The sequence below is a fragment of the Glaciecola petra genome, assembly GCF_031846345.1.
Classification (GTDB): Bacteria; Pseudomonadota; Gammaproteobacteria; order Enterobacterales; family Alteromonadaceae; genus Glaciecola; species Glaciecola petra.
In genome coordinates this window covers 115,344-173,014 of the sequence record NZ_JAVRHX010000006.1, presented here as the reverse complement: position 1 = coordinate 173,014, position 57,671 = coordinate 115,344, and the positions used below count along the sequence as shown (strand labels likewise).

Sequence of the window (57,671 nt, the reverse complement as noted above, 5' to 3'; positions counted from 1 at the left end):
CCATCCAACTTATGATGAATAAAATATGTGCTGTTTTAATGGCAAAATATATGATGCTCTCCTTTTATGCATAACAGCTTATTATGCAGACCGCATAGTTATTACAAGATAAATTCACTTTACACAGTCCTCATACTTATTTAATTTCAATAGCTTACTATTTTTTCGACGATAATTTCTACAATTTTTTATGTGTTTACGATGCATGCATTGTAAACGCGCCAGTCATTTCAAAAGAAGCATACTAAAAACAATAACCTTGAGTAATATTAAAGTTAAATAAGTGTAGTTACTATGCGCGCATAGTAACTACAGCATGCAAAACGGCGCTGAGCCTAGGCTCTATCTGAGCTACGTTGATTTTTGAGCTGTAAAAAATATAGATTACTATGACAGTGCTGCAGACTAACGACCGCTTAATTTCGTTAAAGTGGGGGGCTGGAATTCAATTTATATTACATTCGAATAGGTGAAGCAGTTTTTCAATTCTGTTCCGTCTCACCTAGCGAATGTCTGCTTTTGGAATGTGACTTGGCAGTCAAATAATTCTAACTATAACCTGTTTTCTGCTCAAAATTATCAAACTTTTTTGCATCAGACAAATTCATTTTTAGCGCTCTTTGATTAAAACTTTTAGTCACTTTGAGTGAACTCTATTTACACTTACCAAATTTTGGAAGCAATAAGCTCAGCCGTTACATTATTCATTTCAATTGTCTGTTGATTACTCACAACTAAATTAAGACCGTAAAACCGTAAATAAGGAGAGCTGAACGGTATATTGTTTGTCTACTCCACAACTCGTGGAGCTGTTTGGCCTCGCCACAATATAGTAGTCAATTGCTCGTCTTCAATCACAAATTCAAGCTCGATACCGTTGTTTTCTTCAAAAAACATCGTTGGACCTTGAGGTGTTAAAAACGTGGTATAGCCATAGTTAGGCACATGAATACTAAGTTTGCCGTCTATAAGAGTTACTTCATATAATCCGTCTTCGCCCGAATCGTATGTCCCAATAAATTTCTGTAATTGCTCAACCGGCTGTTCAACAATTGTTCTCATTCTGTATTCATAGCCCGGTAGTTCATACTCGGTCGCTATTGATCGAAGCACCTCACCGATAATAGCGTTGTTATCGGAGTTGACCATAACCACCGCAGTGTATGGCGAATCTGTCCATGCAATAAATTGCGCTCTAAAACCTTCGTCTGCTCCGCCATGGCTAAATGCATGTTCTCGAACCACTGGGCCTAAACCATGATTATTGTCACCGGGAGTGAGCATTTCTAGTGCCGTTTTATGTGTAATGATGCCATCTTGTTTAGTGTTTACAATACGCTGAACTTCTATTCCGTATTGAAGCAACTGAGTTGGTGTTGTCCATAACCCCGCTGCAGCCATTTCAGGATAAATAGGCCACTTACCCTCTACCTCATCTAAATTTCTGCGATATCCTGTTGCAGCCAATGAATGGTATTGCTCAGGCAGTGGGTTTTCGAATGTGCTTTTGTTCATATTTAAAGGGTCTAAAACATGACTTTGCAAAATCTCAGCAAATGGCGCCTTTTCAATATCTGCAATTGCGAGCTGCATAACTGTGTATCCGCCACCTGAATATTGCCAGCCTTCCCCGGGTGTTTTATAAACCCTTACTGCATCTGTATTGCCTTTTCCGTCAAGCACGTCAACAGTAGTCGGTATATCATCGCCTTTATCATAACCGGGGAAACCCCAAACTGTTAGGCCCGCGGAATGATTTAATAGGCGCCGTAAAGTGACTTTTTCAGTTTGAGTAAATTCGTTGTCAGGCACCTGCCACGAAGTCAAATAGTTATTGACGTTTTCATCTAGCAGAAACTTACCTTGATCGTGCAGCTGCAAAGCCCTAAGAGCGGCTACAGGCTTACTGATGGAGCCTGCTAACAACATTGTTTCAGCGCTCATTTTGCGTGACTCAGTTATATCGGCAAGGCCATATGCCCTACTCCACAACACTTCACCATTATGTGCTAAGGCTATACTCACACCGGGTATTTGATAGTGTTCAAGGCGTGATTCAATACTATGCTTTTCGACTTCTTTACCCACTATTTGCAATGCGGTACTAAGGCCATTTTCAATGCGTATAATACTGTCTTGAATGCCACTTTCAGCTTCAGTCTCAGATATATTTTGCGTAGAAGGCTTATCAGTGCAAGCAAAAAGTAGCGTTAATCCAATAAGTGTTGTCACTATCATTTTCATGCCGTAATCCTTTTTGTATTACTCAATCCATTGCCAATTAGCTATGGTTTCATCTACCTTAATTGTTTTCCTACAATTCTGCCAATGTTTAGTGTTATCTATTTGTTTGCATAATTTTGGGGAAAACATCATCTTGTGGAGATTTACAGTATGACAAATCACAAGGTTTTGATTCCCTCACTCTACTTATCAATACTCGAAGAGTGCAAAACCATAGGCTTGTTGAGACCTAATTTACTAATGAATATTTCTACCCTTAAATTTTCTTCGCTTTTTCAGCATCATTGTTAGCGTTTATTACTTTAGCAATATATGCTTTAAGTAAGTCATAACCTCAAAAGGATTGCATCATGAAGCTCGAAAAACTGTCTGCGTGGAGCGAAATCGTTAGCTCTGTTGCCATATTAATTACTTTGGTTTATTTGGCAATACAAACCGGTCAAAACTCCGAGCAAATGCAACAAAATCTGGAAGCAACTAAGGCCAGTACTCGACAACAAATGCTGGGTACCGACATGGCATTTTTGCGGGATATTATGGATAACCCTTATATTACCAATGTGCAATATAAAGCAAATTTGACCGATGCCGAAAAAACAATGTTAGCCTCGCAATACACAATGTTTTTACGGCAACGAGAAAATAACTGGATACAGTTTAAAAATGGTGCATTAGACGAACGCTCGTGGCTATCTATGCAATCAACAATAAACGTAATTGCTCATCAACCAAACTTTCAAATTTATTGGAAAAATTTACTGAAAACAAATAATGCGATGGGCTTTGCACCTGAACTAAATATGCTCATTACAAATATAGTAGAAAGCACTGAACCGGGTAAACGGGCTATTTTTTTAGAGTTAATGGAGCCATTGGCTGAAACTAAGCAGTTGCCTTAATTTTTTTACTTAACATTTACCGCTTCTTAGTATGAATTAGTTGCCAATAAAATTTTAGGAAAAGACTTTTTTGAAGTGCATTAACACATAGTTACACCATACATCTAAGATTATTACATCTGACTATTTTTCTTAATAATCGGATATGACAATACCCGTCTTTTGCTAAAAGGCGTTACATTTTTCAATAGCCAAGAATCTAACCTCACCTTGCAAAACCTATCAATAATGAGTTGTTTTACAGATATAAGATTACCGTTTTGAGAGCCAAAACAAAGGTGCTTGAACAAAATTTATGTTTTCAGTTGCTAAATTAATTTACAAAATGGTTTGTAAGCCGATACTCATTTAAGAAGAAAATTTTATTAATAGCTAGGATATAAAGTATATTGCAATGAAAGCAAAAATTGTTGTACCCATAATATTAATAAGCCTTTTTTGGGCAGATTACTTTTTGCTGTCTCAATATTCCCCTATTCTTCAGCTTGCACCTACCGCGGAAGCTAATACATCACAAAACACAGCGCTTGTTAGCGTTCATACTAAGCAATTATCTATTACTAATTCTCTAGTAGCGGCTGGTGAAAACTTGATTGAATACGCCGTAGCTAAAGCCAATTGTGAGTATGTGCAATCTAGCGAGGAAAGTGCCAAGATTTCTGCACAGCAGGAGGCTTTTATACTTTCATTAAAAGACTCGGCAGAGCCTGAAAAGAGAGCTGCTTATGTACTTTTCAAAAGTCGTGAACAAGAAGTTGAGTATGGTTACAAAACAAAAACACCAGAATATCTCGACGATTTAATTGCCTTAAATGAATTAGAAATACCCTTAGTCGCACTAGAAATCATGCGTGCATGCACTAATCAAGATACAAACCCAGTATGTACTAACCAGCTAATCGACAAACTAAGCAGTTTACATAAAAATGACAGCCAAGCTTGGTCATATGCTGCTAATTATTATGCGAAAACCGAACAAGACGAAAAAGTGATTGCAGCAGTGGAACTAGCGCTAGAAAGCAAGTACACAAGCTCGTCCTATTTTATGGCTATGAATACCTACTATAAAACTATTGAGGCGGCTAATATAGGTAATTATGTCTCTAGTTTTAGCACAGCATCGTGGCATGGCAATAAGGTACTACTTTATCACGATCCTATCAGTCGATGGTGTCGTGGTGACAATTTAAGCAATTTACAAATCGCTCAAGCTTGTTTGGATATAGGACAGCTCTGGGAAAATACTTCACTTACGGTGTTTGATAAAATAATGGGCCTTGCGATACAAGGTTTAGTGCATTCAGCTGAGGGAAACAATGAATTAACCTTATTCGCAGAAAAACGGCGAGAAGACTTGTATGCACCCTTATTAAATCCTTTGGTCAAAGATCGATGGGTTATGTTTAAAGATGAATACTTCATCCAAATGTATTTTGAACTGTTTGAATCACAAGGCGAAATTGGCACCTTGCAAACAATTAATAAAGAAATACTCAATAGAAAAGCCGCCGGTACTTTTCAAGGTTGTTCATTCCTGATAAATGACTAAATCCACCTTCTCACTTGCTTCAAATAAGAGGCATACGCCTGTCCGAATAAAGTACTCAACATGCGTTCCTCAGGGACTATTTGAAATCGGTTCATATAAGCAATGAACATCACTATAAATATGGGTGAAAACACATTTTGCATTCTTATTGATATGCCAATTAAAACGAACAACATAGCAAGATACATTGGGTTACGAGAGTATTTGAAAATACCATGCGTTACTAGTGACGAGGCTTTGTCAATTTCGACCGGATTGACCGTTGTTTTAGCTAATTTAAAGGTAAGTGCTCCCGTTATCCCAATGGCCATCGCTAGCGCAAAAACCCCGTAAAAAATGACTTTGCTATGCTCAACAGATAGCACATTTACAGGCACGATAGAACGAGTAAGGTATATACCAATAGCTGCAATAAATACGACAAACACCGGCGGAATTTTTAATTCTAATGCATTCATATTTGCCTTTCTAAAAAAGCATTATTAGTTATTTTTAGTGTGCATCAAAAAATGTGAAAATGGTAGGCCAAAGTGATTCTGCTTTAGGGCTAAAGTAACCAATATGCCCAATGTCCTTTAAACCATATTCATTAGGCGAAAGATCAACCGATGTCACATTAGCGTTTTGATAAGCGCTCATAAAAGCTTGTCTTGACGAGGGTTGAGCCCAAAGGTCATCCAGAGCGTTGGCAGCAACAATAGGCCCTTTGTATAGGCTAAATAGAGCTTCTAAATCACTGCATTGCGGATCATCAAAAAAATATCGCGGGTACTGACACCAACACTTCCACTGCTGATAAACACCCTTAGGTAAGTCAGCGCCCATACCTAACTTACTCCAAGCCATATATCCCACTGTGCCCACCAAAATAGGTGCGAGCACTTTCCATAAAATTTCCACTTTTAAGCGCTCAACAAACGGCATATAGCCGCTCCAGCCAGCACCTGTTCCTAAAAAATAAGCTGCTTTTATTTTTTCAGTATTAGGCAGCAAGCCCAATGCATGCCCGCCATAAGAATGGCCCACATAAAAAATATCATGTGTTTTTTGCCCCGAAACTTCATTGCTAACATATTCAACCAGCGCGGCTAAGTCTTGTTTCGCCCAATCCAAATAATCGACTTCAAAGCCTTTTAGAGTCTTTGGTGCAGATTCGCCAATGCCTCGGTAATCAAGGCAGTAGCAATTGAAACCTTGCTCATTAGCAGCTATAGAGAAGTGGCGGTAAAAGTGCATTGGCACCCCAGTCGCACCAGCTAAAATAATCGATGCTTTAGGCTCTTCGATTTTGTATTCACGAATACTGATAGGGGTTTTATCGTGTGTCAGAAGTGTTTTTTTAATCATGTTCAATATTTGTTGGATGATTCGTTGAATTCTCTGTTGCAGTTCTCGTTAAATTACTCACTCACCTACACACAAAAAAAGTGCAGATAGCATACACAATACTGCACTTTATCGAATCCTTAAGTCTTAAAGTGAATTTAACATTGTTTCTGCGTCAGACACCTCAAAACCGCCACCTTCCTCAGCATGCAACACCGTCACTACGCCATTTTCAACGCACATGCTGTATCTTCGACTGCGAACACCACCAAAACCTTCAGTGTTCATTTCTAAACCAGCGGCTTTGGTAAAGCTAGCGTCTCCATCAGCCAACATGGTGATATGTTCAGCATTTTGCGTATCGCCCCAAGATTTCATTACAAAGGCGTCGTTAACCGACAAACAAATAATGCTGTCGACACCTCTTTCTTTTAACTTGTCGGCCAGTGTAATGTAACCCGGCAAATGTGCAGCTGAACAAGTTGGTGTAAAGGCACCTGGTACCGCGAATAAGACAACTTTCTTATTATCAAATAAATCTGCGGTAGTAGGATTGCTCATACCATCGTTGGTTAGCAAGCTGAACGTGGCTTCGGGTAATTTTGAACCAACTTCCATTATTGTGTCTCCTAGTATTATTCAAGTTTGTGGGATTATTTTGTGATTAACGGTTTGTATACGTATGAGAAGGTTAATTTGGTGCAATAATTATATTTTATGCTAACAGCCTGTACTAACTACTATAAATTCAGTAACACCCACTTCACGCCTATACTCGGCATAACAATTACCTGCCGTTAAATTACCATCACCATAACCAATTCTTGACACTATATTGTCTTCATATACGTTCACTCGACCGTGAGTAGCGAACCGGTTAGTGTTTGTTTTTGTTTCTGTATCCATGGACGAAAGTTCGACAAAGGTCTCAACAAAATATAAGTTAGGATTGGTCGCTTCACTTTTTGGTTCTGGGGTTTTCTCATCTCCCGCGCTGTCGTATAAACCATAGGGAGTAGTGATAACACCGCCGCCTCGTATTATTGATTTCATTTGAAAAATTCTGGCACCCTCTTGCATCGCACTTTTAAACTTGTCTAAATTAGCAATTTTTGCGTCAGTGCTCACATCAATAAAGCGTGGAGCGGCAGTAACAGCCAAGATGCCAAGAATTACAATAACAATGATTAACTCAATCAAAGTAAAACCACGAGTCACTCTAGCACCTGTATTTTTTTATAAGACATGCAAAGTTATCGGCTATCTGTCATCATATATAAGCGAACGAATGAAAACTTTACTGTTGTTTTAACCAAGTAATATACAGCTACCTTCTATTACTTCTTTGAGAAAAGATACACATCATACCTATGTTTTTTTGAATGAATCGCCATGTTGGGTGCTATATTTTGTTCACTCCTCAAAGCCGGCGCTGTGCTCGGTCTTTTAATCACTATTCGACTAGGAGAAGCGCTTATTGCAGCCTCAAACAATGCGCTACTATCTTGGTCAGGCCCCAGCAAAAGTTGAAACGCACGCATTTCTTTTTTCACTAAAGCCGACTTTTTTTTGTGTGGGAACATCGGGTCTAAGTAAATCACATCAAAGTCTGTATTTGCGCTCTTTAAAAAGTCGATAGCATTGGCTTGAATAAATTGCATGTTTTGACAAACATTGAGCTTTTCGAGCGCTGCTCGATTCAGGGCATCTTCAATAAGTGCGGCGATAATTGGACTTCTTTCAAGCATCGTGACGTTTGCCCCTACACTCGCCATGACAAAACTATCTGTTCCCATGCCCGCAGTGCAATCAAGTACTTGTAGGCTATCTTTGCCTTTTATCCCAATGGCTTTTGCTAATGCTTCGTTACGACCACCACCCTTCGCTTTGCGATAAGCAAGTGCGTCGGATGCAAAATCGACTCGTATATCAGACCAAGTAGGCTCGCTCGCAACACGCAATGCCAAGCCCTGCTCGGTATAAACTAATTGCCATTGTGCCCCGACAAAAGGCTGCTTTTTCTTATTCGCAGGAATAGTATGCAAAGGTAGTGACAATTTAGCCGCAAGCTTTTTAGCATGCTCGTTAGCATAAATACTGCCGTTGTCTTCAATTAGCACTACTGTGTCTTTAATGTTGTTTGACAAGTCGCTCAAAACTAGGCCTAAAGCCAACGCTAGTCGCCTTTAATAATATCGCTAACTTCTAAAAAGGTGCCTGTTTCGTCTCGTACCACTTTATGCGCCTCTAACACAGCATCTGGATGTATTCCACCCAATATATGAGGAAACAGTTCGCTATCGGTACCAGCAAAATCTGCAGGTTTATCCCCTACCGGTGCGGTACCTTCGAATATTGTTTGCACATCTGTCGCCTTAAGCGAATCGACCGACATTCTTAAACACAACCATTCACCAGTCACTTCTTTGTAAAAATGGTTGCCAATCACCAATAAAAAATTAGGATTGGCTGTGGCATGAGTAAACTCATCTTGATCGTAGGTAGGCGGATAATAAGTAGTGTTATTCAAAACCGCTTTATCCCATGCTTCCTTCTGAACTAAATGAAATATATAAGGATACTTCGCGGTATAACTTTTGGTCATATCTTTTTCTTGCGCGACAAGATTTGTTGCTATCAAAACTGCTAACAAGAAAGACATTATTGGAAGCGCAACGATCTTAGCTGTGAGACTTTTATTCATAAAATAAGAAGAACTTTTGAGGGAGAGTTGCCTTCAAAGTATCTACAAATGCTTAGCTTGTCAAAAAGAAATAGCTGAAAGCACAGCTGTCGGTTGCTATTTCTGCTCGTTTTTAAATTTTTGTGTAATCCAAGGCCCAGTTAACATAAAGCTCAGTGCCTGTTTTTAGCGCTTTTTCATCGGCGTAAAAGAACGGCGAGTGGTTACTTGGTGCCGCCTTAGCATCTTCACCTTCTGGTGTAATGCCTAAAAATACAAACAGCCCAGGCACTTCCAATGCGAAAAATGAAAAGTCTTCAGCACCTGTCACCAAATCACTTATTACTACCTTGTCTTTGCCAGCCACTCGTTCAATAGTTGGAAGCATTTTACGTGTTAATTCAGGGTTGTTTATCGTGACCGGGTAGCCTTCGTCAATGTGTACATGAGCTTCTGCACCGGTAGCTTGTGCAGTCATTTCGGCAGTAGTTTTTAAATTTTCGAATATTTGAGCGCGATTATCCATATCAAAATTACGGATTGTACCTTCAAGATATACTTCATCAGGAATAATGTTATTTCTTACACCACCTTCTACAATACCAAAACTCACTACCGCCGGCGCTTTGGTTATATTCACTTGACGGCTCACAATGGTTTGCGTGCTTCCAATAATTTGTCCTGCCGCAACAATCGGATCTACACCACCCCAAGGTCTAGACCCATGTGTTTGGGTGCCTTTTACGGTTATTTCAAAGCGGTCGGAAGATGCCATCAATGGACCTTCTCTGTAGGAAATATGACCCGTACTGCCAGCCGACCAAACATGAATACCAAATACAACTTCTGGTTTATACTGTTCAAACATGCCTTCTTTGAGCATTAATTCTGCGCCACCTTCTTCATCGCCGGGAGCTCCTTCTTCAGCGGGTTGGAAAATGAAAACGATAGTGCCTGAAATATCATCTTTCATAGAAGCTAGCTTTTCAGCTGCCCCCATTAACATGGCCATGTGAAGATCGTGTCCACAGGCATGCATAACGCCAACTTCGTTTCCTCTATATTCTGAAATAGCCGTAGATTTGAAAGGAACATCAGTTTGTTCAACAACAGGTAATGCATCCATGTCGGCGCGCATGGCGATAACTGGGCCTGGCTTGCCACCGCGAAGAACACCCACCACGCCGGTATACGCGATGCCGGTTTGTACTTCTAAGCCTAAGTTAGTTAAATGCTCTGCAACAACCTTAGCAGTGCGAAATTCGCGGTTACTTAATTCAGGATTTTGGTGCAAGTCACGCCGCCACTCAATCACTTTCTGTTCAAGTTGATTTGAAATAGTCACCGGCCCTTCTTGTGCATTTACACCCAAAGAAGTGATACCTAAAGAAGTAAATGCAGACAAGCCAAGAAAAACACTGAGCGTAGTTAGGCGGAGTTTCATATATCACCGTTATTGTTATGATTGAATGTTAAGTATGCAACTATCGAAAGCTTGTTACAAATGCTTATTGTTGTAAATATTAGCCTAATTTATTTCGCCTGATTGTTTACAAACTCAATGGCTTTATCTGATAAGCATCCAGCCGACAAATACGTTCTACCAGCACTGTGATGAATGAGCCAGCCCCTTACTGTTTTTTCAATATGGCTTATATCTGACCAGGCAATCTTGCTGCTAATTTTATGCGATTTGCTTCCAATACCGGTGTTATCAATTGTTAGAGTAATTTCCAAATTCGCCTCTGAACTGATCATTTGCCTTACTAACCACCAAGGTTTACGAAAATAAATACTTAAGGCATCCACAACACCTAACACAACAATAAACCAAGCTGCGTACGGCAAAATATCGCTAAAGTAGAGAATTGCAAAGCCAAGTAAAAGCAAACCCATCGACTTACCATAAACAAAAACCGAATCGTTCTTTTTGCTCGATTCATCAAATGTTTCGCTGAAATGGTCTTTATCTAGAATGTAAGTAGTGCTGTAATGAAAAGGGGTAGTCATAAGTTTTCAAAAGAACAATAAAACCTTATTGTACAGATAAGAGCCCCAATCAAACAATGGAAACCCTTAGTTTGATAACCTGCGTTGTATTAAATTGTCATTCATTCTAATATCAACAACACTACCTACCTTCCTAACTGAGCAAGCATCATGCAATCCAATGAATTAGCTACATCACGTCGCCACTTTTTAAAGACCCTATCTACAGGATTAGCGGTGGCGGGAACGAGTTTATACCTGCCCCCAATCTTTGCAGCAGAGAACGCAGATCTCATACTTCGAAAAAACGCACCGCTAATGCAATTGCATTTTAATGAGAATTCGTTTGGTATGTCGCCAAAAGCAATTACGGCTGCAAAAGAAGCCATTGAGCGCTTTGGGAATCGTTATCCTGATGCAGCAGTAGATGAGCTGAAAGCCGAATTAGCGAATCACGTAAATTTACCCATAGATCAGCTAATAATGGGCAATGGCTCCACCGAAATGCTAGGTGCAGTTGTTAATTACGCCAATTCACAAGGTACCACAGTAGTTGAACCAAATCCGACCTTTGGGGATTTACGTAGCAGAGCAGAGGCCTTGGGTATGCAAGTCATTAGGGTCGATGTTGATGAAAGTTTTAATACTAATATTCAAGCCATGCAAAAGCAGATAAGCACAATCAAGGGCAATGTGCTGATTAACCTTTGTAATCCAAATAATCCAACAGGAACAATTGTAGACAAAGGTGAGTTAAATGATTGGATTATGAATTCTCCACCACAGCACATGTTTTTAATCGATGAGGCCTATCACGAATATGCGCTGGCCAACACTGCTTATGAATCGGCATTACCGTTGATAAAAGAAGGGCGCGAAAACGTAGTCGTCACCAGAACCTTTTCAAAAATTTATGGTTTAGCTGGCATGCGTGTAGGCTATGCAATGGCCGCCCCTGCAACGGCGAAAAAAATTGATGCATTAGCGACTAGTTTTAATTTGTCTATTGCGGGCACGACGGCGGCTATAGCGTCTTTAAAAGACAAAGCTTTCTTTCAAAAAAGTATTGCTTCAAACAAACAAGCTAAAACGATTCTAACAAACACCTTAAACGCATTAAATTTAGAGTATGTAAACAGCAATACCAATTTTGTATTACATCAAATAAACGCTGATTTGGCCTCTTATAGTCAACATATGAAAGAAAACAACATTTTAGTTGGCCGACGAATGACCGCGCAAGACGGATGGAATAGAGTATCGATAGGTACACCTGACGAAATGCAAGAGTTTGCCAAAACCTTATTATTATTTAGAGAAAAAGGCTGGGTATAAGTCTCGACATCATGAGTAAAATATACGTATTACACGAAAACAATGAATGGACCATCCATTTACAAAAGCGCTTGGACGAACTTCAATTACCTTATGAGCTGTGGCATTTAGATGAAGGCATTATCGATTTATCGAGCGAGCCACCTGAGGGCGTGTTTTATAATAGAATTAGCGCGTCCTCACATACTCGCGATCACCGCTTTGCGCCCGAATTTACTGAGGCAGTCCTTGCTTGGTTAGCATTACATAATCGTAAAGTGATAAATGGCATGCGGGCGCTAAGATTAGAACTTAGCAAGGTTAATCAATATACAGCCCTTAATGCTTGCGGTATCGCCACACCAAAAACATTGGCCGCAGTGGGCAAAAAACAAATTATTGAAGCGGCACAAACGCTCAATCAAAGCTCTTTCATTACTAAACATAATCGTGCAGGTAAAGGTCAAGGCGTGCAGCTTTTTCACTCTATTGAAGCGCTAAAAGATTATGTCTATGGCCCTAACTTTGATGAGCCTGTTGATGGTATCACCCTCGTGCAACAATACATCGAAGCCCCCGAGCCTTATATTATTCGCCATGAATTTATTAATGGTGAGTTTTTATATGCGGTGAAAGTGGATACGTCTGAAGGTTTTGAATTATGCCCAGCCGATGCTTGTGCAATAGACGATAAATTTTGTCCGATGGGGGAAGACTCTGCCCCAGTTGCGGGAGTTGACCATCCTAAATTTGAAATACTAAGCAACTACCGACCTGCGTTTATCGAGCTCTTTGAGTCTTTTATGAAAGCTAACAAAATTGAAGTAGCAGGCATAGAATCGATTACAGACAAAGACGGAAAGGTATATACATACGACGTTAATACCAACACCAATTACAATTCAGATGCTGAGGAAAAAGCCCAAAAATTTGCGATGCTAGCCTTAGCTAAGTATCTCGAAAAAGAGCGTGAGAAACTGTAATTATGCACTGACACTGTTATGCATTGATATTGTTGTTGATAAAGATGTGATTGTCTTAGTCACAATATCAAGTGGCATGTGAACCGCCCTATTTCAGGATTTAGATCGCTTATTGACATACATTTTTTTATCAGCATCATCAATTAGGTCAATGATACTTTGGGGGTTATTATCATCAATAGAAATATGCCCATAGCTGAATCCCAATTTAGAATATTTTTCGTCATTTTTTAACAACGACTGAAAAACCGACTCAAGACGACTAATAGCATCATGGATATTTTTTTGCGACTCTGCAATCATTAATATTGCAAATTCGTCACCGCCAATTCTACCTACCGCATCAGACTCTCTGAATGAGTCACTAAGAATATTTGCGAATTTGACGAGTACTTCGTCACCAAATTTGTGACCAAACGTGTCGTTTAATTCCTTAAAATTGTCTAAATCAAAATAAAGTAAAAAAGCATTATGTTGATGCCTTGAGCAATACGAGAGCGATTTTGTCGACAAGTGGTAAAAACCACGTCGATTCGAGAGCCCAGTAAGATCATCGATTTCTGATAGATACATGGATACCAACGTTTCTTCGATGATCTTACCAAAGTCTTTTAATGCTTGTTTATCTGAATCGGTGAAAAGTTTTGGCTTGGTATCTATTATACAAAGCGTACCCATTTTTGTTTGGTTAGGCATATTCAACGGATAGCCTGCATAAAATCGAATATGAGGTTCGCCTGTCACGAGTGGGTTATCTTCGAATCTTTTATCTAATGCTGCATCGAACACGACAAAAACATCTTCACCCAATATACTATGACCACAAAACGAGATATCACGGCCTGTTTCACTTGCATTTAGACCAACACAAGATTTAAACCATTGTCTATTTTCATCAATTAATGACACTAAACAGATAGGCACATCAAACAAGCGTTGTGCTAAACGAGTCACTCTGTCGAATCGTTCGTCACATTCAGTATCGAGAATATTCAAGTCATTTAGTGTCGCGAGCCTAAGTATTTCATTCCTAGGCAAAGAAGGTATCTTCATTTCTCTTCTCTTATTCAATGCTCATCATTTTGAATTAGGCAACAAATCATAGTCAAAAAAAATTTTATTGATAACGTTTTTTCGTGAAAATTGACTACATCCGCTCAGTTAGAATATCGACCAGCAGAAATATATCTGGACAATTTATTAACGTTTCTTTTTGTATCAAATTGTTTTAATTGCCGCAGTGAGTGGTGCTTTTTCCTATCTTTGAAACCTGCATTCGCGCTAATATGGCTTGCCCAATAAATAAACAATAATCAACACGCTAACAATGATGGGTAATAAATAAAGAGGCATACTGAGGGCTTTAATGATTAGATATCGATAAAGTATGCATCAAGCGTTTGATTTTCAAGCATAGAGAGCGGCGTTTTTGAATGTAACGCGAGATTTCGTGTTTTGTCAAAACAAACAGCTCATTGATATTCAATACTTTTTACATGAATAGTCTGTACATCTTTTAATACTAAAAACCCTACTACCATATGCAAGCGACTTAAATCAGCTGTTGTAAAAGCTTCTAAAGGTAAATTAAATGTTTGCCACTCATTGGTTAGTTGGATAGGTACTCTCGCTTCTGTACCATCATCAGGATCGTCTATGTCTTTTATCACAACATACGCTAAACCACTCTTTGCAGATGACTTAGCAACTATTTGTAGAGTGTTATAACTTGAATAGTCTTTTGAAACTCTGTCTGAAAAGGCTTGAGAACGATTCATAAAATAAGTAACTGTCCATTCTGTTTCAGAGAACTGCATTTCAAACTCGCCAATTTGGGGCCTGTTATTATTTTGCCAATTTTCATTGTTGCCAGATTCTGCATACCCCGACACAAAAAATAAATTATTTAGTCCACCATTAGTAAAAACCTTGGGATAACCAAGCTCACTATTAATGTCATACACTTTACTTAATTCTGTTTTTGCAACTTTATCAAAAGCGGTAGATTTGCTTTTAATCAAACGTACTAATTGCTCACCTACTATTTCAAGATTGTCATACAGCATGGTTAAATAGGGTGATTTTGTAAGTGCATGATTATAAAGATGCATATTAGATTGGTGCTTCAATATTTTCGTAAACGATTCTTGGTAATTGTTAAACCCATCTCCAGCAATATAAGATGGCCGCTGAAAAAATATCAGATTTTCAAAATCTGCACTGTCGAAGTTACGTTTAACTTCTATAATGGTATCGTTGTATACCTCCTCTCTAAATTGAATATCATCAACTAAATTATAATATTGGTAAAGCAGTTGCTCTATGTCAGTGCCCTGTAATTTATTCAGAAAGCCTGAGTTCTTTAAAGAATCAAATCCGCTTCTATTAACTAATAAAAATTCGAGATCCATTAAATCGTTTGTCGTTTCTGAGAAAATTAATAAATCTGGCCAAGTGTACGACTCTGAAGTGAATATGATGTCGAATAGATAATCAATTCTAGTGTAAAGGTTTACACGTTGATTATTTAGCACCTTTAATTCTTTAATATCAGATTGAATATTTGTTGAAATACTGGTTAGGTAAGCGTCTAGCGATTCTTGGTCTTTGTTATTTTGATTAATATTACTAATTTGTAGCGCAATTAAAATACCCAACACAACAAGTATAATTTCGCCGCTTGCATACGCTAAGTATTTACTCAGTTGTTTTTCATCGATCAGCTTTTTTCTTATTCTTTTTAATATTAGGACCAAACGATTATCCTTTTCATTATCAAAATATGCTCTTGCACGACCCACGGATATAATCAAAATACTAAGCAAAAACCATTTATTGTTTTACAAAATGAACGCCCATAACCCGACTGGTATTAAAGGTAAACCCAGTGATATTCCCATCGGAATCCCGTTGAAAATTAAACTGGCTACCCCATTGTCCCTCGAAAGTGTCATTTCCAACAAACCTTAATACCAAATCATCGTCAATGGACAATGTGATTCCATCTTTAACAGCCGCCACTTTTATGGTGTTATCCACTTCATTATTATAGAAATCACCTTCAAAGTCTTCTAGAGATTGGGTGTCAGGTAGTGGCACATGAGCTTTTTCTTCAGGTGTTGATTGTGACAATACTGCTGGTTCTGAATATATGTTAGCTAGATAAACATCACTTACCGCAGTGGCTAACTCAGCGCTATTGACCTCACTTGAATTGCATAACAATGCTACGGAAAACCTTTGCTCTGGGAATCTCTGCAAGAATGCCCTGTAGCCCGTTAGGCTCCCACCATGTGAACGTCGAGTTAGTCCCCGATACGGTTTAAGGCTCAATGCCAATCCATATTCAGTTGCCTCGCCATTATTCAAAACGCCCGATGTTTCCATCTCTTCAATCATATCCTGACCAGTGCCAAGTTGATTGTCATAAAAGTTTCTATCCCATTTAATTAAATCTTCGACAGTGGTATACATCCCCCCAGAACCGACAACATCCAAGGTACTATTTGCGATAAACCATTCACCATTATCTTGCAGTGAATGGCCATGTGCTTTATTTGATATTGGGCGCCGGTGATTGTGTTGGAACTTCGAAGAAGTCATCTTAAGCGGCCCGAAAATTTTCTCTTGGGAATATTCGTCAAGTGTTTTACCCGCGACTCTTTCAGATATTTGTGAAATTAAGAAATACGCAGAATTGCTGTAAGCCCATTTTTCCCCAGGAGAAAAATTCAAACTTTTTTGTCTGGAAAGTATATCCATGATCTTGTCGGCAGATATCACCATGCCATCTAAGGTGCCGGCGAGCCAGAAAAGCCCAAAATAGTCTCGAATACCACTAGTGTGATGTAGCACCTGCCGAATTGTTAATTTATTTCCGTAATCCTGAAATTCAGGAATGTAAGTATGAATATCCTCATCTAGGTCAATCAGCCCTTCTCGCTCCATTAGCAATGCCGCCATCGCCACGACTTGTTTTGATACCGAGGCTGCATAAAAAACGGATTGTGGTTTTAGCTCAATATTCTGCTCAAAATCTCCCATACCATAAGCAGCTAGATGGTCTATTTGTCCATCTTTGTCCACAGCAACTGCACATCCAGGCGTTTCAGATGTGAAAGCTTTAAACAGTTTATCTACTTCTGGGTTGATATTTGATAACGATTCACTACTGTTTTCGGCAAAAGAAGAAAATGAACAGGCCGTAAATAGCAGTGTTGCAAAGGTTTTATATTTCAACGATTTCATGGGACCTCTCCGTGGTTAGCTATCGACTCTAGCCTAGATTTTGGATAAAGTCTATTGACGACAGAAAAACAAAGATCCTACATACAATACCTATCTCTCTGGCTCATAAATAGGTAATGTTATTTGTAGTGTTAACTAAGAAATGAATGTGACAAACTCTATTGAATTACAACTACGGAATTTACCCTGTGAACATTAAATCCAGTCCGCGCCTTAGCTATCGCTTAATGGATATGTCTGACGCAAATCTGTTATACGATGTTGATCAGGATCCAAAAGTCATGACCTTCATCAGTGGTGGTGTTCCATCTAGTATGGCGCTGATAAACAGCAAGATCATGCCACGTTTAGGTGCCTACCTTAATCCTGAAAAAGCTTGGGGTATTTGGCAGGTCAATATTACTGAAAGTGATGAATACATTGGTTGGATTTTAGTGCGGCCTATGGACTTTTTTTCTGATTCTCCACAGTTTGATAACTTAGAATTAGGCTGGCGTTTTAAATCGCACTCATGGGGCAAAGGCTATGCGGCAGAATCAGCAAAACATATAATGGACGAGATAGCGTTATCGATGGGCATTCAAAAATTTTGTGCAATAGCCGATCCTAAAAACACGGCATCGATAAGAGTAATGGAGAAAATTGGCATGCAATATGGCAAAACTTACTTCCATCAAGACCCTTTATTTTCGGCTGAAATGGTTTATTATTATTTGCAATTAATATCCAAATCAACTAGCCACAATTAAGCCTAGCTGTGACAAAGAGTGGTATGTAGATTTCAAGTTTTTTAACTCGGTAATGATTATTAAATTATAAGCGGCCAAATTTTATGATTTACTCAACAACCATGTTGTTATCATTTAAAGAGTGTATGTAGCCCGATTGGTACTGACGATGATTAAATTAAAAAACGCTGTTTCTATTCTCATAATTATCCAAATTTTTATATTTCAAAACGCTTTAGCTTATAACTCAGATGAAGCTAATAAGTTAGCTGCTACCATCGATAAGAAATATGGCGGTGATGCAAACCGTTATAACCATGAAAAAACTGGGATTTTTTCTAATCCTCCAATCTTTAAATTTGTTAAAAAAGAGCGAACTGATTTAATAGAGGTAATGCTTGATAAGGGTTTCGACCTTAATAATCAAGATGAATATTACTACTATGCACTCCACTTTGCGTTTAGCGAAAACAAACCTAACATCGCTAAGTTTTTGCTCGAAAAAGGCGCGACTATTGAAGCGGTTGAAATGGCGGCAGCCGGGGGCGATATTAAACATACGGATTGGATAAAGTTGGGCGACTCACCGCTATTTTCAGCGGTTTATAATGACAGCTCGGAGCTAGTAACATTAGCTTTAGAGAATGGCGGTTCGTTCTTTGCCGGTTCAAGGTATGGTGTAGTATGTTGTGAATATGGTGATGCAGGCATTGCGCACGCGCGTCAGTCAGCTAAAAAATGGGATAAGCCCTCAGCATTGCGTGCATTCAACCTTTACGATGAGAAAAAACGCGCTGAGCAGGAACTAATAGCTGCCGAGAAAAAACGCATTGCGGCTGAGGAAAAAGCCAAAAGGGAAAGCTCTCCGGAATACATCCTGCATCAGCAGCGTTTAGCTGCTTCGCAACTAGCAAACCAGCGCTACAACGATTTTAAATACAGTGAGTTTTTTCCGCTTACATTACAACGTAAAGTTGATGAGCGTAAATGTCCAGACGAATCGCCGGTTGCATCAATGTATGCTGAGCCAAGAATTTATTGGGATGTGGTTGATCAGTATATTGAACAAGCTAACTGTCTAACAAATGTATTAAATAATTACGATCCCAATCCATTGTATAGACAGCTTAAGGTATTACGAGCAATAGAAGCGCGCTTATGGGAAGATACATATGAGGTATCGAGATTAAATATTGATCGTTGGCTAGACACTTCCAATAGCATCATCGAAGACATTCGTTTGTACCGAGAAAGAGCTGAACTATGGGCAAAAAGAGCTGAAGAACAAGAAGTAAAGTTCGCTGAAAGCCGCGCAAGATCGGAAGCAGAACGAGCTCGCCGAAGGGCGTTGATAATGGATTTAGCTCGCATGAACAATGAAATGGCTGACTATGCAAAGAATGCCCAGCAGAACCTCAACCAATATATTAAAGACAGTAACGTAAGTAATTCTAGAAGTAATACTGCCAATGATGCTAACAGTGTTTTTATCCCTGTAAGACCTAAGAAATTAAACTCTGAATTAACAAAGATTGAAGATAAAATTACTTCTAAACAAAGCGAAGCTACTAGCCAGAAACAACAAAGTGATATGGAAATAGAGAGCGCTGAAGCCGAGAATAAAATGCTTCTTGCCCAAGAAGAGCAAGCACGCAAAGAAAAAGAAGAAGAATTAAGAAAGAAGAGGCTTGAAAATAGTACCTACGTGAGCCTTGGTACTTCTGAGTTTTGCTTTAAAAAGTCAAGCGCCCTTGATTTAGCTGAAACGGAAGCGAAAAACGAGGCTCATATGATGTGTCGTGAAAAAGAGAATAATGCCAATCTTGACGAGGATCGCTTATTTTATTTTGATCAACAATGTCGGCCTGATAAATGCCCTTCAGAACAAGTTCGTTGTGACACAAAACTTCAGTTTTATTGCAAATAATCGATTGGATAACAACGAATATAAAATATCATGGTTTAATAACCATAACTCACTTCTTATGTTGCCTTATTAATGCTCTGAAAAACTTTGATATGCAGCAAATCACGTAAGTGAAGACTAGTGGAAGATCTTCACAAAAAAAATCAAAATTAATTAATTTTGACTTTAGAAACAGTGAAAGACTAATTTCAATATAACAAAAAACTAATGGCAAAATAGTGTAAGCTTATAGGGTTTTTGTCTTTTCAATAAAGTAAAAATATTTATATATCATGTGCTTAAGGTAATTTTCATTTTTTTGTAAAATATTTGTTTACAATTTGGAATGTTTTATTTAACATTTACTTAATCGATTAAGTAAATTTCTTTTTAATGATACCTTACTTCATCTAACTAGCTCTTTTCGACACAACACATTAACATGAGGCAAAAAAATGAGCGTTAACCACAAAAGAACAACACTGGCACTAGCCGTACTCGCTTCTTTAAGTAGCAGCGTATTTGCACAACAAAATACTGAAGAAACTGAAGAAAAACAGGATTACGAGACGATTTTAGTAACTGCCGCACCAGCGGGGGTTGAAGCCCAAGAAGCGTCCGTTTCAGTAAGTACGCTTGTACCCGACAATATCTTTAAGTTGGCACCGCGTTCAACTGCCGAAGTATTTAGAGCACTTCCTGGTGTTCGTGCTGAGTCATCTGGTGGTGGCGGTAACGCGAATATCACTATTCGTGGGATTCCCTTAGCAACGGGTGGGTCGAAATTCATGCAATTACATGAAGATGGGCTACCTGTGCTCGAGTTCGGCGATATTAACTTTGGTAATGCCGATAATTTCCTTCGCTACGACTGGTCAGTGGGTTCAATTCAGTCAGTTCGTGGTGGTTCAGCCTCAACATTTGCAAGTAACTCGCCAGGTGGTGTAATCAATATGATTAGCAAAACCGGCGAATTCGGCGGAGGCGCAATTGGTACCTCTTTTGGTCTTGACTATGAAGAATTTCGTTTAGACTTCTCCTATGGAGGTGAAATCAACGATGACCTGTATTTCCATCTTGGTGGCTTTGCCCGCGGAGGTGAGGGTACGCGTGATACTGGTTACAATGGTGACCAAGGTGGTCAAGTTAAATTTAATATTACCCAAGTACTTGATAACGGTCATGTCCGGTTCTACTTCAAAAACCTAGATGACAGAGTAACCACTTATTTACCTGCTCCGGTAAGGGTTAACTCTAATGGCGATTATGGTCCGGTTGAGAACTTTGATGCTAGTAGCCAAACACTACATTCTGCCTACACAACAAATGTATCTACCTTTGATTCATTTGGAAACCCAAAAAACCGTGATCTTACCGATGGCATCGAATCAAATGTGACCTCGTTTGGTTTTGAAGTCGATTTAGAAGTCGCGCCGGAGCTAATATTAGTCAACCGATTTAGAACATCTAAGGTATCAGGAAGCTTTATCTCTCCATTTACGGATACTTTTGGTGCATATGGTCCCCAATCGGCAAGCAATATGGCGTCTGCAATCTGTGATTCTGCATTGGATGGAGATGGTAATGGGTTTAATTGTGCGTCAACATCAGTCACATTGGCGAATGGTCCTAATTCTGGTAGCGAATACAATGGGTTAGCATTTTTAAACCTGTTATTCGATACTTCTTTAAACGATTTAGGTAATCTAATCAACGACTTAAATCTGACCAAACAATTTGACAATGGTGTGACTGTTACAGCGGGTTATTACTACTCAAAACAAGACATTGCAGCAAGCTGGAATAGCTGGAACACCTTTATTCAAACAGTAGACGGTACAAATTCGCAATACTTACATATTGAGGATGCCGACGGTCGCGCGCTTGTTAATAATGGTCTCTGGGCTCCAAGCTTTTTGTCTTGGGAGTGGGATCTTAACTACACAACAACAGCACCCTACATCAACCTAGGTTTTGAATTGGGTGATGACTGGTTATTTGATGTCAGCGCCCGTCGGGACTCGGTTAAAGCAAATGGTGAGTTGATAAACTCATGCTGCGGCGGAAATACCGATTTCGATTTGAATGGTGATGGAATCATTGACGGTAATAGTGAAGATGCGTCTGCCTCAAATGGCTTTGGATTTGGCGGCGGGGTGATCAACTTAAACCGAGCAGGAGCTGCGAGTCAAATTATCGATTACGAAGCTAGTAACACGTCATTTTCATTGGGTGGTTCATATCTATACAGTGATGATATAACAATGTTCGCTAGATACAGCGAAGGTGGCAGAGCACTTGCTGATCGTTTGTTGCAAATAGCGGGAACTTTAAATAGCGACGGCAGCTTAACTAGCACTACATCGGGGTTTGATGAAACCAAACAACTAGAACTTGGTGTTAAATATGGGACGCGTGACTTTATGCTGAACGGTACATTCTTCAGCACGGTCACTCAAGATACGCAAGCAGAAGTTACAAGTGGATTAACTTTCATCCGTGAATATGAAGCGATTGGAATCGAACTTGAAGGGCGTTACAATTTCGGTAACGGCTTCTCAATCATCGGTAATGGTACGTGGACTGATGCGGAAATAAGTAAAGACCAGTTTAACCAAGCCCTAGTGGGTAAAACGCCGCGTAGACAAGCCGATTTTATTTATACCATAACACCACAATATGAATCGGATAATTTTGTAGTGGGCGCAAGCTTACAAGGGTCAACAGAGTATTTTGTGCAAGACTCCAATGAATTGAAGCAAGATGCATATAACATCATCAATCTATTTGCTACTTATTATATCTCTGATGCTTTTTCAGTATCACTAAACGTGAATAATGCAAGCGACGAGTTTGTAATCACTGAATCAGAGGAAAGCAATGCTGCAATTGGAGATATAATTAGAGCCCGTCCACTTAATGGTCGTACAAGTTCAATTCAATTGAAGTATGAGTTTTAACTAATGGATAAAGTTGCAAGGGTATTCGCCCTTGCAATTCTACTAATTACATAGAGGTTAATATGTCAAATATTGTTGCATCACAAAAAAACCTGACTTTAATCAGATGGTTGACTTATTTGATGTTTATGATGTTTGCAATGACATCTGATTCGGTAGGCGAAATAATTAAAGAAGTAAAGCTAGAGTTTGACGTTTCTAATACCCAAGCTAGCTTACTGCACTCTCTATTTATGGTTGGTATTGCGTTTTCGGGATTATTCTTGGGTTTTCTTGCTGACCGTTTTGGTCGAAAGCCAACATTAATTTTAGGTCTGGCCTTATTCGCTGTTTCTTGTTACTTATTTTTACTAGGTGGGGGCTTTAACTTCATTCTTGGTTTAATTACCTTGTCTGGGTTAGCCGTCGGTATTTTTAAGACTGCAGCACTTGCGCTTATTGGGGATATATCAAGCTCAACTAAAGAGCATACAGGCACAATGAATGGCGCAGAGGCATTCTTTGGAGTTGGTGCTATTATTGGACCATTATTGGTAGCTTATCTTATCCGCAACGGTGTTGATTGGATTTGGCTGTATGTTATTGCCGGTGGCTTATGCACGTTTTTAATAGTGGTTGCGTTACTAGTTAAATATCCCAAAACAGTCCATCCTATCGACACAAAACCCAGCAATCTTAGTAGCAGTTTAAAACTATTAAAGGACCCTTACGCAATGGCATTTTCAATCGGCGCTTTTCTTTATGTTGCGGCTGAAAGTGCGATTTACGTTTGGATGCCGAGTTATCTGTTGTGCGATGCTGGCTCAGTCAACGATATGTTTGCATGCTATACCAATGATGCGAATAAGGTTCTCGCCTTATATTCTGTATCTGTGTTCTTTTCACTGAGAGCAATAGGGCGATTTGTCGGTATTTGGATGATGCAACGCTTTGAATGGAGTCGAGTATTAGTATGGTTCAGTTTTGCTATATTACTTTGCTTTATCGGTGGTTTGGTTGGTGGTAAAACTGTTGCCGTTTATTTATTTCCACTGACAGGGATTTTTATGTCCGTGATTTACCCAACCTTCAACTCCAAAGGCATTAGCTGCTTTGCAAAAGCACAACATGGAACTGTAGCAGGTGTAATCTTGTTTTTTACAGCAGCAGGAGCCGCCGCCGGACCATTAATCATGGGGATCGTTACCGACGCCAATGGTGGTGATGCAAAATATGGGTTTATTGTTGCGACTGTATTTTCAGGACTACTTTTTCTCGGTCTTGTATACAACACAATAAAAAAACCGGTTGAAGACCGTTTAGCTCAAATAGAGCAAGCAGAATATTCGTCAAAGCTTTCCACAGAATCAAATTGAAAAGACTCATCATTTGTATAATTGAAGGTTAAGAAGTTGAGATGACAAAATACTATGCCGTTATAGAGGCCGGTGGCACTAAATTCAGATGTGCTGTTATAAATGACAAAAAACAGATAGTTGAGGAATGCAGGGTTCCAACCAGAATGCCGAAGGATACTCTGGCAGACGTACTAATGTTTTTTAAACGGGAAAAAGTGAATGTTGGGAAATATTCTGCGCTCGGTATTGCGAGTTTCGGCCCGCTAGATTTAGATATAACATCACCTACTTTTGGGTTTATAACAAAAACTCCAAAGTCTGGCTGGACAGGGACTTCACTTGCGGTTCCGTTAGCACAAAGCCTCGATTGTCCCGTCGCTTTAGATACCGACGTAAATGGGGCTGCTATAGCAGAACATATGTGGGGTGCTGGACAAAGGAAGAGCGTTGTAATTTACATAACAGTCGGCACTGGTATCGGTGGGGGTGTTGTTATTGACGGTAAACCTCTACATGGACTGATTCATCCAGAAATTGGCCATACACTCATTCCTGGACATCCTTCTATTTCGGGTGTTTGTCCTTTCCATTCGAATTGTGCAGAAGGCCTTGGTTCTGGAGCTGCTTTGAATGAAATTTGGGGGCAACCAGCCGAAACGTTAGCACCGGAACACCAGGCTTGGGACATTGAAGCCCATATATTATCTCAGCTTAGCCATAATTTACTCGTATGTTACTCGCCTCAAAAAATTATTTTTGGAGGCGGATTATTTGCCAATGAGCAGTTAATTGACTCCATCATTACTAAAACTGAGCGCAGTCTAGCTAACTATCTTAGCTTGCCAGAATCTATTTCTCTAAATGACGTTATTGTGCCGACAGGGCTAGGGCAAGAAAGCGGTATACTCGGCGCTTTCGCGCTTGCTCAATCATGCGCTTGAATAAATAAACACAATTAAAATTTATATGGAACAAACTTATGTTAGCAAAAAATAACGTTCAACTTATCACCTATGTTGACCGTTTTGGTGGGTCCACGCTTGACGAGTTAAACACTCTTTTGACAAAAGATTTAAAGGGGCTTTTCGGAGGTGTTCATTTGTTACCATTTTATTATCCAATTGACGGTGCAGATGCGGGATTTGACCCAATTGATCACACGTCTGTTGATAATCGGCTTGGCCGCTGGGCAGACATATCACAGATGGGAGAAAAGCTTGAGATCATGGCTGACATGATTGTTAATCACATGTCTGCCCAGAGTAAACCATTTACGGATGTGCTAGCACACGGTAAGGCGTCACAATATTGGCCATTGTTTTTAACGCGTGATTCGGTATTCGATGACGAAAACTCCCCGGACATTGACAAAGTTTTTCGTCCGCGACCTACCAAATTTTTTTCTGATTTCACACTTAAAGATGGTACTGAAGTACCATTTTGGACCACTTTTACCTCAAATCAAATCGATATCGATGTAGAGTCAAAACAAGGAAAAGACTATCTTGAATCGATTTTAACCGTATTTTCCCAAAATAATATAAAACTTATTAGGCTCGATGCAGCCGGATATGCCATAAAAAAAGCGGGCACAAACTGCTTTATGTTAGAACAAACTTTCGAATTTATTCAAGCGTTGAGTGAGCGAGCATCTGAACTTGGGTTAGAGTGTTTGGTTGAGATTCATAGTCATTATCAAACACAAATCGAAATTGCAAAACGCTGCGATGCTGTTTACGACTTTGCGTTACCGCCATTGATTTTACACACCCTATTTACTCGTGATGCCAGCGCACTAAAAAAATGGTTGGCAATCTCTCCACGTAACTGCTACACCGTGCTTGATACACATGATGGCATAGGTATAGTCGACGTTGGTGCCTCTGACGGTAAACCGGGTTTACTTAATAATGACGAGATTGACAATTTGGTTGAAACGATACATCAAAACTCTTTAGGAGAGTCGCGCAAAGCCACGGGGAATGCAGCTAGTAACGTTGATTTGTACCAAGTCAATTGTACTTTTTATGACTCTCTCGGACGAGATGATATGTCTTACTTAGTGGCGCGGGCTATTCAATTTTTCTGCCCTGGGATCCCTCAGGTTTATTATGCCGGGTTTTTGGCCTGTGAAAATGATATTGAGCTATTGAAAAAAACTAAAGTGGGACGTGATATCAATCGACCATACATTAACAAAGAAGAATTCGATAGAAGGCTCAAATTTCCAATAGTTAAAGCATTAACTTCGTTAATTAGATTTAGAAATAATGACGTATTTACTGGCGATTTTATTTGCTCTGCAAATAATAATTCTCTAATCATGCGTTGGACAAAAGAGACTGACCACGCGCAACTTACGGTTGACCTTGAAAACTTAGACGCTAAAATTGAATTGAATCAGAACAATAAAATCCAATACATGCAATTATCAAGTCTTATGCGTTCATTCGAAAATAAGGTATGATGCACAGCTAATTTTTGGCACTAATAAAGGCTTTGGCGGTAAATGAGTGGTAACAGATTGGCGATAAAAGAGGTTGCACGCCGGATAGGCGTGTCCACCGCAAGTATTTCTTATGCATTTAATCGTCCCGAACAATTATCTGAGAAAAGGCGCAAAGAGATTTTACGTGCGTGCGAAGAGATGGGGTACTTCGGCCCAAACAAAGCCGCTCGTTCGCTTCGCCAAGGAAAATCAAATATTATCGCTTTGATACTTCCAGATGAGTTGGACTACATGGTAAGTGATCCTGTCGCTAGTGAGTTTATTGAAGGCGTTGCGAAGGCTCTTAAAACCACTGATAAACATCTATTGTTATTCTCAGGGAACAACAAAAGCGTAAATGAGATCATTGATTTTGTGGACGGTTTTATTTGCTACGGCTCTCCAAGAAACCTTGCTCTGTTGAAACAATTATCAAGTATTAAAAAAAATATAGTCACAGTTGATTTTGATATTGTGGGTATTCCTTCTATAAATATTGATAACGAAGAGGCGGCTTATCAATCAGCATGTTTAGCCATTGGTGAAGTGGCAGTCGTCCCTGTTATTATTGGATTACGTTTAGTCGCAAGTGAATTTACTTGCACGATCGAACAAAAACCGCTTATCGGAAGTGGATTTTCCATTTCACATCGAAGGCTAGACGGGTATTACCGAGCATTAACTCAATACAAAATTTCAATCGACGATAGTCATATTTGGCATATACCTGAGAATACTCATGTGCACGCTATTATCGCAGCGAAAGAAGCACTTTCGTTAAAACCCAGACCTACTGTTGTAATGTGTATGAGCGACATCATTGCGCTGGCGGTCTTGAAAGTAGCCCTTCAAATGGGTCTTCGTATTCCAGAAGATCTTCGGGTAGTGGGTTTTGACGGCATTGAACAAGGACAACAATATCATCCTACTTTAACAACAGTTCAGCAATTTAGCGTTGAAAAAGGCATCAAAGCAGCGGAACTATTTATGAGTGACGGACAAAAGAGCGAACAACTAAGCTTTAAAATTTTAAGTGGTGAAACTGCGCCCTTTAAAGGACAGATTTGAACTAAAGCTTAAAAGATTATGCAGAGACCTTGTAAGGTATTGATATAATTATGAGAGTTCCTCATAAAATTTATTGTCGACGTCTCAAAGGCTTATCTAATAAATAAGCAATATTCAACATACTACCGGTTGTTTTTAAAAGCGTATTTTTCATTATTTGACAAAACAAGCTTAACGCATGCTGCAAATTAATGCTCATGCTTGATAGTTCGTTGCTCGCCAGACTTTGAAAAATAGTCTTTGCCGGTTTCCTTTAAGCGCTTTGGCACTTGCATAGGCACATGCACGCCCACATGCTGCTTAGCGTTTATGAGTTCATCTAAAATATAATTGCCTTCAAGTTGATAAAAAAACCAATATGGCGGAAAAGCTAGATCGGTTTCCCGACTTTGCCAGTGTGCTTTAAAGGGTAAATAATGGTCGTCGTTTGCGTCTGCATCGCCCATGTGCATTACGGTGATATTCTCATTCTTTTTGTCTGCTTCTGTGTTGGATAGCGTCACTCGAAATACAATGTTTTCGATATCAGCTCTGCCAGGCCAGCCTGCATGCGGAATTCTCACACCTTCGAATACCATTTCACCAAGCTCAATTTGCTGGGGTGCCTGGTTGAAAGCAAGTTTTACTTCATATAACTGTGAACTAACTTTATCGGCTCCAGTTAAAGCCCTTAATTCATCAATGGCTTGCTGAGGAGCAACCAATTTTGTTTTTGGATACAAACTCAAATAACGCAGTACTTCGTCGGCTGCAAAATGATCGCCATGAGCATGACTAATCACGATGGCATCAATATCATCAAAGGGGGCTTGCCCAGCAAATACTTTTTTCAAGGTTTCTGCGGGCACAAGTTGGTATTGACCATAATTGTTATGAAAAAATGGGTCAAATAATACTTTGCTATTACCATTTGTGACTAACACCGACTCGTTCGCAAGATAAGTCGCCGAAGGCTCGTGAGCTTTTACAAAGCCACCCCATAGTGTAATCATAGTGACTAAAAAGGAATTCAGAAGTAAGTGTTGCCTGAAGGTTTTATCTAAGCGCATATTTTTTCTACCATATAGACGGAATTAGCAATATTTTATGCATTGGAATACTCATCTTTGTAGGCCAGCCATCGTTCTATCAACGCATATGATTGACTCTGGTAATCATGCCACATTTTTTCAGCAAGCTGATTAACCTGAGGGATAAGCGCGGCATCTCTGACTAAATCGGCAATTTTAAGATCGGCGACTCCCGTTTGCTTGGTGCCAAGTAACTCGCCTGGCCCGCGTATTTCGAGATCTTTTTCGGCAATATAAAAGCCATCATTAGACTCTCGCAATACGCTCAGCCTCTTACTCGCTGTTTTCGACAAAGGGCTTTGATACATTAAAACACAATGACTTTCGACTGAACCACGCCCCACTCTGCCGCGCAATTGATGCAATTGCGCCAAACCCAAGCGCTCTGGGTTTTCAATGATCATTAGGCTGGCATTTGGCACATCTACACCCACCTCTATTACTGTTGTGGCAACTAATAAATCTAACTCGCCCGCTTTAAAACTATCCATAATCGACTGTTTTTCAGCTGCTTTTAAACGCCCATGTACCAAACCGACTTTTAAATCGGGCAAGGCAGTTGCCAGCGCAATGCATGTATCTTCCGCAGCTTGGCATTGCAACATTTCTGACTCTTCTATAAGTGTGCATACCCAATAGATTTGGCGTTTATCGTGCAAAGCCGATTGTCGGACTCTGTCTATAATTTCGCTGCGACGAGTATCGGGTAAAACCACCGTTTTAACTGGGGTTCGACCCGGCGGTAATTCATCAATAATGGAGGTGTCGAGATCCGCATAAGCCGTCATAGCTAAAGTCCGAGGAATAGGCGTAGCAGTCATAATTAACTGGTGTGGAAATTGCCCTGAATCTTCTCCTTTTTTACGCAAAGCCAATCGTTGATGCACCCCAAAACGGTGTTGTTCGTCAACAATCACTAGGGCTAACTTTTTGTAAGCGACCGCGTCTTGAAAAATAGCATGTGTGCCTACTAAAAATTGAATCTCGCCTACAGCCAAAGCCGCTAGGGTTTCTGTCCGTGCCTTACCTTTTAACTTGCCGGCTAACCAGTCTACTTTTATACCCAAAGGCGTAAGCCAGTGAGTAAAGTTTTGTAAATGTTGTTCTGCAAGTAATTCTGTAGGCGCCATTAGCGCAACTTGATAACCGGCATCAATCACGCTTAAAGCAGCAAGTGCAGCAACAAGCGTTTTACCTGAACCAACATCTCCTTGTACCAAGCGCATCATAGGCTTTGCTAACGCTAAATCAGCTTCGATTTCTTGCACAACGCGTGTTTGTGCACCTGTTGGCGAAAAAGGCAAGGCTCGTAAAAAAGCATCTTTTAATTGGGTGCTTAAGCCAATAGCTAAGCCTGGGTCTTGATGAGCTTCTGCTTTCACTTTTAACATACTAAGGTGATGCGCCAATAACTCCTCGAGTACAAGCCTAATTTGCGCGGGGTGTTGGCCTTCGTCAAGCATGTTTAAGTCGATATCGGGCGACGGTCTATGCACTAAGTGCAATGCTTCTTCTAGAGAAACCTGTTCGGCATATAAACCAGCAGGTAATAAATCGACCAAGGCGCCTTTTTTTAGTTGCAACAAAGCTTGATCAGTCAGTTTACGCAAGGTTATTTGATTAACGCCCTCAGTGGTTGGATAAACCGGTGTTAAGAACTCTTCCATGTCGAGATTACTATCACCTGTCACAACTTTGTATTCGGGGTGCATTATTTCCCACCCAACATTACCTGAACGAACCTCACCAAAAGCTCTTATAGTAGTGCCTTCGGTAAAACCTTTCAGTTGAGCAGCAGAAAAATGGAAAAACCTCAAGTTAAGCACATCGGTGCCATCGCTCACTTTTACTATGAGCATGCGTTTGCGCCCATACTTGATGTCTGCACTTAATACTTGCGCCACTATGGTTGCGTGAATGCCAGCATACACATCGCCAATAGGATAAACCCGTGTACGGTCTTGATATCGTAAGGGCAAATGGAAAATAACGTCTTGTAAGTTTTTTAACCCTAGCTTCGCGAGTTTTTCTGCGACTTTTGCTCCCACACCTTTAAGTGTAGTAACCGAAGTGTCAGCTAGAGACTTCAACGACTTCATCCTTGCCGTTTGGGGCGATCTCACTATTATTAGTGACTACTTTTTCATCCCACAATCTCATAAAATCTCGAAATGCTAAAACGACAACAACAATAATGCCGACTGACACGAAGACAGGGTGTATAAGAATTTGCAGAATCATATCCATGGTTCAAACGATAAACAGTCGAATACTCAATAAGATAGCATAAATCTTTTAATAGGCTTAATAAAACTAATCTTCGCTATGATTTAAATCGGCACTTGAATCTGCTTTTAAGTATGTTCTTCGCTTTTTTCTTGTTCTGGCTTAAAGACCTTCACACCGCATAAAGCGACTATAGTGATTAAACCTATGCCTAAACCTAACCAAGGCTCAAAGACGCTGAATGCCATAGCAGTTATTACCATCGCACCTCTTTCTGTTGCATCACTTACTAAGCTCAAGGCTAGTGTTGCACAAGCAAAGGCCGTCAGTATTAAGGTCACCGCTAAAGCAACTGGTAATAATGGCTCAAGCAAAGTCACCAGTGGCAGAAGTACGTATAGCAAAGGAATACCAAATAAATAGAAGCTACCAATACTGTCATAAAGGGAATCTAGCTTTTCGCGTCCTTCACTCCATTTTTTAAGAAGGACAACTTGAATGCCTGTCCATAAAACGCCTTGTGTACAGAAAAATGGGGCAGTGATACCCATTAAAACATTACGAATCCCTGTGGCCATGTGCGAACGACTACTATTGAGATCAAGCTTTTCATCTTTTCTTGATTTTTGAGCTTGTTCAATCATTTCGTTTCCAGTAACAACATCGCCAAAAAACAAAATATAGGTAATAAGTGCAAGAGGGAAGCTAGCAGCAAACGTGCCCCAAGACGGCCATCCGATAATAAATGGCGATGATTTTTCCCATAAGGATACGCTAGCTCCTGCAACATCAAGGAGTTGCCAACGAATATTATAATCAAATTCAGTGGTAAAATATCCAACTACACCAGCCACAACAAATCCGGGTAATAATCCCATACTAAGCAGTTTTGCGAGCCATTGTTTGTTCATAGCTAAGGCTTGCATTGGTTTTGAGAAAGCAAATACTAAGCAAATAACCACTCCTAAGGTGCCTGCAATTGGCGCAGACTGAAAAACATTGGCCGCATCACCGTCTTTGGTGACCCTTAAAAAAGCGGCTAGCGCTGCTCCCAGAATTATTCCGCCTTTGAGCACATTCGGGACTGATTTTATCAATTTTGCCCCAAGACCTGTCACCCCCAAGACAATCAAAATAAATGCAAAATTAAGCGACAGAGCTGTCATGGCTTGAAACTGTAAGGTGTGATCCCCTAAATATGCAGGCGTTGTAATAAATGCCACTACAAATGGAATTGCCGGAGTCAGCCATCCGGGGGCGTATGGGTCACCAAATAACATCCAAGAAAACGAGATTAACAAGCTGTGGATCATTGCCATAACAACGGCTTCTTCAAAACTAAGACCCAGTAGCGCCATAAAATAGGGAACCAAGGCTAAACCTGTCGCACCTGCAACGGCAAACCCTTGCAAGGCGTCAGAAAGTGAAAAACGTAAATGCACAAGTGGAATTCGTAAGGTAAACGGGCCCCATTTAATTCCCGGTTGAACTTCGCCATCTGGTCTTTTTACTAACATCACTTTCCTCCTTCAATCTTTTGGCAATAGCTTTTTGCTGAGCCTCATGCATAAAGTAACATTTTTATTACGATATATTTACATTAATATCTCAAATTTCCTCAATAAAATATCATTTGCTGTTTACTCAGCCGATTTGTGAGCCTATATCGTAGCTTTGTTAGGTACTTTTCAGGTAAAATGCGCGCCCTGTTTATCGGTGCACAAAACAAAAACACCGACGCTTATTTTAAGGAAGCTTGTTTTGATCACTGCTGCAAACATCACAATGCAATTTGGCGCCAAACCATTGTTTGAAAATATCTCGGCCAAATTTGGCAATGGCAACCGCTATGGCCTAATTGGTGCTAATGGTTGTGGAAAGTCGACCTTGATGAAAATTATGAGTGGTGAGCTTGCTCCAAGCGCTGGTAATATTTCAATTGCGCCCGGCGAACGAATTGGTACGTTGAACCAAAACCAATTTGCCTTTGAAGAATATTCTGTGGTCGATGCTGTTATTGTAGGCGATGCTAGATTGTGGGAAGTCAAACAAGAGCGCGACCGTATATACAGCTTGCCAGAGATGTCTGAAGAAGACGGCATGAAAGTCGCTGACTTAGAAACTGAATTCGCCGAATTAGATGGTTACACTTCTGAAACACGCGCCATCGAATTACTCATTGAGGCGGGCATTGATGAAAAGCTACATTTTGGCTTAATGTCGGAAGTTGCACCGGGATTAAAATTACGCGTGCTAATTGCTCAAGCCTTATTTTCTGAACCCGATATTTTATTGCTCGATGAGCCAACCAACAACCTCGATATTTATACCATTAAGTGGTTAGAAGACGTGCTCAACCAACGAAAATGCACAATGGTAATTATCTCACACGACCGCCATTTTCTTAATGCAGTTTGTACGCATATGGCAGATATAGATTTTGGCGAGTTACGTATTTATCCAGGCAACTATGAATCTTACATGGCCGCATCTGAACTTGCCAAAGATCAAATCGTAAACGAGAATGCCAAAAAGAGCGCAGAAATTGAAGAGCTACAAAGTTTCGTTGCCCGCTTCTCTGCTAATGCTTCTAAAGCTAAACAAGCCACTTCACGGGCACGTCGTCTAGAAAAAATTGAGCTTGAAGAAGTCATACCTTCAAGTAGGCAATCGCCCTACATCACTTACAAGCAACATAAAAAACTGCACCGCAACGCACTTGAAATACACCAAATTGAACACGGATTTGATGGTCAAACCTTGTTTAAAAGTCCGGATATTTTGCTGGAAGCTGGCGCCAAACTTGCGGTGATAGGTGAAAATGGTGCAGGAAAAACCACTTTCTTGCGTTGCCTTATGAATCAAATTAAGCCGAATGCCGGCACACTTAAATGGTCAGAAAACGCTGCGATTGGCTATATTGCACAAGATGTGAGCGACGAATTTGGCGTATCGATGAACTTATTTGATTGGATGTCGCAATGGCGTACACCAAAACATGACGATTTAGCCGTTAGAGCAATGCTAGGTCGGATGTTATTCAGCGCCGATGATGTAAAAAAAGACGTGCAGGTCTGTTCGGGCGGAGAAAAAAACAGGTTGTTATTTGGTAAACTCATGATGCAAGAAATAAACGTGATCATTATGGACGAACCGACTAATCACATGGACATGGAAGCCATTGAAGCACTCAATAAAGCCCTCAAGAACTTTGACGGTACATTGGTGTTTGTTAGCCACGACCGAGAATTTGTTTCTACCTTAGCTTCATCGATTATTGAAATAAAAGATCAAAGACTAAATTACTTTCATGGCACATATGAAGAGTACGTTAGTAAGCACTAGACTTAAAGCGGATATATGTCCGATTATGAAAGTGGTGTTTAGAACATCACAACATCAGTTTCAGCGCTAGACTTTTTAGTCGTTTCCGGCTTTTCAACTGTAAAACGACTGGCCACATCTTGGATGTCTTTTATCACATTTTGAACCATAGTCGTTGTTTCTGTAATTTGCGCATTTGTATCTTGAGTTTGTTCTGACAGATGCACGGTTTCTTCAACCTCTTGATTCACTTTTTTAGATGAGGCCGACTGTTCGTGAATCTTATCGGTAATTTTGTTTTGTTCTTGTACTAATTGACTTAATACCCCATTAGTTGACTGCATAAAGGCAATCATATCTGTGTATTTCTCAGTGGTTTCTTGCGTTAACTCGATACTCGAACTAATGCTTTGGGCTGTATCTTCTGTATTTTTATTCAAGCGAGAAATAATATTGGTAATATCACCTGCGCTACTTTGTGTTTTTTGTGCCAGTTGACGAACTTCATCTGCCACTACAGCAAAGCCTCTACCAGATTCTCCTGCCCTTGCTGCCTCAATAGCTGCATTAAGCGCCAGAAGATTGGTTTGCTCAGCAATATTTAAAATGGTGTTTAACATTGTGGATATTGCGTCTGACTCTAGCTTAAGCTCACTCATACGCTCTTTGCTTACCTTCATGGCATCGTTTACGTCTGTCACAAGTTGCTTGCTCTGCATGTACCGCTCTATTTCTTGCTGCATTGACTTTGCATTTTCGTCAATAAACTTCCCATTTTGGGTGCCTACTTTAAGTAGTTCAGAAGAGCTATGATTAACTTGCTCCACAAAGGACTTTAAAGTCACTGAACGTTTATGCGTTGCATCGATACCACTACCTAAGTTGTTTAGTTGGGAGAATGTGGTCCCGATAAAAATACCCAACTGCTCCATGTTGACTAAGATTTCATTAATCAGCTTGCCAAGATCGGTTCTAATGAGCTCAACATTGCCCATAAGTTGCCCAATCTGATCATGTCTATCGGTATTGATTACGTGTGTAAAGTCGCCACTAGCTAGATTTTTTGATGCCGCATTTAATCGATTAATAGGCTTAATAATGCGTTTTTCTATCATTAAGGTAATAAATGTAAATGTTATTAGGATCGTGAACGTAATAAATACAATCGCAATAATAGAGTTCGTATTGCTTTGGTCGAGTAGTGTTTCGCTTGATAGTTTTGTTTGTCCGTCAACAATCTTCGTGGCTTCAATTAATAGCCTTGTTGCCTCGCGATCGATGCCCCTAACAGCAATATCAGCTCCCTTATGGTCAAAATTGTTCGTTATGAAAAAGTTGTAACCCGTCTGGTAAGAGGCAATCATGTCAGGATAAATCTGTTGGAAATTTAAGAGCACATCTCGTAATGGTGATGCTGGTATGTCTTTCAGCAACGCGTCAACTTCACGGGGAATATTTTGTGAATAATTATTAAATCGTCCCCAATATTTGTTTCTGAGCTCCTCGTCATGTCCTCGCAGCAAGGTATTTTTCCATTCCTGCACTTGCGTTTTAAAATCTACATTTATTTTACCAATCGCCTCCAGAGTAGCTAAGTCTTCAAAGATGAGGCCTTGGTAACTAGAGATTATTTGGTTCTTATTCGCGATTGCGATGCTAAACACCAAGATAAGTGCGCTTACACCAGCTGCCAGTATCGCCAAGACTTGCATGCGAATACTCGTAGATATGATTTTAAACATGTTCTTTCCGTTGTCGTGAGAATATTACGAACAATTAATCGATTTGTACTATTTGTATCGACAAAAGGCAGTCTTTCCAGAGCTAATTTTGATGACATTTTTATGACATTTTTATGACAACAATTTCTGTATTAACTGAACTGTATCTTAAAATTTGCCGTCAGTACTTTTTACACCTTATTGCTGTTACATTTAATTTTATTTAATTATCAATAACTTATAACATGGCCTTTTAATTGCATTAGCGGATACCTTGTAACTATAAACGTTATATACCGAATTCGCGGTAGAACTATTTAAGGAGTTTTGGATGAACGTTTTTAAGCGTGTTGTTTTATTATGTACGATGGGTCTTTTAATAAATACTTTCTCAGTATCAGCGAGTGTTATTCTCACAGATTACTCAGGTGGAAGTACCTTTGGCATTTATTGGGGTGGTAGCACAGGTGATGTCGTGGGATATAAGTTTACTGCTAACGAAAACTTAACCGTTACATCTCTTGGAGTTACTGACGCAAGTGATCAGGTTCTGACCTCAGCACATTGGGTAGGTTTGTGGGAAGTTAGCTCGCAAAACTTATTAGCATCAATCCTTGTAGATAGTGGTGATACATTACTAAATGGCTTTCATTTTGCTGATTTATCTTCAAGCGTTTTTCTAAACTCAGGTTCAGACTACTTATTAGGAGCACTTTACGCAAATGACGACGGCGATTCCTATGTATCCAGCCCTTCATCAGTAACCGCAAACCACATAACTATTTTGAATGGTGTTTATGCTACTTCCGGTAGTTTAGGTTTAGTTTATCCGCAGGGTGATAGCAGCAACTTGGCAAGAATCGGTCCTAATATGATTGCGACGATTACCCAAGTTCCTGGACCGGAAACCCTTGGCTTGATAGGTCTGAGCATGCTGGCGATGCGTCGATTTAGAAAGTAGTCAATTTAATAAAACTATTACAGGGGAGCATACGCTCCCCTTTTTTCATTCTATTGGAGCTAGACTAACATATAGCCACGACCTCTTACTGTGCGAATACAATCAGCGTTTATACAGTCAGGAATTTTTCGCCGCAAATTACTAATATGTACATCAATACTTCGGTCATATTCTGCTAATGGACGTTTGAACACCCTTTGACTAATGTCTTCTTTAGAGACGGTACATCCCTTATTAATTATTAAAAATGCGAGTATGTCAAATTCAGTATCAGTTAAAGATAAGCGCCTGTCTTTGATGTGAATACATCGTTTATTTACATCTAAACTAAATTGCTTAACTGTAACAAGTGGATGTACGCCATAACCTTCTGTTTGCTGGTGACGTTTAATCCGTAGTTTTATGCGAGCAAGCAGTTCTCTTATTGAAAAAGGTGAATACACTACGTCATCTGCGCCCAATTCTAAGGCATAAATACAATCAAATTCATCGTTGTTCGTAAGTGTAAAAAGTATTGGAATATTGTACACATGACGAATTGCTTTCAATATTTCAAAACCATCTTCTTGAGGCAAAGTCGCACTTAGCAATATCATATCGAAGTGTTTTAAGCCCAAACAGCGCATACCCTCGGTTGATGAATTAACAACCTTAGTTTTGTAAGAAGTTTGGGCTAAACAAGATATAGCTTGTGCATTACCCGTATATTCATTTCCAATAATCAATATTTTATAGCCAGCCGCCTTGTTGAGACGGCTATGTGCATGACTATTATTTACTTTTAATGGATTTAAATTATTCATCATTACTAGTTGTTTTTTGAGACTCAACCCTAACGGCGTAGCCGCTGGCACTTGACTCAGACTCTTCCAACAAAAGGAAGAGATCATCACTTTCTTGGTCTAGCACAAGGGTCGATTCGTGCAATATAATATCGTTATTGTCGATTTCAGTGACCACAAATAATTGGTAAGTATTATTTAACAAGACCATATTGCTTGACGTGCCCTGAAGTAGACTTCTGGTGTTTTCAGCAGTATCAATTATTTCGTCAGATTTCACAAAATAGAAAGTAACTCTTGAAAACGTGTCGGTATTTAACAAATTGAGCATGGTAACTTGTTTATCGTAAAACCTTGATAAATTGCTGTTTTCTACAGTAAGGGTGCTAACGATTGGCCTGATTTCATCAATGATACCATCGTCGTTTTCATCAACGTCACCGTCACCATCATCATCAACGGCTTCGTCTGTCCAATATAAGAAAACAGTGCGGTCAGCATTTTGTGGTGCGCTAATTAGCCGGTTTTGCAGCATGACCTCGTCGGTATTGTTATTAAACACGCTTAAGCGATAATCACTGCTTTCTAGCTCAAAGGCATCTGAAAATTCGCTATAAGATAAGTCTGCGGTACTTGGAACCGTTGTTTTTCCATCTATGCTTAGGTTCACACTAGCCATGTAGGAAGGTAATAAGTCGTTTGAATTTAAACCATTATAAATAGTCAAATTGGCTAACGATTCCAGTGCCTCATAAGACGTAATTTGACCACTGGTAATATTATCTACCACAAACTCTGAGCCTCCTACACCTTGGTTCTCTCGCAAGGCCAACAAATACTGAACACCTGTGACAAAGCTAATGTCTTCTGATGAAAATAACACCTCTGATTGACCCGACTGCGTAATGTAAACCTTATACTGATCTTGCTCTCGCTTGAGTTTTTCGGTCATAAGGTCTGCTTGTGCACTCACAAGCAATTCTGCTTCATTAAAGGTTTCGTCTTCAAGCGAAAGGTAAATATCTACATCTACGATGCTCTGATGCAAGTTGATAACTCTTAATGTAAATAAATCATCATCTTGGTCATCTGAAAGCTCATCTTCATCTAATTCTGGAATGCTATATATATTAACGGTAGGGCTTTGCACCGACCCTGTCATGATCACCCACTGGGTTTCGTCTTCGCTTATGTCAATTTGGGATTCATATACAATCTCAAGATCGGTTCTAGCAGAACTGTCTTCATCTTGCCACGCCAGCTCTAAATAATAGCTTTGTGTTTCTAGTTCAGTTCGAGTGCCGGCACTAGCATAGCTTACACCCGAAAGCGTGCGTTCAATTTCGTCGTCGGCATCACTATCAATATCTTCATCTATAGTCATGAAAATTGCCGGTGAATCGGCAGAAGCATTATAAAATTTGATATAACCAGTTGCATCTTCGTCATCGCTACTACCTGAACATGCGATCAAACTGAGCAGCAGCACTGAAACAAATATAGGCTTCCATAAATGGGCCTGTTTTTGAGCTAAAAACATTTTTTCTCCAAGAATAATATAGTGTTTTGCCCAAAATGCTCAGCGCTAAACTTTTTGGACAGGCAAGTTAATTTAAAAACCACATATTGAATAAATTTCTTATGATTTATGCAGAGTAAGTTCATAAAAATAGAATTTAGTTCGGAATCTTTACATAGCTTTACAATTGAGGAAGAAATCTAAATTATCTCGAAGAGACATATTAGAGGGCTTTTCATAGATAGAATTTAGTGCCGATTGTGTAAATTATGATTTTGCAGAAAACATTACCGCACGTACGAATTATAGATAAATCCATAGAAGCGATGAGTTTTTTGGGAAGTGACGACGCAACATTTTATGCATAAGCTGATGACATAAAAACCCGTAGTACATTGCAGCTTAGCTATCATGCAACAATGGCTACGGGTTTTCTGGTGATTTAACTCACTTAGCTAATTTATTTTTCTAACTGGTAGTAGTCGTAAGTGCCATCGTTAGGTTTTTCAATCCCGCTTTTGGTGCTCAAATAACACGTTTGCGTTTTATTTCCATAATCGAACGATTTACATGAAAACGACTTCTCTTGTTTGCACTTCGACATACACTGATATCGAGTTAGATTAGAGAGGACTCTATCATTATAGCCAGTAATAGAATGGTTTTTAAAATGCCTGAATTCATTGGTGAAATAAACTTTAGGGTCAACCTTATTCACCTTATCTGCAGCCTCTTTAGCAAATGGAAGTTTTGCAAAAATGCCTTGGTCCGCAACATCCTTCTTCCTAGAAGCTAGCATCATATCATCACCACATGTGTTTACTTTTGTAATGGTAAATGGAGTGCCTCTACTAAGATACCGCTCGCCGTTTTCGTCAATTAGATATGGCCCTCCTGTAATATGATATTCAGGCATGCTCTTGCATCGAAAAGGCCATTCATATCCGGCATATTGTCCGTAAAGTTCAACATTTGTACCTAATGCAAATAATTTCCCAAGCTCTTTTTTTGTAAAGTCTTTGACCAACGTCTTCAGCAATTTCTTTGCCTGTTTTTTGGCAAATTTCTTAGCCGCCTCTTTAGCGATGATTTTTGCACTGGTTTTAGCTGCTGTTTTTGCTGTTGCGCTAGAGCCTCCAGTGAAAACAGCAAGCGCAATATCACCAACTAATTCAACAACTGGCAAAGCACAATCTTCAAAATCATCTTTTGGGTCAACTCCGTCTGGTTGAACTTGCATCTCTAAGGTAAACCATACAGCTCCTGTGTCTACTTTTAACAAGCCATCTTTTTCATCGCTTCGCGCTGGCACAATACCATGATGTAAACAGCTATATTGGTCAAGAGAGTACGCTACCGGCCAAGGCGTTTTGTTTACAAAATAAAAGCCGGGGCTTTTTTCTCTTTTAGTATCAGTCACATCTGCAAATTCCTCTTTAGAAAAAACTCTGTAAGATCCGCCATAGCTAGAAATTTGAAATTCAGAATAACTTGTTGTGGAATCATAAGGCACCACCTTAGTATTTTCGCCATACTTAGAACTACCGTGAAGCTTGCTAGAGATAGATGTCACTAAACATGCGCCGCGCGATTTAGCATGCCAAGTTTCTCCGGGAGCAACAGAGTAACTGTCGTCAGAGCATCCAAAAGGCCCATACTCTATGGTGCCACTAGCACGATACTCACTTTCATTTTTTATTTTGACATAGGGGTAAGCTAACAAACTACCCGTGCTGATTATTTTATGACTGGCGCTATAGACTGTGCATTTATTGCTGTATATTTGCATGTAATTTCCACCTTGGATTTGGGCGTGCACACCAAAATCGAGACTGCATATTATCTGGTTAGCTTTATTTTTAACTAAAATTCCGTTTGTACGATTCCACTGCAGGCTTTTGCTGCGTTCACCATGAGCAATAGTCTCGCACTGCCCACCAGCAGCAACTTTGCCGAGTACACCAACACCTTTACAGGCTTTTACTGTCTCGCCAGTGTGGTTATAGATGCGTGCAGCTTCACTCTTGCCTGAAACACTCAGCAAAAGTACTGCACACAATAATCCGAGGGCAATCAGTTTATGCTTACCATATTGATTATTATTAATAAATTTTTCTGTCATGATCTTTCCTTTTGCTTAAATGATTTGAATTGTTTTTGTAACTTTCAACTTAAAAAATACTCAAAGAGAGCTCTAAAAAATTTTGCGTATATTGGTTTGGGATAAAATATAAGTATTTAGCTTCCATCAGAATCGTCTTCGTAGTCGTCAGCCGAGTCATCTTCAGAATCATCTTCAGAATCATCTTCATAGCCGTCTTCAGAGTTATCTGAATCATCTTCTGAGCTGTTATTACTTGCTGGGTTGAGTTCATTGTTTTGAACGGGCGATTGGCCTACAGAGCCATTACCAAAATTGGTATTGTTGAGGTTTATGATGGATTGTAAGCTTGCCTTAAATACTTCGAGTTTGGTGTCGTCCGACAAATTAGCATTCGAAATAAACTCGCAAGTTCGATAAAAAATCTCGCGCGTAATAAGCACATTCACTGAGCGACCGCCTAAACTACTTTCACCAACACTTTCAGTGGCGCCTTCGTCTTCGCTTCCTGCCGCACCTTGCGAAACAGATGCATTTTCAGATAAAGATTCGCTCACTGTCGCATCTGGCTGAGGCTCAGCACAATACACGGATTCTGATGATTTTTTTCTTAGCAAAATAGCGCGCATTCCAGCTGTTGTGCCATAAATTTCAATATCACTATTTGCGGATTGTTGATGATGCAAGCCCTCGGGGTTTATTGAGCACCCTGAGAGAATCAATACGGATAAAAAAGCTAGTAAATACCCCTGTCGTGATAATGTAATCATATTCAATTTCCTAACCAACTATTCTTTACTGAGAATACAGAGACTAAAAGTAAGTGAAATCGAAAAAAGTAGATATACCACAAGGGTCTGGGTTGAATACAGACATAGGTCTGGGTTTGTTATAAACCTAGTGATAATAAAATGACGATATGAGAGTATCTCGCACGATAATTCGTATTGTATGTGTTCAACACACCCACCTTTATCAAAAGTTCCTCATTTGTTTAGTGAAAATAGCTATGAAATAGCGAGCTGGGCATGCAGTTCAAATATTACTAACAAAAGAAGGGTATATTTTGGAAGAAGCAATAGACGACAATATGCGTGAACAAATTCACGCAGAACAAATTAAGTTAATGCATAGTTCAATCCCAGTGCTTTTATTTATTAATTTGATCATTGGCATGGCAATATCCTACGGCTTTTCAGATATTGTGCCCTTTTATACCATTGTTTTATGTTTAGGCCTTTTGGTAACAATGGTCTTGGTTAGAGCATTGTTTTTTTTGCATTACAAAAACAAATTTAGGTCGCAAAACTTAAGACCATTTAAGCTATCGATTATTGTAGGGAGTGCATTTGCAGGAGCAATTTGGGGCACCATTGGCATTTTGTACTTTCCTCTCGAAAACCAAACTTATCAGTTTTTTCTCTTGATGAGTCTGTTTGCAATGACAGGTGGCTCGGCATTTACTTATAGTCTTTATTTACCCGGCTATTTTGCTTATGTGCCCTCTATATTGCTACCTATTACCATCCAGTTTTTCTTGTTTGGGGATAAGCTACACAATACTTTAGGCATTGTTTCTGCGGTATTTTTAATTGTACTGACCGCTTTCAATATCAAAATAAACAAAAATTTCAAAACAAGCTTAGGCTTGCGATTTGAAAACAATTTGCTCGTTGAACAGCTTAAAGAACAAAAAGAAGAAGCGGAACGTGCTGACAAAGCAAAGTCTAAATTTCTTGCGGCTGCGAGTCATGATTTACGTCAACCACTTTATTCTCTAAGTTTATTTACATCGGTATTGGATGAGTCAGCAAAAGATCCTAAAACACGAAAAATAGTCGACCAAATCAACTTGTCGGTAGATGCTTTAAAAAGTTTATTTGATGCATTGTTAGACATTTCTAAATTAGATGCTGGCGCTGTGGAAGCAAAACCAATCATCTTTCCAGTACAAGCAATGTTTGACAAATTAGCCAACGCTTTTGATTTACAAGCTGCAGAAAAAAACCTTTTCATCAAATGGCCAATAAGTACTTACAGCGTCAAAAGTGAACCTGACCTATTAGAACAAATACTACGAAATTATTTGGAAAATGCCATTCGATACACAGATTCGGGAGAAATTACGGTTAAATGCGTTGTGAAAGATGATAATTTGACAATAAGTATCAGTGATACTGGCATCGGAATTCCACCAGAAGAATTACAAGATATATACATTGAGTTTCATCAATTAAACAACACACATAGAGATAGGAAAAAGGGATTAGGTCTTGGCCTGGCGATTGTTGACCGAACGGCTAAATTACTCGGACATACAATAGATGTAGAATCCGAAGTGGGCATTGGTTCGACCTTCTCTATTAATATTCAACACATTAAGAGTAATTCTGACAGTCAGAAACCCGCGCTAAACATGTCGGTAAATAGTGAAGCAGAATCCTCTTTGTTAATTGCAATAGTCGATGACGAAGAAAGTATTCGAGAAGGCATGTCGCAACTACTGAAAATTTGGAACTGTGGAGTGATTGTCGCCGCTTCAGGTGAAGAGTTATTTGCGCAGCTTGAGTTAGTTAAACGAAAACCTGATATGCTAATAACTGATTTTCGTTTAGCCAATGAAATGACTGGAGCAGATGTCATCACCATGCTAAACACAAAATTCGATGAGTCCATTCCTGTGTTAATTATCACCGGTGATACAGACCAAAAACGTTTGGAAAAAATGAACACCGGAAAATGGCAGGTGCTACATAAACCTGTGCCTGCCGCCAAACTTCGAGCATTTATACGCAGTATTCAAAGCAATGTATAGCGACGTACAGCAACGTATAGCCACAAATAGCGTATATCTTGAATTAGGAGAAGATTCCCTGCTCTTTTGCTAACAATGCCGCTTGAGTTCTATTGCTTACTCCTAACTTTTTAAAGATAGCAGTAACATGCATTTTGATAGTAGCCTCAGCAATTTCCATATTAGCTGCAATTACTTTGTTCGACTGGCCCTCAACAATTAGCGTCAGTACCTGGAGTTGTCGAGAAGTGAAAAATGGTTTGGATTCATCTGACACAATTTGCGGAAAATAAAGTCCACCAGACATAACTATCCCTAAAATATTTATCATTAGCTTGCTAGTGGTATCTTTGGGTACATAAGCCATAGCGCCCAAATCCATCGCTTGTTGAATATCTTGCTTACGATTAGATGCTGACACAACAACTATAGGAATTGTTGAATGATATGTGCGGCAGTATTCCAAAACCACAAACCCCAATTGCCCAGGCATATTAAGGTCAACTAGTACCAAATCTATATCGGGATTTTCTTTCAGAACAGGAATTGAAGCTTCGCTAGTGTTCGCTTCATAAATAAGAAGCTCGTCATTTGGGGCATCAACTAAGGCGACAAGCACATGCTTAAGGCCATCTCTAAATAATGCGTGGTCATCTACTACCAATATTTTCATCAACTAATACAACTCTATTCGCTTTAATGAAGGTACAACACATACATAAACATCCATATGCCTTACTGTCAAACATTTAGCACTAAAGTAAGAAAAGCTTATCGGTTTTGTTTGCAGTAGATTTAGCTTGTTTGTTCACTCATTTGATAATGTTTAGGTGCTTTCTGAGTCCAATATCCACCACCTAAAAACAGCCCCTTCTCCGTCTTCTCGATTACGTAATTCGTGCTTAATATTATGTAAACGTAATATCTCTCTAACCAACATTAAACCTACCCCTTGACCAAATTCTTTAGAGCTAAAAAAGGGCGTAAAAAGCTTTCGCTCTATCTCAGGGTTAATACCACTGCCGCTATCTTCAACGCTCAACATAAGGTGTTCATTATCTTGTTTTAATACAATCCTAATAAGCCCCCCCGATTGGATGGCTTCCATTGCATTTTTAATAATATTGACCAGTGCCTGTTCAATTAAATTGGCGTCAGCATTGATGCTTTGTGTTTGCGCAACATCGAGGGTTATTTGGATGTTTCTTGTTTCACATTCGGCATAAAAGAGCGTAACAAGGTCTGTTAGCATTTTTGATAAATCGAATGATGTTTTAATAGGGTTTTCAAGCTTAACAACGCTTGCATAACCTTGCATGAATTTATTTAAACTATTGCTACGATTAACCACAATATTGATGACATTTTCAAATTCCGCACTCGCTTCATTAGTTAGCATACTTCTATAGTGTAAACTGCTTTGTAACAAAGAATTGGTGATAGCAATAGTATTGTTAACTTCGTGAGACATTAGCCTGATAAGCTTTTCATAGGCCATTCTTTGTGACTCAACGATATCGCCGGTTAACTCATTAATCATATAAAACGAGCGTTTAAAGCCTCTGTCGCGTATTTCATAATGCGCGATTTTAAGTTGACGCCCTTGCTCAGCATCCACTAATTGATGGGTATCTACATCAATGCCAGTCAAATATTTGCATTGGGTATGTTGTAGCTGTTGCAGTTTTTTACCCACAACCCTGTCTTGAGATATGCCTAAGAGTTTTTCACAAGCTGGGTTGATTTCGCTTAACTGTCTTTCATAATCTAGTAAAATAACACCTATCGGTGACTCGTCCATCAATTTTTGAAATACACCTTTTTGCTCACCTATTGCTAGCCTTTCTTTGTGCAGCTTGTTTAACATAAAGTTGAACTGACTAATTAGGGCATCTATTTCTACTTGCTTGGTTTCACTAAAGCGCTGAGTAAAATCTTTCTCATATAACAATTTCGAAAACGTATCTACATATTCCAAGGGTTTGAGCGCTTGATTAATCAGGAAGTAAAAAACAACCATACTAAGAATAAGCGTTGCTTCAATCAAAATAAGATATAAGCCAAGCGCGTCCCTAAATATAAAGGCAACCACCATAATGGTGATATGCAATAACACGGTGGTAAAAAATAGTTTCTGTTTTATTGTCATACAGAAATATCATGCTTTTCTATTCGCCTATACAGAGCAGCGCGGCTTAATCCAAGTGCTTCTGCGACTCTTGATAGATTACTCTTGTGCGCCTTAATCGCTTTTATCACCATCATTTTTTCCATTTGATCTAAAGTTAAACCGCTCACATTAAGGTCGGCGTCGGAATCATTAGGTTCTACGGCCAGATTTCGAGGGTTAAAAGAGTCCACCGTAAGCACAGGTTCATTTGTTATTAAGGCGGCACGCTCAACAGTTTGCCGTAGTTGTCTGACATTACCCGGCCATTCTTGTTGGCTTAACCATTGCAATGCGCTCTCATCAAGGCGACTATCTTCAATATTATACAGTTTGGCGACTTTTCGAAGATGCAACGCGGCAATACGAGCAATGTCACCTCGGCGCCGGCGAAGTGGTGGGATATTAAGCACAATCAGATTAATACGATACAATAAGTCTTCACGAAAACTTCCATCGGCGACCATATCGTTTAAATCTCGGTTGGTGGCCGAAATTACCCTAACATTGGCTTTTTTTGTGAGTGACGAGCCAACTGACTGATAGCTTTGGTCTTGCAACACTCGTAGTAATTTAACTTGAGAACTAGGGTCTAAATCGCCAATTTCATCTAAAAATATGCTGCCATTTGTGGCGAGTTCAAAACGACCTTTACGGTCTTGCTTTGCATCGGTAAACGCGCCTTTTGTATGTCCAAACATCTCGCTTTCAAACAAGCTAGTCGACATGCCGCCCAAATTCACCTTCACAAAAGCTTCCTTTGCCCGCGCTGAGTTTTTATGAATTGCGTTGGCAATAAGCTCTTTACCGGTGCCACTTTCTCCCAAAATCAACACTGAAGCGTCGGTAGCTGCAACTCGGGCTACCATGGTCAACACTTCTATCATAGCAGGGTCATCCCCTACAATATCCGAAAAATCATATTTTTCATCTAGAGTATGGCGTGTATCTGTACTCACAGCTTTATTTTGATGAATAGCTAGGCAAGTGGTGATCGTGCGCAGCAGTTGTTGGTTATCCCAAGGCTTAGTTACAAAGTCTGCAGCGCCCTGTTTTATGCCTTCGACGGCAAGTTTGATTGAACCCCAAGCGGTCATCAAAATAACCGGTAAACCGGGATGGCGCTGTTTAATTTGTGCTAACAACAACATACCTTCTTCGCCCGAGGTATTGCGAGAAAAATTCATATCTTGAACAACTAAGCTGACGCTCTGATTTTCTAAAACTGATAGCGCGTCTTCTTGATTACTAACACTTAGCACTTTAAAGCCATGCTGCTTTAATAGTATAGCGATAGACGCATTAACCGATGGGTCGTCATCAACCAGCAAAATTTGAAAGTCATTGGGTATTATTTGAGTCATTTTAGCTTTCCCCTCGCAAGAACTTGCAAAGTGGCTTTAAGTGTAGCAGTTAAGACTGTGAACTTATTCATAATGCAATGCTTCTGATGGTGAATACCCGGTCGCAACTTTGCCTGGATAAAACGCACATAATGCCGATAAGGATACCATAAACACTAGTGCTGCAATAAAACTTAACCAAAACAAAGACCAATCCAACTCTTGGAAAACGCCCAGAACGGGAAGTTGTACCAAGCCTATAAAAGCAATTAGCACCCCGATAAGCGTCACAATAATTAACTCCGACATAATTTGACGATGAATGCCTGAAGCGCTTGCACCTAAAGCTCGGCGTAAGCCAATCTCATGTGTTCGAGTGCTTACGTTTTGCCACAACACGCCAAATAAGCCCATTGCCACCATTAGAATTAAAAACGCAGCAATCACACCAAAAATAGCTAAGGGAGTCGTTGTTTGCCTAAGCTGACTATCACGGCTATTGGCCCATGAGGTAAACGAATAACTATACTCTGGTGCAAGGCCTCTCAGCATAGTGAGCAATCGTTGTTCAAATACTTCATCAACATTCGGATTTAAGCTAATCTCAATGCCTAAATTACGTTTATTTTGTTCAGCATCGACTCGAAAAAACACATAAGGCGACTGCGGGACTAACTCACCAAATTGTCGAAAATCATCGAATACGCCTACCACTATTTGTTCAGTTTGTTCTCTGTCTATCTCGTCTGGGTCGATTTTGACAATGTTTTTGCCCAAAACATCTCCATTTGGATAAAATTTCTCAACAAATGTCTTATTTACCAGCACAGCGTCATAATTTTGGTTGCTGTCTTGTGGGCCAAACCAACGTCCTTCAAGGAGCGTCATATCGAAATTGTTGGCCGCACGGTCATCAAAGAAATTCATATAGTAAAATACAAACTTATCGTCGACTTGAAATGAGCGCGTGGACGTCCAGTTTCTAAAAGTTGCATTACTAAGCAAACTCAAATTATCCACTTCGGGTAGTTGCTCAACGGCAGCGACTATTTGTTGGAATGTTTCGCCATCTGTAGATCCATCCCAAGCGCCACTCTTCATCACTTGTAAGCGCCACATATTGTCGTACTCAAAACCTAAGGGTATTTGCATTAGGTTATAATTGCGAATAGACAAAACCGCGACCGCAAAAATAACCACAAAAGCTATAGCTACCTCAGCAATAATAAGTCCATTGGCGCGCTTTCTATTCCATATCATTTTAATTAAGTGCATATACATACTAATTATTTCCTTTAAGTGCAGCAATGGGGTGCAGTCGCGACATTCTATAGGCAGGATAGACGCCCGACACCAGACCAAATATAAAAATCAGCACAAGCCCGATCAGTAACACACGTAGATTGAAGCTGAAATGAGCATGCGGAATAAGGCCTTTTACGTCGATAAGATAAAGTGCAAAAACACTGAGTAAAATTCCAATAATACCGCCTACCAAGGTCAACAGAATCGACTCTACGATAAACTGCATGAGCAATTGTAGTTTTGTTGCACCAAAGGCTCGTCTAACGCCAATTTCGGAGCTTCGCTCCATCATTCGACTAACATTAAGATTAATCATATTAATACTGGGTAAGAGCATAAACGCGACGGTTAGGCCTATCATCAGTGATATGACCAGACCTGTATGGGTTTCGTGGCTTTTGTCGTCAGCAATCAATTCGCGAGAAAGCTGCTCAAGCTTGCTATAAGCACCAGCAATGGCAATCGAAAAGCCACTTGATTTGTCTAGTTGCACATCATTTTCTAACAAATTAACAAATTCGGTGTTAACGTCTTTTATGATGTCTGGGTTTGAATGGTATAAAAGTGTAACCCAGTCTCCAGTGGTTTCTTGTTGATATGCAGTCGATGCATTGGTCGTGTAGGGCAGCCACACATCGGCTAATGCTGTTGCTTCCACTATAGGGACATTTTCGACTACACCAATAATTGTAAATACCTGATTTTCGATGTTAATTTGTTGATCTATAGCCGACTTATCAGCAAACAAAGCAAGTTGTGTGCGTTTATTAATAACTGCGACTTTATCGCCTGCTTCAAACTCATCAATTGAATAAGCACGACCTTGAATAAAGTCAAAATCAAGAATTCTCCAAAAATTGCTATCGGTCTTTTTAATCAATAACTCTCGTTTAAGTCCTTCATGAAATATGGCGCGGGTCCGCGTTCCTGAATTAATTGAAATAAGCTCAGGGGTTTGTAATCTAAAGACGTTATCTTTAATAAATTTGTAACCCAGACGCCCAACAGAGGTTAAGTTTTCTTCATCGTTAGTCACTAATAGGCGATTTATGGTTCGAAAATTATCAACGTTTTTCTCTGGGCCAGCGGGGTAAAAATAGTTATCGGCAATAGTGCTCGTTACTACCAACACCATTAAGGTAATACTAATGCCAAATAAGTTGATAAAGGTAAAAAACTTTCGCCTTAAAAACACTTTCCATGCGGTAATTATGTAGTTGCTTAACATCTTATTTTTCCTTTTTTGTCGCATTGTGCCGTAATGTATCGCGAACAACTTGGCATTAAATTAGCTGCCCATCAAAAACTCTAATAGTTCGCTGGGTGCGTTTTGCCATTTCTTCGTCGTGAGTCACCATCACTATGGTTGTATTGTCTTGCTGATGAAGCGATTCGAGTAAAGACATGATTTCGCTGCCCATATGGCTGTCGAGATTACCTGTAGGTTCATCCGCGAGAAGGATTTCGGGTTTGCCGACTATTGCACGTGCAATAGCCACTCGTTGTTGTTGGCCACCCGATAACTGTGTTGGATAATGGTGGATTCTGGCCGAAAGGCCTACTTTTTCAAGTGCAGTAATAGCAAGTGCCTTACGTTCTTTGGCTGACATTTTTCGGTACAACAAGGGCAATTCAACATTGTCTAACACTTTTAAATCATGAATTAAGTGAAAGCTTTGAAATATAAAACCTATTTTTTGACTACGTAAACCGGTGATTTGTTTGTCTTTGTATGAGGTAATGGGCGTTTCATCAATCGATACTTCGCCGCTGCTAGGTTGATCTAGCAGTCCCATAATATTCAATAATGTGCTTTTCCCGCAGCCCGAAGGGCCCATTACCGAAACAAACTCTCCCTTGTTTACATGTAAGTTGATGTCAGATAAGGCAATGGTTTCAATACGATCTGTTTGAAACGATTTACTGATGTTTTGAAGTGATAACATGATTTTTCCTTTTTTAATTAACAGCAAATTCACTTAAATGCGCGAAGTCAGACATATCTGAAATAATAACTTCGTCGTTTTCATTCAAACCTTGTCGAATTTCGTGAAGTTTTGTGCTGCTGTGGCCAATTTCGATTTGTGTGCGATAAGCAATGTTGTCTCTTATCACAAATACATTGTGAATACCTCGTCCAGGCACATAAGGCCCTTTGCTGAGCGCTAAACCGCCTTCTACTTTATTGGTAATTAACCCTACATCCACTCGCAGATTATTTTTCAGCGTAGGGGTATTTGGTGTATCAAGCACAACCGAAAGCTTCATTACGCCATTTTCAATGGTGGGCGTTTGTTGAACAAGCCTACCCATAATCACTTGATCTTGATACCGTATTGTCGCGCGCATATTTGGTAACAGTTGAGAAGCGTAAAAGTCTGAAAGTGTCGCTTCGATTTTGTACTGTGAGTCATCGATAATCTTTGCAAGTGCTTGGCCTGCTAAAACGTTGCTGCCATCTTCTTGATTGAGCCAGCTTATGCTACCGTTAAGACTAGCCCTAACAACTGCGGCTTTTTTTAAGCGAAGCTGCTCGTCAAGCGCTTTTAGTAATATATTTTTTTCTAGTTGAAGAGTATCAACCTGTGCTTGACTACTTAATTTAACATCAAGTTTAGCCTGTTTCAGCTGACGTATTTCGATAAGGGTGCGTTTAACATTAAGCTGAGCCTCTAGCAGGTCTTGACTTGAAAATGCCCCTACCTTACTTAGCTTTACTAGCTTTTGTTTGCGGGTTTCTCTGCTTTCTAAATCGACAGTAAGTAGCTCTAATTGGCTGTTGAGTTCATTTAAAGCTTTATTACTAATGACTTTTTGCGAGTTAATTTGACTATCTTTTAGCGCTATTTTTTCTTGTATGTTGTCTATTTCAAGTCGTACTTTTTGTGTGTCAAGTTCTAACAGTACATCACCTTTTTGTACTTTTTGGCCAGGCTCCGCATTGATTTGCTTTACTTGGCTTGAAATTTCACTGGTCATGGTTTCTTCAATGAGTGGCACAACTAGTCCACCTGCGTTGATTGTTACAGTTAAGTCTTGGGTAGACACAATTGCTGTACGAAGCATTGAACGCTTTACTGATGGCGTAAAAAACCAATTAACACTATAGGCAAATAAAACAATCGATAATACGGCAAATGATACTTTTAACCATATGCTCAGCATTCTTTTGTTGCGTACTTGGTTTGATAAAGGGCGATCCATGATAGTGTTAATTACTTACTTGTCTATAAAAGATATTGATAGGTATTACACGATCCATGCCAAGTCTATAAAAAGAATTAAACTCAATAAATACAATAATATAGCTTTAAGAAAATGTTAAATGTAAAAACTAAACTGTTCACTAATGAGCACTCGTTTTTAGGAAGTGTTCATTAGTGAACACTATTGTGCTTTTTATGGGCTCGTGTGATTACTTTGGTATGACTACTGCGATAACAATGTTACTGCATGATCTATCCATTTATATTCTGGCAAAGTTGAATCCATAAAATAATCTGGTTGGATGCCACTATCGTCTATACGCATTAATGGATAACGAAGACTTCTTGATTGCCCGTACAAAAGTTCAAATAAGCCAGATGGAGAAGTTTGTAAATTTAGATTAGATATATCTATTGCACCTCCAGTTGGCCTTCCAAGTAATTTAACCTTTGTACTTTGTTTTGCTGCTAGCACAAATTGTTCGCTCGTACTGCCTGTAAACCTATTAATCAGTATGATTATATTTTGGGGGTTTTGGAAAATTTCTGCTTGTTTGTAAATTGAAAATGGCTCGTCATTCAAGCGAATGAATTTGCCTTCATTTCCTATCATACGTTTTAGCGCGTTTTCATAAATTGCCTTATCATTTGGTATTGTTTCTGAATACTCTTTGATTAGTTTTTGACTAGTTTTAGTTGAAAGCCATTCCACACTGACGGACCTAATAGGGTGTGTGTATAAGTACGGCAATAGTTCTTTATAACTTCTGTCCGCACCGCCGCCGTTGTTTCGTATATCGATAATAAGATTAGGTGAGCTTTTAAGAATACTCTCATTTTTTTGTAGAACACTGTCTATTTTTGCTTTTTCACTTGGATAAAAGAAAGGAATATTCAAATACATAGTGCTTTCATTTACCCTTTCTATGAAAGGGTCTTTGCGCTCTAAAGCTCTGAAATGCAAGGTTGTCGTTATAGGCGTTTCTTGTTTTGGGTTTTCTCTCTTAAAATCTATGTACTCCATTATCAGATAATTATTTCCTACTACTTCTGCTTTAGAGAGAGCAATAGGTGATTTGTCACCCATATAATAGGTTACCGAACTATCTGAATTTATAACAAATTTAATGTCCTTTGGTTGATAGTTTTTGTTTTTACTGGAAATAATAAAGCCGTAATATTTGTCACCTTTCTTTTTAACACCAATTCGATACGTAGCATCAGTCCATATATCAAGGAAACCCTCATTAATAGCGGTTTTTCGACTTGCCAGATAATCATCTATGTCGACATCCACAGATCCCGGGCTTTTGTATTCAACTTTCACATCTTCTTGTTCAGTGGCTTTGCCTAAATATCGTATTCTTATATGGCCTTTTCTAAAAAAGTGTAACCAATCTCTGAGGTTTGCTTCGCAGTCTGGGGCTGAAGTGCTATCAGAAATGCGTTTTTCCAATAACTGATTATGCAATTGATAAGCATCTTTTCCCTTTCTGTCGATAGTCTGCTGAAAACCAGCATCATTTGTTTCGAAGGTGTTTTTTAACCACTCAAACTCTTTAACACAATCAAAAGTTTGGGCTTTCGATAAAAAGCTCACTAAAAGAATAAAGAAGAATGCGAAGATTTTCATGGTAGTTAGCGCTTATTGCTTTTGGAATCTCTCTCGACATTACCATTTTAGACTCAACTTGCCAAACATCCTCAACAACAGAACTGTAAACAGTAGCATCCAAGTAGAGTTTTTCGTAAAGATCAAAAAAGCACTTTTGCCTTAACAGCAGAAGTGCTTTTAATATTCCGATTAGTAGTAGCTAAGCTAGTTTACTTTTCAGCATAAGCTCTAACTTATCTTGGTCAATCGCAAAATTACGGATGCCCTCGGCCAGCTTTTCAACCGCCATTGGATCTTGTGCATGCTCCCATCTAAACTGAGCTTCCTTCATTGCCGCAGGAGCAGCTTGAATATCGCCAGTATAGTTAAGTTTGCGTGGCACATCTTCGCTTGATGATTCAAGCTCTTCAAGTAAGCCCGGGCCTATAGTTAAACGGTCACACCCAGCAAGTTCTAAAATTTCGTCAACGTTGCGGAAGCTTGCTCCCATCACTACTGTGTTGTACCCATGTTGTTTGTAGTAATTATAAATACTCGTTACCGATACTACACCTGGGTCTTCAGCTGGCGCATAACTATCTTTGCCTTCGGCTTTTTTATACCAATCTAATATACGGCCAACAAAAGGTGAAATTAGGTAAACACTTGCTTCTGCACAAGCCTTAGCCTGGGCAAAACTAAACAACAAGGTTAAGTTGCAATTAATACCTTCTTTTTCCAGTTCTGCTGCCGCTTGAATACCTTCCCAAGTTGATGCTAATTTGATCAAAACACGGTCATTACTAATCCCTGCGTCGTTATATAACTTAATCAATTTGCGCGCTTTATCCAACGAAGCTTGTTTGTCGTAAGACAAACGAGCATCAACTTCTGTTGAAATTCGCCCGGGGACAATTTTCAGAATCTCTAATCCAATAATAACTGCAAGCTTATCACCTGCGTCTATCACTTGTTGCTCAATATCATTTGATTGGGTTTTGGCCCATGCAACGGCTTCGTCAATGTATGCTGCATACTCAGGGATTTCTGACGCTTTAAGCAACAAACTAGGGTTTGTGGTCGCATCTTGAGGAGAGAACTTTTTGATATCTGTAATGTTACCAGTATCGGCAACCACTGTGGTTAAACTACGTAATTGTTCAAGTTGTGTTGTCATGCTAATCCAAATATGTAAGTCAAAAATCTAAATCGTTTTTTAGGCCGGTATTTAGGTCGATAGTTATACGTCGTAGGTTGTCGACGCAGTATCACCACCTCTACCGGTCCAATTTGTGTGGAAAAACTCGCCTCTGGGTTTATCAACACGCTCGTAGGTATGTGCTCCAAAATAGTCACGCTGTGCTTGCAGAAGGTTAGCTGGCAAACGCGCGGTCCTAAAGCCATCAAAATAGGTGAGCGCAGAACTTAAACAAGGTACCGCAATGCCGTTGCTTACCGCCGTTACGATTACTTTTCTCCAACCCGGTTGTGAAGATTCTACAGTCTCTTTAAAATACGGGGTCAGTAGTAAATTTTGTAAATCAGGTTCGTTGTCGTAGGCTTCTTTGATTTTACCTAAAAATGCTGAGCGAATAATACAGCCACCGCGCCACATTAGCGCAATTCCACCATAGTTAAGCTCCCAATCGAATTCTTGCGCTGCTTCTTGCATTAGCATGTAACCTTGCGCATACGATACGATTTTGGCTGCTAGCACCGCTTGGCGTAGATCCTCTATAAATTCAGCTTTGTCACCGTCAAATTGAATTTCTGGTCCAGTAACGACTTTTGATGCTGCAACGCGCTGTTCTTTTTTCGCTGAAATACAGCGAGCAAAAACCGAATCTGCAATGAGAGTCAAAGGAATACCAAGATCTAAAGCGGTAACACCGGTCCACTTGCCAGTGCCTTTTTGACCTGCAGTATCGAGGATTGATTCAACCAATGGTTCGCCGTTTTCGTCACGATAAGCAAAAATATCTTTAGTAATATCAATTAAGTAGCTGTCGAGCTCGGTGGTATTCCAGTGAGCAAATACTTTCTGAATTTCGTCGGTACTCAAGCCCAATACCACTTTCATTAATTGATACGCTTCGCATATTAGCTGCATGTCGCCATATTCAATGCCGTTATGGACCATTTTCACAAAATGTCCTGCTCCGGCATCGCCTACCCAATCACAACAAGGCACAACTTCGTCACCATTTTCATCGGCCACTTTAGCTGAAATTGATTGAAAAATATCTTTTACAAATGGCCATGCATCTTTTGACCCACCAGGCATAATAGACGGGCCTTTCAATGCGCCCTCCTCACCACCTGAAACACCTGTACCGATGTACAAGAGACCTTTGCTCTCTAGATATTCGGTGCGTCTGTTAGAATCGGGAAAGTGTGTATTGCCGCCATCAATAATAATATCGCCTGGAGACAAAAAGGGAATGAGCTGTTCAATGAAATCGTCTACAACCTGCCCGGCTTTTACCATCAGCATGACTTTACGCGGACTGGCCAATGAGTCGACTAAGTTTTGAATACTGTCAGCACCGCGGATATTTTTACCTTTAGCTCGCCCCTCGATAAACTTTTCAACTTTTGAATAGCTTCGATTATAAGCAGTGACGGTAAACCCCTTCGATTCCATGTTAAGAATCAGGTTTTCACCCATTACAGCTAAGCCAACTAAACCAATATCCGACTTGTCTTTCATTCACAATCCTTAAATTTAGGTAGTAAAACAGTAATCAGCTCAAAAATAAGCCTGCTGCTTAATAAGCACTTTAGGTCTTATTATTAAATTTTTTGTCACCAATGACCATAACTTAATCAACAATTTGTTCAAGAAATGCTTGATACTGATTTGCTATAACATAAGCTGTTGGCGATTCGCTTTACAATTTAAAATAATTATCGGCGCTAAAATAATTTAAACGTTTTTCGACTCGATTACCGTTGAATAAGTCATTGAACAAAGCCTTTAAACTGGTGTTTTCCTCTACTGCTTCGCCCTTATAGTAGCTATGTTCACAACCAACACCGTCACAATCACTTACATCAATATATACTGCTCGATCACTATTTAGGGCTTTTAGGTAATGACCCAAGCGTGCACGCTGTTGTTTGCCAGGTTTAACCCGCGACGCTTTTAATGCAGCATCATCTTCGTTTATGACCACGTGAATACGATTTCTTACATCAATAGTATCGAGCCAACTGGCATGATTCTGATTATTAGTGTCTGCTGCGACTAAATTGATATTGTCGAAGACCAAATTGGAAGTGGCATTATCGCTTGTCATTAGGGAATGTTTGAGCAAATAATTGCCCATACTATGACACAACAAATTGATTTTAACCTTACAGGCTTTGTCGACTAATTCGCTGTACAAGGCCGCTGCAGCCATAGGATTGTCTCTATCTGCATATTTTTCGTTTACTTTGTTTTGTATATCAGCGAGGTTAGATTCGGCTAGTAGACTGTGGAAAAAATGTACCTTTTCAACAAAACGGTTAAATGCACCCGAAGAAGCTCGCGCATCGGCCTTATCACTCAAATATGAAGCAGTACCAGAAACGACCCCTCCACCATTGGCAGGCCAAGTAAAAGGAACAACAATTAAATTGTATAATTTTTCAAGCTGTTCTGCCGCGGTTAACACGTCGTCTACATCGTTATTGTAACCATGCACAAAAAACAAAATAGACTTGTTTTCCTTTTTTGCTTGAGCAAATAGCTGACAAGCTACAGCTAATGAACCATGCCACTCTGCACCGGTATCTATTGTTAAATAGTGTGTTCTAGCAAGCTTTTTGACCTCAGCCGGTTCAAGCTTATC

Annotated in this window: 46 protein-coding genes (2 of these 46 cut by a window edge); 14 read left to right on the top strand and 32 right to left on the bottom strand. The window is 39.6% G+C overall.

Annotated features, from left to right (window positions below; all coding sequences use genetic code 11):
• Positions 1 to 40, bottom strand: partial view of a CopD family protein gene (locus RM552_RS17780; RefSeq protein WP_432277239.1) — the 5' portion only. It extends 365 nt beyond the left edge of the window; 40 of the gene's 405 nt are visible here — the first part of the coding sequence; it begins with the start codon at positions 38 to 40; the stop codon falls past the left edge of the window.
• A 749-nt stretch (positions 41 to 789) separates the two neighbouring features.
• Entirely contained in the window at positions 790 to 2,244 is a 1,455-nt protein-coding gene (locus tag RM552_RS16195; RefSeq protein ID WP_311369918.1) for a serine hydrolase domain-containing protein, read from the bottom strand.
• A 350-nt stretch (positions 2,245 to 2,594) separates the two neighbouring features.
• On the opposite strand from RM552_RS16195, the gene RM552_RS16190 reads away from it, so the two are divergent.
• Positions 2,595 to 3,143 carry a hypothetical protein gene (locus RM552_RS16190; RefSeq protein WP_311369917.1) on the top strand — a complete coding sequence of 183 codons (549 nt, stop codon included), beginning with the start codon at positions 2,595 to 2,597 and terminating at the stop codon, positions 3,141 to 3,143.
• A gap of 394 nt (positions 3,144 to 3,537) precedes the next feature.
• Positions 3,538 to 4,692: a hypothetical protein gene (locus tag RM552_RS16185; RefSeq protein WP_311369916.1), complete on the top strand. Its 1,155-nt coding sequence runs from the start codon at positions 3,538 to 3,540 to the stop codon at positions 4,690 to 4,692.
• On the opposite strand, the gene RM552_RS16180 is transcribed toward RM552_RS16185, so the two are convergent.
• From RM552_RS16180 to RM552_RS16145, 8 genes are all read right to left on the bottom strand, one after another.
• A complete protein-coding gene (locus RM552_RS16180; protein ID WP_311369915.1) occupies positions 4,689 to 5,150 on the bottom strand; it encodes a methyltransferase family protein in 462 nt (153 codons plus the stop codon). The two genes, RM552_RS16185 and RM552_RS16180, sit on opposite strands and share 4 nt — an antisense overlap.
• A 34-nt stretch (positions 5,151 to 5,184) precedes the next feature.
• Entirely contained in the window at positions 5,185 to 6,039 is an 855-nt protein-coding gene (locus RM552_RS16175; protein WP_311369914.1) for an alpha/beta hydrolase family protein, read from the bottom strand.
• A 126-nt stretch (positions 6,040 to 6,165) separates the two neighbouring features.
• Positions 6,166 to 6,636, bottom strand: coding sequence for a peroxiredoxin (locus RM552_RS16170; protein ID WP_432277238.1), 471 nt, complete (start codon positions 6,634 to 6,636; stop codon positions 6,166 to 6,168).
• Between the two features lie 102 nt (positions 6,637 to 6,738).
• Positions 6,739 to 7,236: a prepilin-type N-terminal cleavage/methylation domain-containing protein gene (locus tag RM552_RS16165; RefSeq protein WP_311369913.1), complete on the bottom strand. Its 498-nt coding sequence runs from the start codon at positions 7,234 to 7,236 to the stop codon at positions 6,739 to 6,741.
• A 119-nt stretch (positions 7,237 to 7,355) separates the two neighbouring features.
• Positions 7,356 to 8,174, bottom strand: coding sequence for a class I SAM-dependent methyltransferase (locus RM552_RS16160; RefSeq protein ID WP_311369912.1), 819 nt, complete (start codon positions 8,172 to 8,174; stop codon positions 7,356 to 7,358).
• 20 nt (positions 8,175 to 8,194) lie between these two features.
• On the bottom strand, positions 8,195 to 8,722 hold the full coding sequence (locus RM552_RS16155) for a DUF952 domain-containing protein (RefSeq protein ID WP_311369911.1): 528 nt from the start codon (positions 8,720 to 8,722) through the stop codon (positions 8,195 to 8,197).
• Between the two features lie 112 nt (positions 8,723 to 8,834).
• Positions 8,835 to 10,145: an amidohydrolase gene (locus RM552_RS16150; RefSeq protein ID WP_311369910.1), complete on the bottom strand. Its 1,311-nt coding sequence runs from the start codon at positions 10,143 to 10,145 to the stop codon at positions 8,835 to 8,837.
• Between the two features lie 89 nt (positions 10,146 to 10,234).
• Positions 10,235 to 10,711 (bottom strand): YcxB family protein, encoded by a 477-nt coding sequence (locus RM552_RS16145; RefSeq protein WP_311369909.1) that lies wholly within the window; start codon positions 10,709 to 10,711, stop codon positions 10,235 to 10,237.
• Positions 10,712 to 10,861: 150 nt separating this feature from the next.
• Here RM552_RS16145 and RM552_RS16140 point away from each other — a divergent pair, with 150 nt between their 5' ends.
• Both RM552_RS16140 and RM552_RS16135 read left to right on the top strand, forming a co-directional pair.
• Entirely contained in the window at positions 10,862 to 12,025 is a 1,164-nt protein-coding gene (locus RM552_RS16140) for a pyridoxal phosphate-dependent aminotransferase (protein ID WP_311369908.1), read from the top strand.
• A gap of 11 nt (positions 12,026 to 12,036) precedes the next feature.
• Positions 12,037 to 12,987, top strand: a complete 951-nt coding sequence (locus RM552_RS16135; RefSeq protein ID WP_311369907.1) for an ATP-grasp domain-containing protein — start codon at positions 12,037 to 12,039, stop codon at positions 12,985 to 12,987.
• A 93-nt stretch (positions 12,988 to 13,080) separates the two neighbouring features.
• On the opposite strand, the gene RM552_RS16130 is transcribed toward RM552_RS16135, so the two are convergent.
• From RM552_RS16130 to RM552_RS16120, 3 genes are all read right to left on the bottom strand, one after another.
• Complete coding sequence (locus RM552_RS16130) at positions 13,081 to 14,040, bottom strand: sensor domain-containing diguanylate cyclase (protein WP_311369906.1); 960 nt, start codon at positions 14,038 to 14,040, stop codon at positions 13,081 to 13,083.
• Between the two features lie 419 nt (positions 14,041 to 14,459).
• Entirely contained in the window at positions 14,460 to 15,743 is a 1,284-nt protein-coding gene (locus tag RM552_RS16125; RefSeq protein ID WP_311369905.1) for a hypothetical protein, read from the bottom strand.
• Positions 15,744 to 15,819: 76 nt separating this feature from the next.
• Positions 15,820 to 17,235, bottom strand: a complete 1,416-nt coding sequence (locus RM552_RS16120; RefSeq protein ID WP_311369904.1) for a serine hydrolase — start codon at positions 17,233 to 17,235, stop codon at positions 15,820 to 15,822.
• Between the two features lie 188 nt (positions 17,236 to 17,423).
• Here RM552_RS16120 and RM552_RS16115 point away from each other — a divergent pair, with 188 nt between their 5' ends.
• From RM552_RS16115 to RM552_RS16085, 7 genes are all read left to right on the top strand, one after another.
• Positions 17,424 to 17,984 carry a GNAT family N-acetyltransferase gene (locus RM552_RS16115; RefSeq protein ID WP_311369903.1) on the top strand — a complete coding sequence of 187 codons (561 nt, stop codon included), beginning with the start codon at positions 17,424 to 17,426 and terminating at the stop codon, positions 17,982 to 17,984.
• A 148-nt stretch (positions 17,985 to 18,132) separates the two neighbouring features.
• Complete coding sequence (locus RM552_RS16110; protein WP_311369902.1) at positions 18,133 to 19,890, top strand: ankyrin repeat domain-containing protein; 1,758 nt, start codon at positions 18,133 to 18,135, stop codon at positions 19,888 to 19,890.
• 434 nt (positions 19,891 to 20,324) lie between these two features.
• Complete coding sequence (locus RM552_RS16105) at positions 20,325 to 22,829, top strand: TonB-dependent receptor (RefSeq protein WP_311369901.1); 2,505 nt, start codon at positions 20,325 to 20,327, stop codon at positions 22,827 to 22,829.
• A 62-nt stretch (positions 22,830 to 22,891) separates the two neighbouring features.
• Positions 22,892 to 24,184, top strand: a complete 1,293-nt coding sequence (locus RM552_RS16100; protein ID WP_311369900.1) for an MFS transporter — start codon at positions 22,892 to 22,894, stop codon at positions 24,182 to 24,184.
• A gap of 41 nt (positions 24,185 to 24,225) precedes the next feature.
• On the top strand, positions 24,226 to 25,107 hold the full coding sequence (locus RM552_RS16095; protein WP_311369899.1) for an ROK family protein: 882 nt from the start codon (positions 24,226 to 24,228) through the stop codon (positions 25,105 to 25,107).
• 38 nt (positions 25,108 to 25,145) lie between these two features.
• The gene (gene gtfA / locus RM552_RS16090) at positions 25,146 to 26,633 is read left to right on the top strand and encodes a sucrose phosphorylase (protein ID WP_311369898.1); all 1,488 of its coding nucleotides are present in this window, start codon (positions 25,146 to 25,148) and stop codon (positions 26,631 to 26,633) included.
• A 42-nt stretch (positions 26,634 to 26,675) separates the two neighbouring features.
• The gene (locus RM552_RS16085; protein ID WP_311369897.1) at positions 26,676 to 27,722 is read left to right on the top strand and encodes a LacI family DNA-binding transcriptional regulator; all 1,047 of its coding nucleotides are present in this window, start codon (positions 26,676 to 26,678) and stop codon (positions 27,720 to 27,722) included.
• 188 nt (positions 27,723 to 27,910) lie between these two features.
• On the opposite strand, the gene RM552_RS16080 is transcribed toward RM552_RS16085, so the two are convergent.
• The 3 genes from RM552_RS16080 to RM552_RS16070 form a co-directional block, all read right to left on the bottom strand.
• Positions 27,911 to 28,771, bottom strand: coding sequence for an MBL fold metallo-hydrolase (locus RM552_RS16080; protein WP_311369896.1), 861 nt, complete (start codon positions 28,769 to 28,771; stop codon positions 27,911 to 27,913).
• Between the two features lie 35 nt (positions 28,772 to 28,806).
• On the bottom strand, positions 28,807 to 30,882 hold the full coding sequence (recG, locus tag RM552_RS16075) for an ATP-dependent DNA helicase RecG (RefSeq protein WP_311369895.1): 2,076 nt from the start codon (positions 30,880 to 30,882) through the stop codon (positions 28,807 to 28,809).
• A 264-nt stretch (positions 30,883 to 31,146) separates the two neighbouring features.
• Positions 31,147 to 32,535 carry a xanthine permease gene (locus RM552_RS16070; protein WP_311369894.1) on the bottom strand — a complete coding sequence of 463 codons (1,389 nt, stop codon included), beginning with the start codon at positions 32,533 to 32,535 and terminating at the stop codon, positions 31,147 to 31,149.
• Between the two features lie 244 nt (positions 32,536 to 32,779).
• On the opposite strand from RM552_RS16070, the gene RM552_RS16065 reads away from it, so the two are divergent.
• Positions 32,780 to 34,363: an ABC-F family ATPase gene (locus RM552_RS16065; protein WP_311369893.1), complete on the top strand. Its 1,584-nt coding sequence runs from the start codon at positions 32,780 to 32,782 to the stop codon at positions 34,361 to 34,363.
• 38 nt (positions 34,364 to 34,401) lie between these two features.
• Here the strand turns inward: RM552_RS16065 and RM552_RS16060 are convergent, their stop codons facing one another.
• Complete coding sequence (locus RM552_RS16060; RefSeq protein WP_311369892.1) at positions 34,402 to 36,084, bottom strand: methyl-accepting chemotaxis protein; 1,683 nt, start codon at positions 36,082 to 36,084, stop codon at positions 34,402 to 34,404.
• A gap of 310 nt (positions 36,085 to 36,394) precedes the next feature.
• Here RM552_RS16060 and RM552_RS16055 point away from each other — a divergent pair, with 310 nt between their 5' ends.
• Positions 36,395 to 37,024, top strand: a complete 630-nt coding sequence (locus RM552_RS16055; RefSeq protein ID WP_311369891.1) for a hypothetical protein — start codon at positions 36,395 to 36,397, stop codon at positions 37,022 to 37,024.
• Positions 37,025 to 37,083: 59 nt separating this feature from the next.
• On the opposite strand, the gene RM552_RS16050 is transcribed toward RM552_RS16055, so the two are convergent.
• From RM552_RS16050 to RM552_RS16035, 4 genes are all read right to left on the bottom strand, one after another.
• Positions 37,084 to 37,830 (bottom strand): response regulator transcription factor, encoded by a 747-nt coding sequence (locus RM552_RS16050; RefSeq protein ID WP_311369890.1) that lies wholly within the window; start codon positions 37,828 to 37,830, stop codon positions 37,084 to 37,086.
• Positions 37,820 to 39,346, bottom strand: coding sequence for a hypothetical protein (locus RM552_RS16045; RefSeq protein ID WP_311369889.1), 1,527 nt, complete (start codon positions 39,344 to 39,346; stop codon positions 37,820 to 37,822). Before RM552_RS16045 ends, RM552_RS16050 begins: the two co-directional genes overlap by 11 nt.
• 439 nt (positions 39,347 to 39,785) lie before the next feature.
• Positions 39,786 to 41,447, bottom strand: coding sequence for a PAN/Apple domain-containing protein (locus RM552_RS16040; protein ID WP_311369888.1), 1,662 nt, complete (start codon positions 41,445 to 41,447; stop codon positions 39,786 to 39,788).
• A gap of 116 nt (positions 41,448 to 41,563) precedes the next feature.
• Entirely contained in the window at positions 41,564 to 42,196 is a 633-nt protein-coding gene (locus RM552_RS16035; RefSeq protein WP_311369887.1) for a hypothetical protein, read from the bottom strand.
• A gap of 296 nt (positions 42,197 to 42,492) precedes the next feature.
• Between RM552_RS16035 and RM552_RS16030 the strand changes: the two genes are divergently transcribed.
• Positions 42,493 to 44,241 carry an ATP-binding response regulator gene (locus tag RM552_RS16030; protein WP_311369886.1) on the top strand — a complete coding sequence of 583 codons (1,749 nt, stop codon included), beginning with the start codon at positions 42,493 to 42,495 and terminating at the stop codon, positions 44,239 to 44,241.
• A 43-nt stretch (positions 44,242 to 44,284) separates the two neighbouring features.
• Here RM552_RS16030 and RM552_RS16025 read toward each other — a convergent pair whose 3' ends face one another.
• The 11 genes from RM552_RS16025 to RM552_RS15975 form a co-directional block, all read right to left on the bottom strand.
• On the bottom strand, positions 44,285 to 44,893 hold the full coding sequence (locus RM552_RS16025; protein WP_311369885.1) for a LuxR C-terminal-related transcriptional regulator: 609 nt from the start codon (positions 44,891 to 44,893) through the stop codon (positions 44,285 to 44,287).
• A gap of 153 nt (positions 44,894 to 45,046) precedes the next feature.
• Positions 45,047 to 46,369 carry a sensor histidine kinase gene (locus RM552_RS16020; protein WP_311369884.1) on the bottom strand — a complete coding sequence of 441 codons (1,323 nt, stop codon included), beginning with the start codon at positions 46,367 to 46,369 and terminating at the stop codon, positions 45,047 to 45,049.
• The gene (locus tag RM552_RS16015) at positions 46,366 to 47,751 is read right to left on the bottom strand and encodes a sigma-54-dependent transcriptional regulator (RefSeq protein WP_311369883.1); all 1,386 of its coding nucleotides are present in this window, start codon (positions 47,749 to 47,751) and stop codon (positions 46,366 to 46,368) included. The genes RM552_RS16020 and RM552_RS16015 overlap by 4 nt, the downstream gene beginning before the upstream one ends.
• A 63-nt stretch (positions 47,752 to 47,814) precedes the next feature.
• Positions 47,815 to 49,011 (bottom strand): ABC transporter permease, encoded by a 1,197-nt coding sequence (locus RM552_RS16010; RefSeq protein WP_311369882.1) that lies wholly within the window; start codon positions 49,009 to 49,011, stop codon positions 47,815 to 47,817.
• Between the two features lies 1 nt (position 49,012).
• The gene (locus tag RM552_RS16005; protein ID WP_311369881.1) at positions 49,013 to 50,263 is read right to left on the bottom strand and encodes an ABC transporter permease; all 1,251 of its coding nucleotides are present in this window, start codon (positions 50,261 to 50,263) and stop codon (positions 49,013 to 49,015) included.
• A 55-nt stretch (positions 50,264 to 50,318) separates the two neighbouring features.
• Positions 50,319 to 50,981 (bottom strand): ABC transporter ATP-binding protein, encoded by a 663-nt coding sequence (locus tag RM552_RS16000; RefSeq protein ID WP_311369880.1) that lies wholly within the window; start codon positions 50,979 to 50,981, stop codon positions 50,319 to 50,321.
• A 13-nt stretch (positions 50,982 to 50,994) separates the two neighbouring features.
• Positions 50,995 to 52,239 (bottom strand): efflux RND transporter periplasmic adaptor subunit, encoded by a 1,245-nt coding sequence (locus tag RM552_RS15995; protein WP_311369879.1) that lies wholly within the window; start codon positions 52,237 to 52,239, stop codon positions 50,995 to 50,997.
• Between the two features lie 225 nt (positions 52,240 to 52,464).
• The gene (locus tag RM552_RS15990; protein ID WP_311369878.1) at positions 52,465 to 53,874 is read right to left on the bottom strand and encodes a S41 family peptidase; all 1,410 of its coding nucleotides are present in this window, start codon (positions 53,872 to 53,874) and stop codon (positions 52,465 to 52,467) included.
• Between the two features lie 181 nt (positions 53,875 to 54,055).
• Positions 54,056 to 55,012 carry a transaldolase gene (gene tal / locus RM552_RS15985; RefSeq protein WP_311369877.1) on the bottom strand — a complete coding sequence of 319 codons (957 nt, stop codon included), beginning with the start codon at positions 55,010 to 55,012 and terminating at the stop codon, positions 54,056 to 54,058.
• Positions 55,013 to 55,075: 63 nt separating this feature from the next.
• Positions 55,076 to 56,545 carry a decarboxylating NADP(+)-dependent phosphogluconate dehydrogenase gene (gnd, locus tag RM552_RS15980; protein ID WP_311369876.1) on the bottom strand — a complete coding sequence of 490 codons (1,470 nt, stop codon included), beginning with the start codon at positions 56,543 to 56,545 and terminating at the stop codon, positions 55,076 to 55,078.
• Positions 56,546 to 56,726: 181 nt separating this feature from the next.
• On the bottom strand, positions 56,727 to 57,671 hold the 3' portion of the coding sequence (locus RM552_RS15975) for an alpha/beta hydrolase (RefSeq protein WP_311369875.1). The gene runs 156 nt beyond the window's last position; 945 of the gene's 1,101 nt are visible here — the last part of the coding sequence; its start codon lies beyond the right edge, outside the window; the stop codon is at positions 56,727 to 56,729.

Coding starts and splice junctions, on each gene's coding strand:
- RM552_RS16135 (WP_311369907.1), top strand. CDS start 12,037: ATGAGTAAAATATACGTATTACACGAAAACAATGAATGGACCATCCAT.
- RM552_RS16070 (WP_311369894.1), bottom strand. CDS start 32,535: ATGTTAGTAAAAAGACCAGATGGCGAAGTTCAACCGGGAATTAAATGG.
- RM552_RS15995 (WP_311369879.1), bottom strand. CDS start 52,239: ATGGATCGCCCTTTATCAAACCAAGTACGCAACAAAAGAATGCTGAGC.
- RM552_RS16105 (WP_311369901.1), top strand. CDS start 20,325: ATGAGCGTTAACCACAAAAGAACAACACTGGCACTAGCCGTACTCGCT.
- RM552_RS16195 (WP_311369918.1), bottom strand. CDS start 2,244: ATGAAAATGATAGTGACAACACTTATTGGATTAACGCTACTTTTTGCT.
- RM552_RS16175 (WP_311369914.1), bottom strand. CDS start 6,039: ATGATTAAAAAAACACTTCTGACACACGATAAAACCCCTATCAGTATT.
- RM552_RS16100 (WP_311369900.1), top strand. CDS start 22,892: ATGTCAAATATTGTTGCATCACAAAAAAACCTGACTTTAATCAGATGG.
- RM552_RS16095 (WP_311369899.1), top strand. CDS start 24,226: ATGACAAAATACTATGCCGTTATAGAGGCCGGTGGCACTAAATTCAGA.
- RM552_RS16035 (WP_311369887.1), bottom strand. CDS start 42,196: ATGATTACATTATCACGACAGGGGTATTTACTAGCTTTTTTATCCGTA.
- RM552_RS16000 (WP_311369880.1), bottom strand. CDS start 50,981: ATGTTATCACTTCAAAACATCAGTAAATCGTTTCAAACAGATCGTATT.
- RM552_RS16155 (WP_311369911.1), bottom strand. CDS start 8,722: ATGAATAAAAGTCTCACAGCTAAGATCGTTGCGCTTCCAATAATGTCT.
- RM552_RS16040 (WP_311369888.1), bottom strand. CDS start 41,447: ATGACAGAAAAATTTATTAATAATAATCAATATGGTAAGCATAAACTG.
- gnd (WP_311369876.1), bottom strand. CDS start 56,545: ATGAAAGACAAGTCGGATATTGGTTTAGTTGGCTTAGCTGTAATGGGT.
- RM552_RS16060 (WP_311369892.1), bottom strand. CDS start 36,084: ATGTTTAAAATCATATCTACGAGTATTCGCATGCAAGTCTTGGCGATA.
- gtfA (WP_311369898.1), top strand. CDS start 25,146: ATGTTAGCAAAAAATAACGTTCAACTTATCACCTATGTTGACCGTTTT.
- RM552_RS16180 (WP_311369915.1), bottom strand. CDS start 5,150: ATGAATGCATTAGAATTAAAAATTCCGCCGGTGTTTGTCGTATTTATT.
- RM552_RS16110 (WP_311369902.1), top strand. CDS start 18,133: ATGATTAAATTAAAAAACGCTGTTTCTATTCTCATAATTATCCAAATT.
- RM552_RS16055 (WP_311369891.1), top strand. CDS start 36,395: ATGAACGTTTTTAAGCGTGTTGTTTTATTATGTACGATGGGTCTTTTA.
- RM552_RS16150 (WP_311369910.1), bottom strand. CDS start 10,145: ATGAAACTCCGCCTAACTACGCTCAGTGTTTTTCTTGGCTTGTCTGCA.
- RM552_RS16185 (WP_311369916.1), top strand. CDS start 3,538: ATGAAAGCAAAAATTGTTGTACCCATAATATTAATAAGCCTTTTTTGG.
- RM552_RS16145 (WP_311369909.1), bottom strand. CDS start 10,711: ATGACTACCCCTTTTCATTACAGCACTACTTACATTCTAGATAAAGAC.
- RM552_RS16050 (WP_311369890.1), bottom strand. CDS start 37,830: ATGATGAATAATTTAAATCCATTAAAAGTAAATAATAGTCATGCACAT.
- RM552_RS16170 (WP_432277238.1), bottom strand. CDS start 6,636: ATGGAAGTTGGTTCAAAATTACCCGAAGCCACGTTCAGCTTGCTAACC.
- RM552_RS16025 (WP_311369885.1), bottom strand. CDS start 44,893: ATGAAAATATTGGTAGTAGATGACCACGCATTATTTAGAGATGGCCTT.
- RM552_RS16190 (WP_311369917.1), top strand. CDS start 2,595: ATGAAGCTCGAAAAACTGTCTGCGTGGAGCGAAATCGTTAGCTCTGTT.
- RM552_RS16020 (WP_311369884.1), bottom strand. CDS start 46,369: ATGACAATAAAACAGAAACTATTTTTTACCACCGTGTTATTGCATATC.
- RM552_RS16080 (WP_311369896.1), bottom strand. CDS start 28,771: ATGCGCTTAGATAAAACCTTCAGGCAACACTTACTTCTGAATTCCTTT.
- RM552_RS16005 (WP_311369881.1), bottom strand. CDS start 50,263: ATGTTAAGCAACTACATAATTACCGCATGGAAAGTGTTTTTAAGGCGA.
- RM552_RS16140 (WP_311369908.1), top strand. CDS start 10,862: ATGCAATCCAATGAATTAGCTACATCACGTCGCCACTTTTTAAAGACC.
- RM552_RS16085 (WP_311369897.1), top strand. CDS start 26,676: ATGAGTGGTAACAGATTGGCGATAAAAGAGGTTGCACGCCGGATAGGC.
- RM552_RS16010 (WP_311369882.1), bottom strand. CDS start 49,011: ATGTATATGCACTTAATTAAAATGATATGGAATAGAAAGCGCGCCAAT.
- RM552_RS16130 (WP_311369906.1), bottom strand. CDS start 14,040: ATGAAGATACCTTCTTTGCCTAGGAATGAAATACTTAGGCTCGCGACA.
- RM552_RS15990 (WP_311369878.1), bottom strand. CDS start 53,874: ATGAAAATCTTCGCATTCTTCTTTATTCTTTTAGTGAGCTTTTTATCG.
- RM552_RS16015 (WP_311369883.1), bottom strand. CDS start 47,751: ATGACTCAAATAATACCCAATGACTTTCAAATTTTGCTGGTTGATGAC.
- RM552_RS16045 (WP_311369889.1), bottom strand. CDS start 39,346: ATGTTTTTAGCTCAAAAACAGGCCCATTTATGGAAGCCTATATTTGTT.
- tal (WP_311369877.1), bottom strand. CDS start 55,012: ATGACAACACAACTTGAACAATTACGTAGTTTAACCACAGTGGTTGCC.
- RM552_RS16120 (WP_311369904.1), bottom strand. CDS start 17,235: ATGAAATCGTTGAAATATAAAACCTTTGCAACACTGCTATTTACGGCC.